This window comes from Arthrobacter sp. 01T414, from assembly GCF_056398965.1.
This window is the reverse complement of record NZ_JBFTQK010000003.1, coordinates 171,224-228,894: the sequence shown is the minus strand read 5'-3', so window position 1 is coordinate 228,894 and position 57,671 is coordinate 171,224. Positions and strand designations below refer to the sequence as shown.

43 protein-coding genes and 1 tRNA gene (2 of these 44 running past the window's edge) are annotated in these 57,671 nt (G+C 69.3%); 27 read left to right on the top strand and 17 right to left on the bottom strand.

The window, feature by feature from the left end:
* Positions 1-295, bottom strand: the beginning of a protein-coding gene (locus AC1DK9_RS09475) for a dolichyl-phosphate-mannose--protein mannosyltransferase (RefSeq protein WP_476915748.1). It extends 1,463 nt beyond the left edge of the window; 295 of the gene's 1,758 nt are visible here — the first part of the coding sequence; it begins with the start codon at positions 293-295; its stop codon lies off the left edge, out of view.
* 188 nt (positions 296-483) lie between these two features.
* Here AC1DK9_RS09475 and rsmI point away from each other — a divergent pair, with 188 nt between their 5' ends.
* Together rsmI and AC1DK9_RS09465 are read left to right on the top strand one after the other, a co-directional pair.
* Positions 484-1,305: a 16S rRNA (cytidine(1402)-2'-O)-methyltransferase gene (rsmI, locus tag AC1DK9_RS09470; RefSeq protein ID WP_476861903.1), complete on the top strand. Its 822-nt coding sequence runs from the start codon at positions 484-486 to the stop codon at positions 1,303-1,305.
* A 196-nt stretch (positions 1,306-1,501) separates the two neighbouring features.
* Positions 1,502-3,001, top strand: coding sequence for an NAD-dependent succinate-semialdehyde dehydrogenase (locus AC1DK9_RS09465; protein ID WP_476915747.1), 1,500 nt, complete (start codon positions 1,502-1,504; stop codon positions 2,999-3,001).
* Here the strand turns inward: AC1DK9_RS09465 and AC1DK9_RS09460 are convergent.
* Genes AC1DK9_RS09460 through AC1DK9_RS09450 form a run of 3 tightly spaced genes read right to left on the bottom strand, consistent with a single transcriptional unit; the run spans position 2,998 to position 8,042 of the window.
* Positions 2,998-5,520, bottom strand: coding sequence for a transglutaminase TgpA family protein (locus tag AC1DK9_RS09460; RefSeq protein ID WP_476915746.1), 2,523 nt, complete (start codon positions 5,518-5,520; stop codon positions 2,998-3,000). The genes AC1DK9_RS09465 and AC1DK9_RS09460 overlap by 4 nt on opposite strands.
* A complete protein-coding gene (locus AC1DK9_RS09455; protein WP_476861782.1) occupies positions 5,517-6,902 on the bottom strand; it encodes a DUF58 domain-containing protein in 1,386 nt (461 codons plus the stop codon). The genes AC1DK9_RS09460 and AC1DK9_RS09455 overlap by 4 nt, the downstream gene beginning before the upstream one ends.
* A 15-nt stretch (positions 6,903-6,917) precedes the next feature.
* Positions 6,918-8,042, bottom strand: coding sequence for an AAA family ATPase (locus AC1DK9_RS09450; RefSeq protein WP_476861781.1), 1,125 nt, complete (start codon positions 8,040-8,042; stop codon positions 6,918-6,920).
* Between the two features lie 162 nt (positions 8,043-8,204).
* Here AC1DK9_RS09450 and AC1DK9_RS09445 point away from each other — a divergent pair, with 162 nt between their 5' ends.
* The 5 genes from AC1DK9_RS09445 (at position 8,205) to AC1DK9_RS09425 (ending at position 14,628) form a co-directional block, all read left to right on the top strand.
* Entirely contained in the window at positions 8,205-9,137 is a 933-nt protein-coding gene (locus tag AC1DK9_RS09445) for a TatD family hydrolase (protein WP_476861780.1), read from the top strand.
* 295 nt (positions 9,138-9,432) lie between these two features.
* On the top strand, positions 9,433-10,617 hold the full coding sequence (locus AC1DK9_RS09440) for a ubiquitin-like domain-containing protein (RefSeq protein WP_476861779.1): 1,185 nt from the start codon (positions 9,433-9,435) through the stop codon (positions 10,615-10,617).
* A 141-nt stretch (positions 10,618-10,758) separates the two neighbouring features.
* On the top strand, positions 10,759-11,682 hold the full coding sequence (gene rsmA / locus AC1DK9_RS09435) for a 16S rRNA (adenine(1518)-N(6)/adenine(1519)-N(6))-dimethyltransferase RsmA (protein ID WP_476861778.1): 924 nt from the start codon (positions 10,759-10,761) through the stop codon (positions 11,680-11,682).
* Positions 11,683-11,740: 58 nt separating this feature from the next.
* Positions 11,741-12,703, top strand: coding sequence for a 4-(cytidine 5'-diphospho)-2-C-methyl-D-erythritol kinase (locus AC1DK9_RS09430; protein WP_476861777.1), 963 nt, complete (start codon positions 11,741-11,743; stop codon positions 12,701-12,703).
* A gap of 95 nt (positions 12,704-12,798) precedes the next feature.
* Positions 12,799-14,628: an ABC-F family ATP-binding cassette domain-containing protein gene (locus tag AC1DK9_RS09425; protein ID WP_476861776.1), complete on the top strand. Its 1,830-nt coding sequence runs from the start codon at positions 12,799-12,801 to the stop codon at positions 14,626-14,628.
* A gap of 186 nt (positions 14,629-14,814) precedes the next feature.
* Here the strand turns inward: AC1DK9_RS09425 and AC1DK9_RS09420 are convergent, their stop codons facing one another.
* Positions 14,815-15,414 carry a TetR/AcrR family transcriptional regulator gene (locus AC1DK9_RS09420; RefSeq protein WP_476861902.1) on the bottom strand — a complete coding sequence of 200 codons (600 nt, stop codon included), beginning with the start codon at positions 15,412-15,414 and terminating at the stop codon, positions 14,815-14,817.
* A gap of 197 nt (positions 15,415-15,611) precedes the next feature.
* Between AC1DK9_RS09420 and AC1DK9_RS09415 the strand changes: the two genes are divergently transcribed.
* The 11 genes from AC1DK9_RS09415 (at position 15,612) to sufU (ending at position 33,756) form a co-directional block, all read left to right on the top strand.
* Positions 15,612-15,683: transfer RNA gene (locus AC1DK9_RS09415), tRNA-Gln, on the top strand.
* Between the two features lie 214 nt (positions 15,684-15,897).
* Positions 15,898-17,388: a bifunctional UDP-N-acetylglucosamine diphosphorylase/glucosamine-1-phosphate N-acetyltransferase GlmU gene (gene glmU / locus AC1DK9_RS09410; protein WP_476915745.1), complete on the top strand. Its 1,491-nt coding sequence runs from the start codon at positions 15,898-15,900 to the stop codon at positions 17,386-17,388.
* Positions 17,389-17,393: 5 nt separating this feature from the next.
* Positions 17,394-18,374 (top strand): ribose-phosphate diphosphokinase, encoded by a 981-nt coding sequence (locus AC1DK9_RS09405; RefSeq protein ID WP_138769945.1) that lies wholly within the window; start codon positions 17,394-17,396, stop codon positions 18,372-18,374.
* Between the two features lie 224 nt (positions 18,375-18,598).
* Entirely contained in the window at positions 18,599-19,225 is a 627-nt protein-coding gene (locus AC1DK9_RS09400) for a 50S ribosomal protein L25/general stress protein Ctc (RefSeq protein WP_476861774.1), read from the top strand.
* Between the two features lie 95 nt (positions 19,226-19,320).
* Complete coding sequence (pth, locus tag AC1DK9_RS09395; RefSeq protein WP_476861773.1) at positions 19,321-19,908, top strand: aminoacyl-tRNA hydrolase; 588 nt, start codon at positions 19,321-19,323, stop codon at positions 19,906-19,908.
* 197 nt (positions 19,909-20,105) lie between these two features.
* A complete protein-coding gene (locus AC1DK9_RS09390) occupies positions 20,106-22,853 on the top strand; it encodes a helix-turn-helix transcriptional regulator (protein ID WP_476915744.1) in 2,748 nt (915 codons plus the stop codon).
* Positions 22,840-25,572, top strand: a complete 2,733-nt coding sequence (locus tag AC1DK9_RS09385) for a helix-turn-helix transcriptional regulator (protein ID WP_476915743.1) — start codon at positions 22,840-22,842, stop codon at positions 25,570-25,572. The genes AC1DK9_RS09390 and AC1DK9_RS09385 overlap by 14 nt, the downstream gene beginning before the upstream one ends.
* A gap of 224 nt (positions 25,573-25,796) precedes the next feature.
* Positions 25,797-28,544, top strand: coding sequence for a helix-turn-helix transcriptional regulator (locus AC1DK9_RS09380; RefSeq protein ID WP_476915742.1), 2,748 nt, complete (start codon positions 25,797-25,799; stop codon positions 28,542-28,544).
* Between the two features lie 59 nt (positions 28,545-28,603).
* Positions 28,604-31,246, top strand: coding sequence for a LuxR C-terminal-related transcriptional regulator (locus tag AC1DK9_RS09375; RefSeq protein WP_476861769.1), 2,643 nt, complete (start codon positions 28,604-28,606; stop codon positions 31,244-31,246).
* Between the two features lie 713 nt (positions 31,247-31,959).
* Positions 31,960-33,273 (top strand): cysteine desulfurase, encoded by a 1,314-nt coding sequence (locus tag AC1DK9_RS09370; RefSeq protein ID WP_476915832.1) that lies wholly within the window; start codon positions 31,960-31,962, stop codon positions 33,271-33,273.
* A 12-nt stretch (positions 33,274-33,285) separates the two neighbouring features.
* Positions 33,286-33,756, top strand: a complete 471-nt coding sequence (gene sufU, locus AC1DK9_RS09365) for a Fe-S cluster assembly sulfur transfer protein SufU (RefSeq protein WP_476861768.1) — start codon at positions 33,286-33,288, stop codon at positions 33,754-33,756.
* 179 nt (positions 33,757-33,935) lie between these two features.
* Here the strand turns inward: sufU and AC1DK9_RS09360 are convergent, their stop codons facing one another.
* The 3 genes from AC1DK9_RS09360 to AC1DK9_RS09350 are packed head-to-tail and all read right to left on the bottom strand — an operon-like array spanning position 33,936 to position 36,278.
* Complete coding sequence (locus AC1DK9_RS09360) at positions 33,936-34,157, bottom strand: SCO4848 family membrane protein (RefSeq protein WP_476861767.1); 222 nt, start codon at positions 34,155-34,157, stop codon at positions 33,936-33,938.
* Between the two features lie 3 nt (positions 34,158-34,160).
* Positions 34,161-34,658 carry a DUF2505 domain-containing protein gene (locus AC1DK9_RS09355; RefSeq protein WP_476861766.1) on the bottom strand — a complete coding sequence of 166 codons (498 nt, stop codon included), beginning with the start codon at positions 34,656-34,658 and terminating at the stop codon, positions 34,161-34,163.
* A 48-nt stretch (positions 34,659-34,706) separates the two neighbouring features.
* Positions 34,707-36,278: an SDR family oxidoreductase gene (locus AC1DK9_RS09350; RefSeq protein ID WP_476861765.1), complete on the bottom strand. Its 1,572-nt coding sequence runs from the start codon at positions 36,276-36,278 to the stop codon at positions 34,707-34,709.
* Positions 36,279-36,499: 221 nt separating this feature from the next.
* On the opposite strand from AC1DK9_RS09350, the gene mfd reads away from it, so the two are divergent.
* Both mfd and AC1DK9_RS09340 read left to right on the top strand, forming a co-directional pair.
* Positions 36,500-40,153: a transcription-repair coupling factor gene (mfd, locus tag AC1DK9_RS09345; protein WP_476915741.1), complete on the top strand. Its 3,654-nt coding sequence runs from the start codon at positions 36,500-36,502 to the stop codon at positions 40,151-40,153.
* A 6-nt stretch (positions 40,154-40,159) separates the two neighbouring features.
* Positions 40,160-40,987: a metal-dependent hydrolase gene (locus AC1DK9_RS09340; protein WP_476915740.1), complete on the top strand. Its 828-nt coding sequence runs from the start codon at positions 40,160-40,162 to the stop codon at positions 40,985-40,987.
* 75 nt (positions 40,988-41,062) lie between these two features.
* Here the strand turns inward: AC1DK9_RS09340 and AC1DK9_RS09335 are convergent, their stop codons facing one another.
* The 6 genes from AC1DK9_RS09335 to nirB form a co-directional block, all read right to left on the bottom strand.
* Positions 41,063-41,287, bottom strand: coding sequence for a hypothetical protein (locus AC1DK9_RS09335; RefSeq protein ID WP_476861762.1), 225 nt, complete (start codon positions 41,285-41,287; stop codon positions 41,063-41,065).
* A gap of 64 nt (positions 41,288-41,351) precedes the next feature.
* On the bottom strand, positions 41,352-42,104 hold the full coding sequence (gene deoC, locus AC1DK9_RS09330; protein ID WP_476861761.1) for a deoxyribose-phosphate aldolase: 753 nt from the start codon (positions 42,102-42,104) through the stop codon (positions 41,352-41,354).
* Between the two features lie 114 nt (positions 42,105-42,218).
* Entirely contained in the window at positions 42,219-43,094 is an 876-nt protein-coding gene (locus AC1DK9_RS09325) for an FAD-dependent oxidoreductase (protein ID WP_476915739.1), read from the bottom strand.
* 148 nt (positions 43,095-43,242) lie between these two features.
* Positions 43,243-44,412: a uroporphyrinogen-III synthase gene (locus AC1DK9_RS09320; protein ID WP_476915738.1), complete on the bottom strand. Its 1,170-nt coding sequence runs from the start codon at positions 44,410-44,412 to the stop codon at positions 43,243-43,245.
* Between the two features lie 5 nt (positions 44,413-44,417).
* Positions 44,418-45,443 (bottom strand): uroporphyrinogen-III C-methyltransferase, encoded by a 1,026-nt coding sequence (gene cobA / locus AC1DK9_RS09315; RefSeq protein ID WP_476915737.1) that lies wholly within the window; start codon positions 45,441-45,443, stop codon positions 44,418-44,420.
* Between the two features lie 2 nt (positions 45,444-45,445).
* Positions 45,446-48,133 carry a nitrite reductase large subunit NirB gene (gene nirB / locus AC1DK9_RS09310; protein ID WP_476915736.1) on the bottom strand — a complete coding sequence of 896 codons (2,688 nt, stop codon included), beginning with the start codon at positions 48,131-48,133 and terminating at the stop codon, positions 45,446-45,448.
* Positions 48,134-48,430: 297 nt separating this feature from the next.
* On the opposite strand from nirB, the gene nirD reads away from it, so the two are divergent.
* On the top strand, positions 48,431-48,814 hold the full coding sequence (gene nirD, locus AC1DK9_RS09305; protein ID WP_476861757.1) for a nitrite reductase small subunit NirD: 384 nt from the start codon (positions 48,431-48,433) through the stop codon (positions 48,812-48,814).
* On the opposite strand, the gene AC1DK9_RS09300 is transcribed toward nirD, so the two are convergent.
* On the bottom strand, positions 48,811-50,556 hold the full coding sequence (locus AC1DK9_RS09300) for a phospho-sugar mutase (protein ID WP_476915735.1): 1,746 nt from the start codon (positions 50,554-50,556) through the stop codon (positions 48,811-48,813). The genes nirD and AC1DK9_RS09300 overlap by 4 nt on opposite strands.
* 243 nt (positions 50,557-50,799) lie before the next feature.
* Here AC1DK9_RS09300 and AC1DK9_RS09295 point away from each other — a divergent pair, with 243 nt between their 5' ends.
* Complete coding sequence (locus AC1DK9_RS09295) at positions 50,800-51,285, top strand: RrF2 family transcriptional regulator (RefSeq protein ID WP_476915734.1); 486 nt, start codon at positions 50,800-50,802, stop codon at positions 51,283-51,285.
* Between the two features lie 26 nt (positions 51,286-51,311).
* On the opposite strand, the gene AC1DK9_RS09290 is transcribed toward AC1DK9_RS09295, so the two are convergent.
* Positions 51,312-52,130 (bottom strand): purine-nucleoside phosphorylase, encoded by an 819-nt coding sequence (locus AC1DK9_RS09290; RefSeq protein ID WP_138769909.1) that lies wholly within the window; start codon positions 52,128-52,130, stop codon positions 51,312-51,314.
* 83 nt (positions 52,131-52,213) lie between these two features.
* Here AC1DK9_RS09290 and AC1DK9_RS09285 point away from each other — a divergent pair, with 83 nt between their 5' ends.
* The 4 genes from AC1DK9_RS09285 to AC1DK9_RS09270 all read left to right on the top strand — a co-directional run bounded on the left by AC1DK9_RS09285 (position 52,214) and on the right by AC1DK9_RS09270 (position 55,652).
* Complete coding sequence (locus tag AC1DK9_RS09285; RefSeq protein ID WP_476861753.1) at positions 52,214-53,629, top strand: NAD(P)H-quinone dehydrogenase; 1,416 nt, start codon at positions 52,214-52,216, stop codon at positions 53,627-53,629.
* Positions 53,630-53,764: 135 nt separating this feature from the next.
* Complete coding sequence (locus AC1DK9_RS09280) at positions 53,765-54,337, top strand: TetR/AcrR family transcriptional regulator (RefSeq protein WP_476915733.1); 573 nt, start codon at positions 53,765-53,767, stop codon at positions 54,335-54,337.
* Positions 54,334-55,170, top strand: a complete 837-nt coding sequence (locus AC1DK9_RS09275) for an oxidoreductase (RefSeq protein ID WP_476915732.1) — start codon at positions 54,334-54,336, stop codon at positions 55,168-55,170. The genes AC1DK9_RS09280 and AC1DK9_RS09275 overlap by 4 nt, the downstream gene beginning before the upstream one ends.
* Positions 55,167-55,652, top strand: coding sequence for an SRPBCC family protein (locus AC1DK9_RS09270; protein ID WP_476915731.1), 486 nt, complete (start codon positions 55,167-55,169; stop codon positions 55,650-55,652). The genes AC1DK9_RS09275 and AC1DK9_RS09270 overlap by 4 nt, the downstream gene beginning before the upstream one ends.
* Here AC1DK9_RS09270 and AC1DK9_RS09265 read toward each other — a convergent pair.
* The gene (locus AC1DK9_RS09265) at positions 55,649-57,106 is read right to left on the bottom strand and encodes a benzaldehyde dehydrogenase (protein WP_476915730.1); all 1,458 of its coding nucleotides are present in this window, start codon (positions 57,104-57,106) and stop codon (positions 55,649-55,651) included. The genes AC1DK9_RS09270 and AC1DK9_RS09265 overlap by 4 nt on opposite strands.
* Before the next feature lie 171 nt (positions 57,107-57,277).
* On the opposite strand from AC1DK9_RS09265, the gene AC1DK9_RS09260 reads away from it, so the two are divergent.
* Positions 57,278-57,671: the 5' portion of a flavodoxin domain-containing protein gene (locus AC1DK9_RS09260; RefSeq protein WP_476915729.1), read on the top strand. It continues 146 nt past the right edge of the window; the window shows 394 of its 540 coding nt (coding positions 1-394); it begins with the start codon at positions 57,278-57,280; the stop codon falls past the right edge of the window.

Sequence of the window (57,671 nt, the reverse complement as noted above, 5' to 3'; positions counted from 1 at the left end):
GGATACCGCCGAGCACGGCGGTGAGGACCGGGATGAGCCAGAACCACAGGCGCAGGGACGGCGGATAGTCGCGCCAGCTGCGGATGCTGCCGATCAGCCGTTCCGTGAGGTCCTCGACGTCGAAGGCCTCGCCGGGACGGCTGATCCAGCGGTGCCCCTCCAGGTTGCGTCCGGTACCGGACAGGTGCGGCCTCCGGGAGAGGCGGCGGGTGCTGTCCGGGCTGCTGTCGGCGGGCACGGATGCGGCTGAACCGGCCTCGGCAGGCCGCATGGGGGTCTGCGTCACGTTGCCCATGCTACCGTTCGCGGCCGTGATCGTCGGTCCCGCGCGCCCGCCGGCAGTACGCTGGTGGGGTGGATCCCGAACAGAGCACGTCCCCAGGCAATTCCCCGGCCGCTACCGTCCCCGACGCAGTTTTTGTCGCGGACGCAGAAGCGGCGACGCCGGCCGGGAGGGCCGAGACGGCCGCAGGACCGGGCCGGATCGTGCTTGCCGCCACCCCGATCGGCAACGTCGGCGACGCCTCCGCCCGGCTGATCGAACTGCTTGAAACTGCGGACATCGTCGCCGCCGAGGACACCCGGCGCCTGCACCGGCTGGTGCAAAGCCTCGGCATCACCGTAGCGGGCCGGGTGATCAGCTACCACGAGCACAACGAGGCGGCCAAGACCGGTGAACTCCTGGACCAGGTGCGTTCCGGGAAGACGCTGGTCATGGTGACCGACGCCGGCATGCCCTCCGTCTCGGATCCCGGCTTCCGCCTGGTCGAGGGCGCCGTCGCGGCCGGCCTCACCGTCACCGCCGTTCCCGGCCCTTCCGCCGTGCTGACCGCCCTGGCCCTGTCCGGGCTGCCGACGGACCGTTTCTGCTTCGAGGGCTTCCTGCCGCGGAAAGCGGGGGAGCGGGCGTCCAGGCTCGCGGACCTCGACGCCGAACGCCGCACCATGGTCTTCTTCGAGGCGCCGCACCGGCTGGAACCGATGCTGCGGGCCCTGCACGAACGCTTTGGCGCCGACCGCCGAGCGGCCGTGTGCCGGGAACTCACCAAGACCTACGAAGAGGTCATCCGAGGCAACCTGCGCGAACTGCTGCAGTGGGCCGAGACCAACGAAGTCCGGGGCGAGATCGCCGTCGTCGTGGGCGGAGCACCCGAACGGGAGCCGGGCAAACCGGAGGACCACGTCGCAGCCGTGAACGCGCTGATCGCACAGGGCATCCGGCTGAAGGAAGCCGTGGCGGCGGTCGCCGAGGACGCCAGGATCAGCAAGCGCGAACTGTATTCCGCTGTCCTCGCCGCACGCTGACGGGGCGCTCCGGAGCCAGCTTTCCGGAGCGTGCAGCTCTTGTGCAGCTGCACAGCAGATCCGGGATGGTCTAGTGCGCACATGCGTAGACACCCCGGAGATCCCGGCAGTACCGTGGCAGTAGTCCGGCCACGCGGCGCAAGCCCTTGCGGGGCCGATCAAATTTTCCGAACCCATTGCTGACGAGGGAGTCATTGTGACTGTAACTGCCCAGCCCACCGTTACCGCGGAGCGCGAGGCCGCACTGCTGGCGTCCGTGCCGACAGGCCTGCTGATTGACGGGCAGTGGCGTCCGGCCACGTCCGGCAAGACCTTCGACGTCGAGGATCCCGCCACCGGCAAGGTGCTGCTGAGCCTCGCCGACGCCGGCCCCGAGGACGGCGCCGCGGCCCTGGACGCTGCCGCCGCCGCGCAGGAGTCCTGGGCAAAGGTCCCGCCGCGGGAGCGTGGCGAAATCCTGCGCCGCGCCTTCGACATGGTCACCGAACGGGCCGAGGACTTCGCGCTGCTGATGACCCTGGAGATGGGCAAGCCGCTGGCCGAAGCCCGCGGTGAAGTTACTTACGGCGCCGAGTTCCTGCGCTGGTTCTCCGAGGAAGCCGTCCGCGCGTTCGGCCGCTACTCGGTCTCACCGGACGGCAAGTCCCGGCTCCTGGTGACGAAGAAGCCGGTGGGCCCCTGCCTGCTGATCACGCCCTGGAACTTCCCGCTGGCGATGGCCACGCGCAAGATCGCCCCGGCCGTTGCCGCGGGCTGCACCATGGTGTTGAAGTCCGCGAACCTGACGCCGCTGACCTCCCAGCTCTTTGCTGCCGTCATGCTCGAAGCCGGCCTGCCCGCCGGCGTGCTGAACGTCATCCCGACCTCCACCGCCGGCGCCACCACCGGCCCGCTGATCAAGGACTCCCGGCTGCGTAAGCTCTCCTTCACCGGTTCCACCGAGGTCGGCCGCCGTCTGCTGGCGGATGCCTCCGAGACGGTGCTGCGGACCTCGATGGAGCTCGGCGGCAACGCCCCGTTCGTGGTGTTCGAGGACGCCGACGTCGACGCCGCAGTGGCCGGGGCGATGCTGGCGAAGCTGCGGAACATGGGCGAGGCCTGCACCGCGGCGAACCGTTTCATCGTGCACGAGTCCGTGGCCGACGAGTTCGCGGAGAAGTTCGCCGCGAAGATGAAGGACATGACCACCGCGCGTGGCACCGAGGCCGAGTCCAAGGTCGGGCCGCTGATCGACGCGAAGAGCCGCGACAAGGTCCACGAGCTCGTCACCGACGCGGTGAACTCCGGCGCCGTGACAGTGCTGGGCGGCGCCGCCGTCGAGGGTCCCGGCTACTTCTACCAGCCCACGATCCTCAAGGGCGTCACCGAGGGCACCCGGATCCTGGCCGAGGAAATCTTCGGCCCCGTCGCCCCGATCATCACCTTCGACACCGAGGACGAAGCCGTCCGGCTCGCGAACAACACCGAGTACGGCCTGGTGGCGTACGTCTTCACCAAGGACCTCAACCGGGGCATCCGGATGGGCGAACGCCTCGAGACCGGCATGCTGGGCCTCAACGCCGGCGTGGTGTCCAACGCGGCGGCCCCGTTCGGCGGCGTGAAGCAGTCCGGCCTGGGCCGCGAGGGTGGCCTCGAAGGCATCGAAGAGTACCTCTACACGCAGTACATCGGCATCGCGGACCCCTACGCCGGCTAGCTCCGACGCAGACGGCGCACGGCGTCGCGGATCCTGGACCAGGATTCCGCGGCGCCGTTTCCAGTTGCACCCGCAGGCTTTGAAACGGACGCCAGCGGGATCCAGGCCAGGCGCCGCCAGCGGGCCGTGAGCGACGGCGGCAGCCAGGTTGCGCGCATGCGGGTCCACCACGATGCGTGGGCCCGCAGTGCCTCCCGCACCAGTTCGATCCGCTCCACGGGGGAGTCCTGCAGCGTGGTTTCGGGCAGCTCACTCCCGGAGAGGGAACCCGGGCCGGGGCGGCCGTACCGCTGCCGCTCGAAGTCGCCGCTTAGGGAGGCCACGGCGGCGTGCGCCGGGGCGTCCACGCCGTCCGGCCCGCCCAGGGCCGAGGAACCGCGGAACCGGGCGGAAAAATGCCGTGGGGTTTCGCTGCCGCGCGGCGGGACGCCGAAGTCGGTGGCGAGATCCTGCAGCTCGGCCCAGGCCGGCGCCGCTGCCCCGGGCAGGCCGGTGCCGGCTTCCTTGAGCCGCCGCCGCCGGATGCCGCCGCGCGCCAACGCCGGGGATGCCAGCAGCAGGAGCACCAGCACCAGCCCGCCGGCGCCGGCCAGCGCCGGGCCCAGGTTGCTGCCGGACCCGGTCCCGCCCGGGGCCGCGGGCAACGGCAGCGGGGCCGGGGCGGGGGCCGCAGTCGGCTTGGGGTCGCCCTCGGGGATCAGTCCATCGTTGTTCTCGTTGGTGCTGGCGCCGCTGCGTGCGGCAGGCTCGGTGGCATAGCTCGGCACCACGCCGCGCGAGGGCGTCGGCTCGAACGCCACCCAGCCGATGCCTTGGAAAAACAGTTCGGGCCAGGCGTGGGCGTCCCGGGCGTCCACCTCATACTCGGGAAGTGCCCCCAGGCCCGGGATCGTCACCGTGGAGCCCGTTGCGCGGCCCGGAGCGTAGCCGACGGCGATCCGGCTGGGGATCCCMTCCAGCCGTGCCATCACGGCCATGGCCGAGGAGAAATGGATGCAGTAGCCGCTTTTCTGGGCCAGGAAATCCGCCAGGACAGACAACCCGTTGCCGTCGTAGCCGCCCTGGACGGGGGACTGGAGCGAATAGCTGAACTCCGCCGAACGCAGGTACTGCTGGATCGCCATGGCCTTGGCGTAGTTGCTGCGGCTCCCCGCGGTGACGGTGTCCGCGGTTTGCCGGACGATCTGCGGGACGTTGGCGGGGATCCGGGTGAAGGTGTCCGGCACGGCCTGGGTCCTGCCCGGGGACTCAGCCAGGACGGCGCGGGTGAGCTTTGGCGCCACCGACTCGACGACGTACTGCTGGTTGCGGGAGTTGGTGTCCACGCCCTTGATGGTCAGCGTGGCCGGATCCCAGCTCCACCGGCCAGTGAGGCCCCGCACCGTCTCGGGGGCGTAGGGAGCGGGCAGGTACGGGCTGGTGAACTGGCCGGCGTTGACGGCCGTGACCACCCGGAGTTGCTCCTCCACGCCGGGGGAGGCGCCCGCGTCCATCTTCGCGGTTCCCGTTTGCCGGCTGGCGTCTCGGTCGTCGGGGGACCACGCATCGCCGTCGAAGTTGTCCACCGTGACGGAGCGCAGGTAGGGCGCCTGGGCGGCGTTCGTGGCGTACGTGATCCGTCCGTCGCCGCTGGGGCTGCGCAGGCTGTTGCCGAGGCTGATCATGGGATTGAGCCCGCTGGCCGGTCCCCAGGGATTGAGCCGGGATCCCTGCGGGAAGAGGCCCTGGTCGAAGCCCGGGATGGCCAACTGGAAGAGCAGCGTCAAAACCAGTGCCACGGCTCCGGTCAGCGAGGCGCGCTTGAGCTGGCCGGGATTGCGGGCCGTGTCTGCCCGGGTTCGGGAGTTTGGATGGAACCAGTGGCTGGCGGCCAGGATCATGAGATAGCCCGCTGCGGCGCCGGTGAAGCCGAGCCAGCCGACACTCTGCGGTTTCACCATGGCAGGGACCACCAGGATGGCCAGGATGCCCAGCCCGCTGGTCGCGGGCAGCGCGAGCGGGACGGCGAGGGCATCGACCAGGATCACCAGCAGGCCGAGCACTCCGCAGACCAGCAGGACGATCCCGGCGTTCGGTGCCACCGGGGAACTTTCCGCCAGCACGGTCTCGCTGGCCCGCCGCAGGTACCGCGACAGCTGGGACAGGGTGTCGGCGGAGGGGATGAAGCCGGCGATGCTGTGCTGGCGGAAGAAGGTGAAGGTGAGGACCAGCGCCAGCGCCGCGAAGCCTCCCGCTCCGACCAGGACGCCGCGCAGCCGCAGGGCCCGGAGTCCAGCCATCGCCAATGCGACGGTGAGGACCGTCGTGATGACGGCCGGGTACCAGGCCCAGCCGCGGAGGACGCCGTTAAGCCCCAGTGCCGCGCCGCCGACCGCCACCGCGACGGCGAGTCCCATGGCCCAGGGTTCGACACCGGCACCCTTCGGTCCGGCGGCGCCGCGGGGTGCCGGCGCGCCGGGTCCGCCGGCGTGGGGCGCGGACGGTCCGGGGGCCATACTGCGCTGCGGTGCCAGGGTCATCGCCGGCCTCCCGCGAGGGGCCGCGCTTCGGCGGCAGCCGGCAGCCCGGCGCTCCCGTCTTGGTCGAAAGCGGACCAGGCGGCGGGCAGCGGCGTGGCTGTGGAGACGGCGACGGCGCGCCAGCCGCCACGGCGCAGGATCTCGAGGACCTCGCCGGCGTCGGCCGCACGGTCGGTGACCAGGAAGGCAAAGGCATTCGCCCCGAATCCCGCCGCGGGTGCCAGGGCGCGTGCCTCGGCCGGTGAGAGCCGGCCCAGGATCGCGAGGATGGGCCCCCGCAGGCGGTGGGCGGAGAGCTTGTTCATCAGCCGGTCATCGAAAGGCTGCGGGCCGGTGTCGGCTGCGCCGTGGCGCGGGCCGCTGAGCGCGATGGCGGCGAGGCTTTCCGCGATGGACTGCAGCCCGCCGGCGCCGGAGTACTCGTCGGTCCCGGGCTCCGGCGCCGAGGGCGAATTCAGGAAGGCCGGGTCCCCGGCCGGGTCGAGGCAGCGCAGCGCATAGTTGCGCTCGCCGAGGTGGGTGCTGATGGACATCGCGGCCGTGACGGCCCATTCGAATGCGTCGCTGGTGACAAGTTCGTGCCCGTCCGCTGCCGCGCCGCCGGATACGTAGCCGGTGCCCTGGGCATAGGCGTGAAAACGCTGGTCCAGGATGATGGTGGCTTCCGGTGTTGTGACAGATTCTTCCTGCCGCACCATGAGGGAGCCGTGCCGGGCGGTCGCAGCCCAGTGCACGCGCCGCATCGGATCGCCGTGCCGGTACTCGCGGGTCATGACGTCGTCGTCACTGGGGTTGGCGCGGATCCGGGTCGCGGTGACGCCGTCGTGGCCGCGTGCGCCCGCAAGCCCGGTCGGGGGGAGTTCGACGGCGGCCGGGGTCACCGTGAGGACGTCACCGGCGTCGATCGCGTGCCGGTGCACCGAGAGCCCGAAGGGGTCGCTGAATTCGGCAGTGACCGGCCCGATCAGGAACTGGCCGCGTTTCGCGCTCCGAAGCTGGTATTCGTAGCGGCTGGTCCCTCCGGCGGAGGTCCGGGCCGGGAAGCGGAACACGGGGGAGTGCCCGAACCGGGGCGGCAGCTGCTCCTCCATCAGGGCCAGCCCGCTGCCCGGACCGGTGCGGGCAACGGCCAGCCGGACAGTGGTCGTGGCGGAGGTCTCCACCGGGGACGGATTGAACTCGCGGTAGACCCGGAACCGCGGCTTCAACACACGGGTGCCGGCCAGGGACAGCAGCGGCAGGACCAGCAACAGGAGCGCCAGGGCCAGCAGGTCGCGGCGGCCCAGGATCTGGGCGGCCAGCAGTGACAGGACGCCCGCGGCCAACAGGCCCCAGCCGCGCGAGCTGAAGATGTGCCTCGGGAACCGGTCCAGCAACGCCACAGCCGCGTCAGCCCCCTAGCGGCCGGCGGGGAGCGTCGACGGCTGCGCGGCGGAGCGGTCCCGTCCGGCCGCGGCCGGCGCCGTGTCCTGGCCGACCGGCACCCGCGCGAGGATGGACCGGATTACGCTCTGCGGCGTCTCGCCGGTGCTGGCAGCCTTGCGGTCCAGGATGATCCGGTGGGCCAGCACCGATTCCGCCACGCTCACGACGTCGTCGGGCAGCACAAAGTCCCGGCCCTCGAGGGCGGCGGTGGCTTTTGCCGCACGCAGCAGCTGCAGCATGGACCGGGGGCTCGCACCAAGCCGGAGCATGGCGCTTTCCCTCGTGGCGCGGCCGAGCGCCACGGTGTATTCCTTGATCGGGCGGGATACATAGACCTGCTGGACGGTGGCGATCATGGACGCCACCTCGTCCGCGGTGACCACGGCTGTCACCCTGGTCAGCGGGGACGACGCCTGGTGGGTCTCCAGCATCTCCATCTCGGAATCCCGGTCCGGGTACCCCATCGAAATTCGGGCCATGAAGCGGTCCCGCTGCGCCTCCGGGAGCGGATAGGTGCCTTCCATCTCGATCGGGTTCTGCGTCGCCACCACCATGAAAGGTTCGTCCAGCTTGTAGGAATTCCCGTCAACCGTGACCTGGTGTTCCTCCATGCATTCCAGCAGCGCGGACTGCGTCTTGGCGGAGGCCCGGTTGATTTCGTCGCCGATCACGATGTTGGCGAACACCGCGCCCGGACGGAACTCAAACATCCGGGAGGCCTGGTTGTAGATGGATACGCCGGTGACGTCGGAAGGCAGCAGGTCCGGGGTGAATTGGATCCGGCTGACGGAGCAGTCGATGGTCCTTGCCAGCGTCTTGGCCAGCAGCGTCTTGCCCACGCCCGGAACGTCCTCGAGTAGCAAGTGGCCCTGGGCGAGGAGCACCGTCAGGGCCAGTTTCGCGGCCTCTGCCTTGCCGTCGATCACCGTGTTGATGGCCCGCAGGATGCGCTCGCTGGCGGCATGGAAATCCGCCGCCTCCATCGGCGCCGGCATCACACCGGTTCCGCTCACACCGGCACGTGCCGGGAGCTCCTGCGGTTCCGGCTGCGGCTCCGGCAGCGCTTCGTCAACGGAGGTGCTTCGGTGGTAGTCCATCGGCAGCCTTTCAGCCCTGGTGCGGGTCCGGGCGGAGCGGCGGGAAAGCCGGATCCCGCCCGTCCCGCACGCCTGTCTTGGTATCAGCGTACTAACACAACTGACAAATCAGGCAGAGAGTTCCGGGTAATTCTCGGCCCGGCCCCCGGCTAGGCTGGAAGGATGTGCAACCCGCTGATCCCCGCCCCCTTCCGCGCGCCCGCCAGCGACGGGACAGACGGTGCTTCGACCGGTTCAGTCCCGTCCGGACGGAAGCCGTACCCGCCGGCGCCGGAACCGCTGCCCGTCCCGGTGATGGACAACCACACCCACCTGGATTTCCCGGACGCTGATTATGCCAACGGGAGCCCGGCAGTCAGCATCAAGGACGCGCTCGACGCCGCAGATGCTGTCGGCGTCCAGGGCGCCGTGCAGGTGGGCTGCGACCTTGAGTCGTCGCGTTTTACCGTCCGTGCAGTGGATGAAGACGCCCGGTTGCTGGGCGCCGTCGCGCTGCACCCCAACGACGCCCCGGCGTACGCCGCCCGCGGCGAACTGGAGGAGGCGCTGGCCGAGATCGAGGCGTTGGCGGCCCACCCACGGATCCGGGCCATCGGCGAGACCGGGCTGGACTTCTTCCGCACCGAAGGGGAGGGACTGGCCAGGCAGCGGTACTCCTTCCGCCGCCACATCGACATCGCCAAACGGCTGGGCCTGACACTGCAGATCCACGACCGTGACGCCCACGATGACGTCGTGCAGGTGCTCCGGGAGGAAGGGGCTCCGGAGCGGGTGGTCTTCCATTGTTTCTCCGGCGGTGAGGAGCTTGCCCGGACCTGCAACGCCGAGGGCTGGTACATGTCCTTCGCCGGCACCGTGACCTTCAAGAACGCGGCCAATCTGCGTGCCGCGCTGGCCGTCGCCGAGCCCGGGCGGATCCTCGTCGAGACCGACGCCCCGTTCCTGACTCCGCACCCGCACCGGGGGAGGCCCAACGCGAGTTATATGGTTCCCTACACGGTCCGCGCGATGGCGGAATTGACAGGCCGCGACCTCTCCGAGCTCTGCGCCGGGCTGGCCGAGAATACCCTGCGTGCATACGGATCCTGGGACTAAAACGGGCATCCGTCGTCACTCTGGCAACACCCCTCGCAACATACCGGGTATGCACAAAATCTTGGCTGGTTTATAACGCTACGGTTACAGTGGACAACTATTAGCCGGGGTCGGGGAAGGCCTTCGGATAATTTCACTACCTCAGGGCGCGCATAGTGGCACAAGATCCACGTGTGCGCTCTCGTTTGGAAGTGTGGCGGTGCCCGCGTTTTCCGCAAATATCCGGAGCTGTTCCGGAGCTGCCCTTTGGGGGTGTTTGCGCCGGGGAAACGTGTGCGCTTTTCCCCGTGCCCGGATGGTCCAAAAGATATGGGCAATCGTGGTCAAGTTCTTCACATCGGACGGCAAGGTCAGCTTCGTCAAGGTCGGCGCACAACTCGTGGTGCTCGTGGCACTCGTGCTCGGCCTGGTCGCCTTCGTTGGCAACAACAAGACGGTCACCCTCAACGTCGACGGAAGAGTCAGCTCCGTGCAGACCTTCGGCGGCACCGTCGGCCAGGTGGTCCGCGGCGCCAAGGTCGAGTTGCAGGCGGCCGACAAGGTGTCCCCCTCTGCCGAATCCCATGTGCAGGACGGTTCCGTCATCAACGTGAACCTCGCTAAGGCCGTAAAGGTCAGCGTGGACGGTGCTGAGCGGACCATCACCACCACCGCCCCCACCGTCGAAGGCCTCGTGACCGAGCTCGGCGTGGCCTCCGCCTCTGAGGTCTCGGTGCCGAAGGACTCGCAGCTGGCCGTGTCCGGCTCCTTCGTGAGCATCTCGACGCCGAAGGCCGTGACCCTCGTGGCCGACGGCAAGGCCACCAAGACCACGACGACCGCGGCGACTGTCGCAGGCGTCCTGGCCGACGCCCGCATCAAGCTCGGCGCCAGCGACCGCACCTCGCAGCCCGGCAACGCGCCCGTGGTCAACAACATGGTCGTCAAGGTCTCCCGCGTCGACACGTCCAAGACCGAGGCCACCACCGAGGCGGTACCCTTCGAGACGCTGACCGCCGAGGACGCGGCGCTGCCGAAGGGCGAACAAAAGGTCACCCAGGCCGGTGCTGCCGGCAGCATCAGCAAGAGCTTCAAGCTGGTCCTCGTGGATGGCCGTGTGGCCTCCCGGACGCTGGTAGCGCAGAAGGTCACCCGCGAGCCGGTCACCGAAAAGGTCAGCATCGGCACCAAGGAAAAGCCCAAGGTGGAAGCTGCCCCGGCAGCCGCCAACACCGGCGCCGCAGCCCCGGCCATGATGAACGAGGCCATGTGGGACAAGATCGCGCAGTGCGAGTCCGGCGGCAACTGGTCCATCAACTCCGGCAACGGTTACTACGGCGGCCTCCAGTTCGACATCCAGACCTGGCTGGGCTCCGGCGGCGGCGCCTATGCACCCAACGCCAGCCAGGCCAGCAAGGCCCAGCAGATCGCCATTGCCAACCGCGTCTACGCGGAGCGCGGCCTGTCTCCCTGGGGCTGCGGCTGGGCAGCGTCCAGCTAACACACTGTTCCGGCCTGCACGACCGGCCAGGCAACCACGGTTACCGCATCGGCTGACCACCAAAGCGGCGCACCTTAGAAGGCCGGTCCCGGATCCCCGGGACCGGCCTTCGCCGTTGCCGCCGCGGGATAGGATACCTAGGTGACTGAACCGACCCCCTCCGCCCCTGTCGAACCTGCCGGGACGCCGTCCGGGACCCTGCCCGCAGGTGCCCCGGCGCAGCTCCTGGGCGCCTCCGACATCCGCAGGCTGGCCGAGGAGATCGGCGTCCGTCCCACCAAGACCCTGGGCCAGAACTTCGTCATCGACGGGAACACCATCCGTCGCATTGTCGCGGTGGCGGACATCGGCGCGGACGAAACCGTCCTGGAAGTCGGACCGGGCCTCGGTTCCCTGACGCTGGGCCTGCTGGACGCCGCCAGTGCGGTCGTCGCCGTCGAGATCGATCCCGTCCTCGCCGCCAAGCTCCCCGACACCGTGGCCCGCTGGCGCCCCGACGCCGTCGCGAACTTCCACCTGGTCCTCGCGGACGCGATGAAGGTGACCGAACTGCGGGTGCAGCCCACCGCGCTCGTCGCCAATCTTCCGTACAACGTGGCCGTCCCCGTGGTCCTGCACCTGCTGCAGCACTTCCCGACCCTGCGGCACGGGCTGGTCATGGTCCAGGACGAGGTCGCGGACCGGCTGGCCGCCGGGCCGGGCTCCAAGACCTACGGCGTCCCCTCGGTCAAGGCAGCCTGGTACAGCGGAATGCGCAAGGCCGGGGTGATCGGGATGAACGTCTTCTGGCCGGCACCCAAGATCCATTCCGGTCTCGTCGCCTTCACCCGCCGGGAACCGCCGGCCACCAGCGCCACCCGGGAAGAGGTCTTCGCCGTCATCGACGCGGCCTTTGCCCAGCGGCGCAAGACCCTCCGGGCCGCGCTGGCCGGCTGGGCCGGAAGCGCCGCCGAGGCCGAACGCTGCCTCCGGGCCGCCGGCGTCGACCCCACTGCCCGGGGTGAAGTGCTCGATGTCGCCGCATTCGCCCGCATCGCCGAAGCCCACGCGCAGCCCGGCTCCTGAGCGCTGCGGCCGACGGTCCTGCTTGGAGCCTTAGCCTGCCATGCCATAGCGTGGAGCCATGAACGCAGTGAGAGGGCGCTTTTCCGCAAGGACCGTCCGGGTCAAGGCACCCGGCAAAGTGAACGTCTCACTCGATGTCGGACCGCTGCGCGCAGACGGCTACCACTCGGTGGCCAGCGTCTACCTCGCGGTCTCGCTCTATGAAGAGGTCGCCGCCACCAGCACGGAAGGCGGCGGCATCACGGTCAGCATCAGCCCCGCCAGTACCCTGGACCTCGACGGCGTCGACATCCCGCTCGATGAACGCAACCTGGCGTACAAGGCAGCCGCCATCATGGCCGACGTCTCGGAGCACTCCACCGGGGTCCACCTCGAAATCACCAAGCGCGTTCCGGTTGCCGGCGGCATGGGCGGCGGCTCGGCCGACGCCGCCGCGACACTGCTGGCCTGCGACGCGCTGTGGAACAGCGGACTTTCGCGCGACGAACTCGCCCACCTCGCCGCCGAACTCGGCGCCGACGTGCCGTTCTCGCTGCTGGGAGGCACCGCCGTCGGCCTCGGAGTGGGCGACGACCTTTCGCCGGCACTGGTCAAGGCGCAAACGGACTGGGTCCTGGTCACCGCGGACTTCGGGCTGTCCACCCCGGAGGTTTTCCGCACCCTGGACCGCCTGCGCGCGGCCGAGGGCGTCGAGATCGAGGAGCCGGTCGCGGTGGATCCGCGCGTCCTGACCGCCCTCCGCAGCGGGGACGCGGACGCCCTCAGCCGGGTCCTGGTCAACGATCTGCAGCGCGCCTCCATTGAGCTGGCGCCCGGACTGCGCGATGTGCTCGGACAGGGGGAAGCCTGCGGAGCGATCGCCGGGATTGTGTCCGGATCGGGGCCCACCGTGGCGTTGCTGGCCCACAGCCCTGCCGCGGCCGAGGGGCTCGCGGGGGAGCTGCGCCACCACGGCCTCGATGCCCAGGCTGTGCACGGCCCGGTGCACGGCGCACGGATCATTTCCGATACGCTCCTTTAGTAACTTCGACTGTATATACGTCGTGGATGCGCCAGTGACACGTGAGCTCGGCCGCGTCTCCAGTTTGACCATTTCATCTAGGAAAGCAGTTCCCAGTGGCACACCTGCTCGGCGGCGAGAACCTCACGGTCTCGTATGCAACCCGCACCGTCCTTGACGGCATCACCCTCGGCCTTGAAGAGGGTGACCGGATCGGCATGGTGGGCCGCAACGGCGACGGCAAATCAACCCTGATGCGGCTGCTGGCCATGCGCTCCACCCCGGACTCCGGCCGGGTGACCAAGCGCGGCGACGTCAACATCGGCTACCTCGACCAGAGCGACGTGCTCGACGGCGACCTCACGGTCGGCGCTGCGATTGTCGGCGACCAGGCCGACTACGAATGGGCCCGCAATCCCCGGATCCGCGAAATTATGGGCGGCCTGGTGTCCGACGTCGACTGGCACGCCAACGTCCACGCCCTTTCCGGCGGCCAGAAGCGCCGCGTCGCGCTGGCCAAGCTCCTGATCGAGGACCACGACGTCATCATGCTCGACGAGCCCACCAACCACCTCGACGTCGAAGGCGTCGCGTGGCTGGCCCGGCACCTGAAAACGCGCTGGCGGGCCAACCAGGGCGCCTTCCTCGTCGTCACCCACGACCGCTGGTTCCTCGACGAGGTCTGCAACAAGACCTGGGAAATCCACGACGGCATCATGGACCCGTTCGAGGGCGGCTACGCCGCCTACGTGCTGGCCCGCGCCGAACGCGACCGGACGGCCGCCGTCGTCGAAAGCAAGCGGCAGCAGCTGGTCAAGAAGGAACTCGCCTGGCTGCGGCGCGGCGCTCCGGCCCGCACCGCCAAGCCCAAATTCCGGATCGAGGCGGCCAACGCCCTGATCGCCGACGTCCCGGAACCGCGTGACTCGACGGCTTTGAGCAAGATGGCCACCGCCCGGCTCGGCAAGGATGTCCTGGACCTCGAGAACGTCTCGCTCGACTTCCTTGGCGGGGACGCCGGCCAGAAGCTCTTCGACAACATCACGCTCCGGCTTGCCCCCGGCGAGCGGCTGGGCCTGGTGGGCGTCAACGGCGCCGGCAAGACCACCCTGCTGAAGCTCCTCAACGGCGAGATCGAGCCGACGTCCGGGAAGGTCAAGCGCGGCAAGACGGTCGTGACCGCAGTCCTGAGCCAGGAGGTCAAGGAGCTCGACGACGTCAAGGACCTGCGGGTCATTGAGGTGATCGAGCGCGAGAAGCGCTCCTTCAATGTCGGCGGCAAGGAATTCACCGCCGGCCAGCTCGTGGAGCAGCTCGGCTTCACCAATGAGAAGCAGTGGACCCCGGTCAAGGACCTCTCCGGCGGGGAGCGCCGCCGCCTCCAGCTGCTGCGCCTCCTGGTGGGGGAGCCCAACGTGCTGATGCTCGACGAGCCCACCAACGACCTCGACACCGACACCCTTGCCGCCGTCGAAGACGTGCTGGACGGCTGGCCGGGCACGCTGGTAGTGGTCAGCCACGACCGCTACCTGCTGGAACGCGTCACGGACCACCAGATGGCGCTCCTGGGCGACGGCAAGATCCGCGCCCTCCCGCGTGGCGTGGACCAGTACCTGGAGTTGCGCGAGGCGGCCCTGGCCGGCTCCACCATCACCGGCGGCGGCAACCCCGTCACGGCCGCCGGCGGCAGCTCGGCCCCTGCAGCAGCCGGGCCGTCCGAGGCCGAAAAGCGGGACGCCCGCAAGGCGAAGAACCGGATCGACCGCCAGCTGGGCAAGCTCAAGCAGCAGGAAGACAAGATCCACGCCCAGATGACCGCCGGAGCAGGTGACGCCTCCAAGTTCGACGAGCTGGCCGCCCTGAACGCCAAGCTCCAGGAACTCGCCGGAGAACGCGAGGCCCTCGAACTCGAATGGCTTGAAGCCCTCGAGGTCCTCGGCGAGTAGGCCTTCGCGGTGGCTGGGTTGGGTGCCGGAGTCGGCCCTTCCACGTCGCTTAGACACAGCGCATCGGAGCCCTCCGGTCGCTGGGCGACCTCCGGACCCCGATGCGCCGCGATGCGCTCCTTTCGGAAGGACCGCCTCCGGCTAGGACGGGCACCTTGGGGCTGTGGCAAGCGCGCACGGGCAGACTTAGTCCTCGCTGCGGAGCTCAGGTTCCTTGCGCAGTCCGGTGAGGCCGTTCCAGGCCAGGTTCACGAGGTGCGCGGCGACTTCGCGCTTGTCCGGGGTGCGGCTGTCCTGCCACCACTGGCCTGTCATCGCGACCATGCCGACCAGCATCTGGGCGTACATGGCGCCGTCGGCGGCGCTGAAGCCGCGGCGGGCGAACTCGTCGGCCAGGATGTACTCCACGCGCGCCGTCACTTGGGAGAGCAGGGTGGAGAACGCGCCCTCGGGCTGCGACGGCGGGGCGTCCCGCATCAGGATGCGGAAGCCGTCCGTCCGGTCCTCGATGTAGCCCAGCAGCGCCAGGGCCGCCCGCTCAACCAGGACGCGCGGCTTGGCGTCCTCGGAGAGCGCCTCGTTGATGGAATTGAGCAGGATCCGGAATTCGTACGCCACGACCTGGGTGTACAGGCCTTCCTTGGAGCCGAAGTGCTCGTAAATCACCGGTTTGGAAACGCCGGCAGCGGCGGCAATCTCTTCGAGGGTGGTGCCGTCCAGGCCGCGGAGGGCGAATAGGCCTCGGCCGATGCCGATCAGCTGGGTGCGGCGCTGCGGCCCGGTCATTCGCGGCCTCGGGGTGTAGCCGGGAGACCGCACCGGCCTGCCGGTGCGGTGGTCCGCCCCTCCGGACACCCCTGCGCTGTTGCTCACAGCACCATCATGCCTTACCCCGCTGCCCGTCCCCGGGGGCCGGGTCGCACGAGCAACATCCTTCGTGGCAGAATTGTCTCTTGTGCCACCGGCTCGCTGCCGTGGCATGGTCCGCTCTGGTGTAATGGCAGCACCCCGGCCTTTGGAGCCGTGGAGTATAGGTTCGAGTCCTATGGGCGGAACTCTCGCGGGCTCCCGCGGCCGGAGCAAGCAGTCCGGGCGGGCGGGGGCCGGCGGTAGTCCAGTAGGATGAAGAGCACGCCGCGACCGGAATGCGGTCCGGCACGGCCGCGCGGAGCCGGCAACAAGGTAGACCACCTGGCTGTCGCCCCGGGTCAACCGAGATCGACCGAGCAGCGGCACTGAGTCAGGCCACTGAGCAAGGAGAGCCCGTACGTGAGCCCCGAGAACACCGGCCCCGCCGCCGTCATTGTCCTAGCTGCAGGTGCCGGTACCCGGATGAAATCCCGTACCCCCAAAATCCTCCATGAGATTGGTGGCCGCTCCCTCGTTGGCCACGCCCTCCATGCCGCCCGCGCCATCCGGCCGCGTGAACTGGCCCTCGTGGTCCGCCACGAACGCGACCTCGTCGCCGGCCACATCGCCGAAATCGATCCGCACGCCCTGATCGTGGACCAGGACGACGTTCCCGGGACCGGCCGCGCCGTCGAGGCCGCCCTCGAGGCCCTCGACGCCCTCCACCCCGAAGCCCGGCTGAGCGGCACGGTCGTCGTGACCTACGGCGACGTCCCCCTGCTCACCGGCGAACTGCTGTCCGAGCTGGTGGCCGTGCACGAGGCGGACGGCAACGCCGTCACAGTCCTGACCGCCGTCCTGGACGACGCCACCGGCTACGGCCGCATCCTCCGCGGCGCTGACGGCACCGTGACCGGCATCCGCGAACACAAGGACGCCAGCGACGCCGAACGCGAAATCCGCGAGATCAACTCCGGTATCTACGCCTTCGACGCCGGCGTGCTGCGGGACGCCCTGGTCCACGTCACCACGGACAACGCCCAAGGCGAGAAGTACCTCACCGACGTCCTTTCCCTGGCCCGTGCCGCCGGAGGCCGCGTGGCCGCTGTCGTGACCGAGGACCGCTGGCAGGTGGAGGGCGCTAACGACCGCGTCCAGCTCTCCGCCCTCGGCGCCGAACACAACCGGCGCATCGTCGAGGCCTGGATGCGTGCCGGCGTCACCGTCGTCGACCCGGCCACCACCTGGATCGACGCCACCGTGACCCTCGACGAGGACGTCCGCCTGCTGCCCAACACCCAGCTGCACGGCGCCACCACCGTGGCGCGCGACGCCGTCGTCGGCCCGGACACCACGCTTACCGATGTACAGGTGGGGGAGGGCGCCAAGGTTATCCGCACCCACGGCTCCGGCTCCACGATCGGCGCCCGGTCCAGCGTCGGCCCCTTCACCTACCTGCGCCCCGGCACGGTCCTGGGCGAGACCGGCAAGATCGGCGCCTTCTACGAGACCAAGAACGTCACCATCGGCCGCGGCTCGAAGCTCTCCCACCTCGGCTACGCCGGCGACGCGGAGATCGGCGAGGACACCAACATCGGTTGCGGCAACATCACGGCCAACTACGACGGCGAGAAGAAGCACCGCACGGTGATCGGCTCCGGCGTCCGCACCGGCTCCAACACGGTCTTCGTGGCTCCGGTCCAGGTCGGCGACGGCGCCTACAGCGGCGCGGGCGCCGTGATCCGCAACGATGTGCCCGCCGGCGCCCTCGCCTTGTCCCTGGCCAAGCAGCGCAACTCCGAGGGCTGGGTCGTTTCGCACCGCCCGGGCTCCATTTCCGCCACGCTGGCCGAGGCCGCCGGCGCCACCTCATCATCTTCCAGTACTTCGGCATCGACAGAAGAGGGCTAGCAAACATGAGCGAAATTACGGCACACGGGGAGAAGAAGCTGGTGCTCGCCGCCGGGCGCGCACACCCGGAGCTGGCGCGCGAGATCGCCAAGGAGCTGGGCACCGAGCTGTTGCCCCTGGACGCTTACGACTTCGCCAACGGCGAGATCTACGTCCGGGCCGGCGAAAGCGTCCGCGGCACCGACGCCTTCGTCATCCAGGCGCACCCGGCGCCGCTGAACAACTGGCTCATGGAGCAGCTGATCATGATCGATTCGCTCAAGCGGGCCTCCGCCAAGCGCATCACCGTGGTCTCGCCGTTCTATCCGTACGCCCGCCAGGACAAGAAGGGCCGCGGCCGCGAGCCGATCTCCGCCCGCCTGGTCGCCGATCTCTACAAGACCGCCGGCGCCGACCGCATCATGAGCGTGGACCTCCACACCTCGCAGATCCAGGGCTTCTTCGACGGCCCCGTGGACCACCTCATGGCGATCCCGCTCCTTGCCGACTACATCCGTACCCGGGTGGGCTCGGACAACATCACCGTCGTGTCCCCGGACACCGGCCGCGTCCGCGTCGCCGAACAGTGGGCCGAACGCCTCGGCGGCGCGCCGCTGGCCTTCGTGCACAAGAGCCGCGACCTCACGGTGCCCAACCAAGCTGTCTCCAAGACCGTGGTGGGACAGATCGAAGGCCGCACCTGCGTCCTGATCGACGACATGATCGACACCGGCGGAACCATTTCCGGCGCCGTCCAGGTGCTCAAGAACGCCGGCGCCAAGGACGTTATCATCGCGGCGACGCACGCCGTGTTCTCCGATCCTGCCTCGCAGCGCCTGGCCGAGTCCGGCGCCCGCGAAGTGGTGGTCACCAACACCCTGCCGATCTCCGCGAACAAGCACTTCCCGCAGCTCACCGTGCTCTCCATCGCACCGCTGATCGCCCGGGCCATCCGCGAAGTGTTCGACGACGGCTCCGTCACCAGCCTGTTCGACGGCAACGCCTAGCAACCGCCCTGCCGGGCCCCGTTTTCGCGACGGGGCCCGGCACTGCTAAACTCGTTCCGATACCTTGGCGAGGGAGAGCGCCGGCTGGAACAGCCGGAATGCTGGTCTCCGTTATCGACTGGGTCTGAATCTCCCTTCGGAAGGGCGGCCCGGCCGCCCGGCGTTGAAGGTCGCTGACAGACCTCCGCCCTTGCTGAACACCGCTAGTCCTAGAGGAGACACCCATGTCTGAGCAGAAGCTCGCAGCAGAAGTACGCACCGAATTCGGCAAGGGCTTTGCCCGCCGCGCCCGCATGGCCAACCAGATCCCGGCCGTCATCTACGGCCACGGCGCCGAGCCGATCCACATCACCCTGCCGGCCAAGGCCACCACCCTGGCCGTCCGCACCGCCAACGCCCTGCTGTCCCTGGACATTAACGGCGAAGAGCACCTGGCCCTGGTCAAGGACATCCAGCGCAACCCGATCAAGCAGATCATCGAGCACCTCGACCTGCTGACCGTCCGCAAGGGCGAGAAGGTCACCGTCGACGTCCCCGTGCACGTCACCGGTGAGGTTGCCCCCGGCAACGTCCACAACCTCGAAATGACCACCGTCTCGCTCGAGGCCGAGGCCACCCACCTGCCGACCGCCATCGAGGTCAGCGTTGAAGGCCGCGCTGCCGGCGAGCACGTCCTCGCGTCCGACCTGGTGCTGCCGAAGGGAACCCTGCTGCTGGCCGACGCCGACGCCCTGGTTGTCAACGTCTCCGAAGCCGTCGAGATCCCTGTCGAGGAAGAAGAGACCACGGAAGAGGCTGCTGCTGCCGAAGGCGCGGAAGCCGAAGAGTCCTCCGAGGCTGCTGCCGAGTAATTACGGCGTATTCTCAGGTGGCCGGGTCCCTACGGGGCCCGGCCGCCGTCGTTTCCGCCTCCGCCCCGCCCCACGCCTCCCCGAAGGATGGATCCATGTCTGACACCTGGCTGATCGTAGGCCTCGGCAATCCGGGTTCCGAGTACGCCCACAACCGGCACAACGTCGGCCAAATGGTGCTCGACGAACTGGCGCACCGGGTCGGCGGCGGCTTCAAGTCGCACAAATCGCGCGCCCAGGTCCTGGAAGGACGGCTGGGCATCGGTGGCCCCCGGGTGGTACTGGCAAAGCCGATGAGCTACATGAACGTCTCCGGCGGTCCGGTGTCCGCGCTGGCGAAGTTCTACGACGTCGACCCGGACCGCGTCATCGCCGTCCACGACGAAATCGACATTCCCTTCAATACCATCAAGCTCAAGATCGGCGGCGGCGAGGGCGGCCACAACGGCCTCCGCGACATCTCCAAGGCGCTGGCCACGAAGGATTACCTGCGGGTCCGGGTGGGGGTGGGCCGGCCACCGGGACGGATGGACACCGCCGACTTCGTGCTGCGGGACTTCGCCGCGCCGGAGAAGAAGGAGCTTCCGTTCCTGATCGACGCGGCGGCCGACGCCGTCGAGGCGCTCATCCGCGACGGACTCCAGTCCGCGCAACAAAAGTTCCACCCGGCAAAAGCCCAGTAAGCGCCGCAGCCGCGCCGCGATGCAACCCCGGCGGCACTGTGCCGACGCCATCCGCGGCGTCTCACATGCCGGTTTTCCTTCCCAAGTGTCCCGGCTTGCCGTTATGCTCTGTCTACTTGTCGGGGGATAGAGTTACGCTACCTTCTAGGCGGACGGATCCAGGTTTGCCGTCCGCAGAGCGGTACGAAGGAAACTACATGTCGAGGGATTCACTGGGCTGGGGGAATGTTTCCACTGCATTGGCACCGGCTGAAGTTCAACGGCCTGCGGGGCCGGTGAACAGACACGCGTGGTCGGGTCTGGCACGCGGCGCCGACGCCGAACGTGTGCGGAACGCCCTCACCGCGCCCGGCAGCATGGGCGTGGTGATCACGGGAGACCGGGGCGTCGGTAAATCGCTTGTCGGACGCAGTGCCCTCACCGGTTTCGGTCCCGATGTCTACACCCTCCAGTTGCGAACGTCCGGATCCGGCTCCGCCACGCCCTACGGCTGCCTGGCGTTCACCCTGGCCCGGCTCCCGCAGAGCGCCCTCGGATCGCCCACCGCGATCCTGCACGGGATCACCTCACTGATCCGCAACGACGCCGCGGGCCGGAAGTGCGTGATCCTGCTGGACAACGCGGGGTCCCTCGACGAACAAAGCACCGGCGTCCTGCTGAACCTGCTGCAGACCGGAACGGCCCGGCTTGTCGCCACCGCGCCGCGCGCCACCGACCTGCCGCCCGACTTCTACTGGCTGATCACCTCCGGACAGCTGGCCGAGGTCCGGCTCGAAAGCATGACCGAGATCGAAACCCGCGAAGTGCTCCAGGCCGCGCTCGGGCACCGGGTGTCGACCGCCCTGGCAAGCCAGATGCACGAACTCGTCGGCGGCAGCCCCGCGCTGCTGCAGGCAGTCGTCTCGGAGCAGATCGAACGGGGCAACCTGGTGCTGGCCGGCTCCGTCTGGACACTGGTGGACGAGGTGGTGCTGGACGGGAAGACGGCCCTGGAGGATATTGTCAGGGCACGCTACGCCAGGGAATCGCCTGCGGCGCGGGAAGTGATCGAGGTGCTTTCCTGCGCACGGTGCATGTCCCTGTCCCGGCTAGCGCGCATGTATGGACCGGGACTCATTGCGGACATGGAGGACGCGGGACAGATCGTCGTCGACCGCACCGACCAGCACTTGGTGACGCTCGGGGACCGCTACCTTGGCGACATCGTGCGGAACTGGCTGAGCGTTGAGCGCCGGCTGGAGCTCCGCGACAAGGTTCCGGGCCACCAGGAAAACGAGCTGGCGGAACTGACCGTTGAGGACCTGCTGGCCTACGCCGCCTGGACGCACGACTGCCATGCCGAGCTGGCGCCCGCCCACGCGCTCGCGGCAGCGCAGGCCGCCGTCCGCCTCTTCGATCCGAAGTTCGCGCTCAAGTGCGCCGGCAGCATCAGCTCCGGCGACAGTGAATGGCCGGCGGGCCAGCTTCAGAAAGCCGCCGCGTACCTGCAGCTGGGGCTTCCGCTGCAGGCCATGTCAGCCCTCGATGACGTTTCCGAGGCGCAGATCAGGGGGCTCGAGCCGGAGGCCTTCGCCGAACTGGTCGCGGCCCAGGCCGACTGCATGGCGTGGTTGGAGGACCGCAGCGGAAAGGTGCCGGAGCTGATCCGGCAGGCGCGGCTGCGGCTGCAGGAATTCCGCCAGGACGACTCGCCTGCCGGTGAGGAAGCACTGGCGCGCGCCGGCCTGTGCCTGGACCTGTGCGAGTTCAACTACCTGTCCTTCATCGGCGACTATGAGCCGATGATGGACCGGCTCCGTGCCGCCGCCACGACCGCCGACGCCGACACGCTGGTGCCCGTGCACCGGCTCCGCGCCTCGATCATCCTGATGGAAGCACTGTGCGTGACGGGCAAAGAGCTCGAGGCCCGCCAGCTGATGCGCGAGATCGGCGGGAAGCTGAGCGATTGGTCCAACGTTCCGCGGATCCGTGAGAACTTTGCCTGGCGGGCGTTCAACGTCCTGCTGCTTTCCGGCCAGTGGCGGCAAAGCATCGACATGCTCAAGGACGCCAGCGGGCGGGCCGGCCACGGCCTGCATTCGGGCAGCGCGGCCACCGACCTCGCCGTCGGGCTCGCCTACGTGTACGCGGGCCGGGGCCACATGGCCCTGGACCCGCTGCTGGCTGCCATCGCGCAGCTCGAAGTCAGGACCAGCCTGCATGCGCTGCGGCAGGCCTACGCCGCCACGGCCTTCGCCTACGCGCAGATGGGCAACTCCGTGCAGGCCACCGTCTATCTGGATCGCGCCCGCTCGGCCGACGGGCCGGCACGATTCGTGGTCAGCAGCTCGGCTGAATTCTGCATGGATATGGCCTCCCGTTGGCTCGGCGATCCGGGGGCGAAGGATCGGCTGGTTGCTGCCGCGGAGCGGCACTTCAGAAGCGGCCGCTACACGCTGGCCGGGATTTGCATGCTGGGCGCCACGGTCAACGGCAGCGTTAAAGACTTCCAGTTCATGGAAGAAATCGCGGCGCACCGGCAGGGTCCCCTGGCGGAGCTGTCCCGGTTGGTGGCCATAGGCAGCCGGAAGAAGGACGCCGTCGTCATGCTCGAAGCCGCCGGACAGGCCGCAGCCTTGGAGCTCGACGCCGTCCAGGCCAGGTGCGCTGCCCTCGCATTCGACTTTGCCAAGGCGGCCGGGCTCGCAGGGAACGCGACCGCGGCGCACAACATGCTGGAGGTCCTGTCCGAATCGGTGCCGGCGCTGCCGATCTTGCCGCGGACCAAGGGACCCCTGCTGACCGATCGCGAGCGGCAAATCGCGGCCCTCGCAGGGAATGGAGTTTCCAACAAGGACATCGCCCAGGACATGGGTATTTCGGTTCGAACGGTGGAGGGGCACTTGTACCAGGTATTCACGAAACTCGGGGTGTCCTCGCGGAGTGATCTGCTTGGCCTCATCTAGGACGCGGGCGGAGGCCAGCGTCGAGGGGGAGGGCCGCGTCCTCACCGGCCGCTCCGAGGACGTGAGTTCCGCGGTGGAAGCCCTGCAGGGAACGCGGGCGGCGGTGCTGCTGCTGGGAGACCACGGGATCGGCAAGTCAACGCTGATGGAGACCGTAGCGGCCCGGCTCGACGGCGAGGTGACTCCGGTGCGCCTGCACGGCAGCCCGGCCCTGAGCCACGTGCCGTACGGTGTGCTTGCGCCGTTCATCGTAGAGCTGCCCGTCGAAGAGGCCACCTCCCAGCTGGCTGTGCTGCGGATCTTCTGGAGCTACCTGGAAGGCCAGCGGCGGGCTACCCAGAAACCCCTCCTGTTGATTGTCGACGACGCCCACGACCTGGATGAGGCGACGGCGGGTGTGCTGGTGGAGCTCGCCGCCGCCGGCTGGGCAAAACTGCTCGTCAGTGCGGCGGCCCGGCCCGGCCTGCCGGAGCCGCTCCTGCAGCTCTGGTTCGAGGGCATTGCCGACCGTCACGACCTGCGCCCGCTCACGCGGGATCAAACGGCCGAAATCCTGGCGCAGCAACTGGGTCCCCAGGTCCTGCCCAACGTTGCCGAGGTGCTCTGGGAGGCGTCCGCCGGCAATCCGCTGCTGCTGAGCTGCCTGGTCGACGACGCAAGAAGCGACGGGACGCTGCTGCAGCGCAACGGCGTGTGGCTACTCAGCCGCCAGCTGAACAGCCACGGCGAACGGCTGACCGACGTCGTCCGCCGCCAGCTCCTCCAGCGCTCAGCCGAAGAGCGCAAGGCCCTGAACCTCGTCGCGCTCGCCGAGCCGGTGTCCCGGAGCCTGATCGAAGCCATCGTGGACGAGTCCACCGTCGCGGCGCTGATCGAAGAGGAACTGCTCCGGGTCTCGGACGCACCCGAGCCTGAACTGCGGTTGTGGCATTCGGTCTATGGCGACACTCTCCGCAACCTGATCTCCCCTGCCCGCAGCCTCCAGCTCCGGCAAAGCCTGCTGCGGCTGATGGACCGGGAACCGGCGTCGGCCGAGGGGCTGCTCCGCCACGTGAGCTGGTCGCTGGAATGCGGCGTCGAGGTCGAGGACCGGCAGCTGCTCCGGGCGGCGGTGCTGGCCAGCAGGCTCTTCGAGGACGAACTGGCCCGCAAGGCCGCCTCCCAGGTCAAGGACCCGGAGCTGCAGATGGCCGCGCGGTCCGTGATAGCAAGGACGCACTACAACACCTCGAACCATCAGGCTGCCCGGGAAATCCTCGAGGCGGATTTTGCCCAGGGACGCACGGTGGCGAGCCTGCTTACCGGGTCCCTGCTGTGGGCCGCGGTCCTGTCAGCACTGGGCCATTCCCCGGCCGACATCATCGCTCGCACTGACGCGTTGCTGCGCGCCGGCGAGCGGCTGGCCGCTGAGAACCCCGGCGATGCCGATGACATTCTTGCCGCGACCCGGGACCGGGTGCGGATCATCCGCAGCATGGTCCTGGCCATGGCCGGCGATGGCGGCGGGGCTGAGACCGCGGGCGCCCAGGACACGGGCACCGTCGGCGAAGTTTCCGGCCGCGGCGGTGACCGGCTCCCGGCCGACAGGCTGGACAGGGCCTTCAGGCTGGCGCTCGAATCGGAGCAGCTGCTGGTCCAGGGCAAAGCGGACGGCGCCTACGCGGCGGCGGCGGCAGCCCTGGAGGCAGCCGGGGCCGACCATGACGAGCTGTATTTCCTCACCGACTTCCTGGTGGTCCGCGCCGTCACAGCCGTTATCCATGCGGGGGACTGGAAGGCGGCGGAAAACCTGATGGGCGGGTTCGTGGCGTCTTTCGGACCGAGCCTGATCTCCTTCGGCGGAGGCGTGCACGCGGCCACCGGCATCATTTTGCTCTACCAGGGCAGGGCGGCGGAGGCCAAACGGACGTTGCGTGCGGGGCTTGAGGCCCTGCGCGTCGCCGACCCCCAGCAGCTGTTTTCCGTGACGGCGGCGATGGCCTTCGCCGCCGCCGCAGAAATCGGCGCCACGGAAAAGGCCGCGGGATTGCTGGCGGACTACGAAGCCGCCCGGCCCGCTGTCTCCCGGTACCTGCGGACGCTCTCCGAGATGGCCGTGGTGTACGGCAAGGCCAGGCTGGGCGGCCACCCGCGCGCTTCGGAGGAACTGGAACGACTGGCCACCCCCGACGGCCCCGGGAACACCCCAGGGCTGGAGTTCGACGCGCTGTTCTTCCGGCTGGCCCTTGGCGATACGGACGCCGCCGCGCGGCTCCGGGAGCTCCAGCCGTTGCTGGAAGGACGCCGGGCCTCAGCCGTCTGCGGCTACGCGGAGGCGCTCCGCACAGAGCAGCCCGCGCAGTTGCTCGATGCCGCCAAGAACTGTGAAGAAGCCGAGCTTTGGGGCTTCGCTGCCTTGGCGTACGGTGCCGCGGCCAGCGCCTACCACGACGCCGGCGACACGCTGCGGGAGCGGATGGCAGTGTCGCAGCGGCAGCGCTGCCGCGATCGTGCCGAGAGCCTCTCCGGGCAGGAAGCATCCGGTCCGGACGACACTCTGGGGCTCCTGACCCGCCGGGAACGGGACATCGTGGCGCTGGCAGTCCGCGGCCTGAGCGACAAGCAAATCGCCGCGGAGCTGCAGGTCTCGGTCCGGACCGTTGAAGGCCACCTGTACCGCAGCTACGCCAAGCTAAACATCAGCGGACGCGACGAACTCAGAAAGTTGGCTGCGGAGTAGGGGATTCCTGCTTCGCTCGCTATTCATCACCTGCAGCACTCGCGGACCGCCGCCGACTACTTGGTTTGCCGCCTACAGGTGTCGTGCGATTTCTGAGTACAGGCAGGTAGAGGCGGGAGCGATACCCGCACCGCAATCGAGTACTACCTACGGATGTCTTTGCCGGAGACAGTCCATACCTTGGATATATCACTGGTTAAACATTGATTGCGAAGGTCTCTCCCATGTTTCAGCAAGAAGCCGGCGTGCCTGCTGGCAGCGGTAAAACGGACGCGCTCTTAGCAACACACCGGACAACCCAGGGGCGGCAGGATAAACCATTCACTAGACAGCAAACCGTTTCGGAGATCGTCGAGACCCTGACTTCGGGGGCAGGGTGCGGCGTCGTGATCGTGGGCGAACACGGGGCGGGCAAGTCCTTCATTGCCCAGCGTGCGCTCGAACAGCTCGGCGACGAGTACCTGGTGGTCCAGGTCCGGGGGAGCTCCATCGCTTCGAAGCTGCCCTACGGCGCGTTGAGCGTACTCCTCAACGACCTGGACGCCTCGCACCTGGAGCACCCCCTGATGGTGCTGCGCGGGCTCACCCACTTGCTGCACGCGAAGGCCGAGGGCCGCGGCGTCGTCCTGTTCGTGGATAACGCGCACGACCTGGATGACCTGTCCTGCATGATGGTGGCCCAACTCAGTGCCGGCGGGCACGTGACACTACTTGCGGCCAGCGTGGACCTGCACCACGTAGGCGGGGACATCATGGGGCTCTGGAAGGATGACCTGCTGCGCCGGGTAGACCTGGAACCCTTCGACTTCGCCGAGACTTCGGCCACGCTGGACCAGGAATACGGGGGGCACTTTTCGCATTCCGCCGCTAGGGCGCTCTGGACTGCAAGCGGCGGCAATGCTCTCTTCCTGCATTCGCTGGCGCGGGAACAGATCAAGCTCGGCACTATAGTCCGGCAGGACAGTTCCTGGGTCCTCGACGGCCGTCCGATCGCCCTGACCGGCGAAGTGCGGGACGTGGTCAAGGCCCGGCTGAACAGGCTCAGCCCCGGCCAGCGCGACGTCTTCGAACTGCTGGCGCTCGCCGGAGCGGTTCCGCTGCAGACGCTGATGAGAATCTTCAATCCGCAGGATATGGACAACCTGCAGGAGCGGGCCCTGATCCAGGTCAGCCACGACCACCCGCCGATGGTCAGTGTCGCCAACGCGGTCACCGCGTCGATCGTCGCCAGCGTCGTCCCTCCGGGCCGTAGCGCCGAGCTCCGCCGTCGGCTGACCGCCGTGCTGTCGGACACCGACCAAGAAAAGGACGGGGGAGCCGCGGACCTTGGCTGGGCGCTGGACTGCGGAGAGCCGATCAGCGTCGAAACCGCCGTGGCGGCCGCGCACCGGGCCAACGACGCTTCGGATCCCGTCTCGGCGCTCAGGTACATCCACGAAATCGATCGATCCGAGGCGCTCGCCGCGGCGGCCGTCGAAACGGTTCGGGCCCACCTCGCGCTCAACAACAACGAGCCAGCGCGGAGGGTCCTCCACGGAATTGATAACGCCCGGGAGGACGTCCCGCTGACCGAGTGGATAGCCTTGCAGCTTCTCCGGGCCGAGCTGGAGCGCCGAAGCCCCGCCACTGCGGCCGATGCCCGGGCCAGGCTGCGAACGGTTCGGGAGCGTCTCTCCGCTGAACCGGCGGAGAACCAGACGGCGGAAGATCCGGCCACGCTGGAGCGCGGCCGGCGGCAGCTGCGCCTGGCCGAGGTCAAGCTGGCGGCCTTCGAGGGCCGCTACGACGACATCCTGGCAGTCCGTGCCGACCTTGACCCTGAACTGGGCAGCGAAACCGGCATTCTCACCGCGAGCCTGCTCTGCGAGACGATGGCAGTCAGCGGCAATGTCCTTGGCGCCATGGCGTTGGGAAAACAGATCATGGCCGCGGCCGCAACGGTCCCGCTGGCGGACAGTACCCTGCGCGACATCAGGGGCCGTTTCCTGCTGCTGCTGCTCCTTTCCGCTAAGTTCCGGGAGGCGTCTGCCTTCATCGCGGCCGCATCCGGCACGGTTGAACCGCACGCCCGCCTCGGCGGGATGTTCGAAATCGGCCAGGGCGTCATCGATCTTCATGCCGGGCGCCTGGAGACAGCCATTCCGTGGCTGGAAGCCGGGATGCGGCAGCTCCGGACTCAGGATCCGGACGGGCTGTCCGGCCTGGCAACGGCCGCCTGTGCGTACGCGGCGGCGCTCGCCGGCAACGAGGAGAAAGCCAGCCTGCTGCTCGCCGAAGTGGCGCAGCCGCAGCGCCCTGGCTCCTGGTTGGTGGGCCGGGTGACCCGCTACTTTGAGCTCGGCGCACTGGCTGAACTCGGCCAACGCGCCGCCGCCATCCGATCCCTCGTCGCCGAGGCATCCAGCGAGGCGGACGCCGGCTCCCCGGCCACCGGGCTGCTCTTCCTGTCCGCGGCGGCCAGGCTCGGAGACCGCCAGCTATGCCAGAAGCTTGAGGGCCTCGCCGCCCAGGTCACCGGGCACTTCGCCCAGCTGTGCCTGCGCCTGGCGGAGGGAGTGAAGGACAGCGCCAGCGAGCAGCTGCTGGCGGTCGCCAAAGATGCGGACGCAGCCGGTAACGCTCTCTTCGCCCGCGACGTGGCGCGAAGGGCGGTGTTCTGCGCCAACGAATCCGGTAACCGGATCGCGCTTCGCCTCTCGCAGCGCACCGAACAGTCCCTCGACGACCGGTTCGGAAGCCCGGGGAACGGTCTGCACTCGCTGACCACCTCAACCCTGACGGCCCGGGAGTGCGAAGTGGCTGTTCGGGCCGCGGCCGGAACTTCCAACCGCAAGATCGCGGAACAGATGCACGTCTCGGTCCGCACCGTGGAAGGCCACCTGTACCAGGTGTACTCGAAACTCCATGTTGCGAGCCGGGCGGAGCTTAAGGACGTTATCTCGGCCCCGGCGGCGAGCGCCCGCATCGGCTGAGCGGCACAGAGACAGAACCGGCCTCCGGGACCGGCCGACGACGGCGCGAAAGGCATCGTGTGGAAAGCCTGACTGATTCCGCCACGTTGATCGGTCGATCCGGTGTCGTCCGGGATATCGTCCACTGCCTGCGTGACGAGGGAAGGGCCGGGGCCCTGATTGTCGGCGGCGCCGGGTCGGGGAAGACCGTCGTCGTCAAGGCCGTTCTGGCGGAGCTCAGGCCGCAGGGATCCGTGATCCGCCTCGCCGCGACACCTGCGCTCGCGGCAGTCCGATTCGGGGCGCTGACGCCCTATCTGGCAGGCCTGGCGGACCACGATCTCGATTCCTATGCGGCGGTGCTCGGGGCGGTTACTGCCAGCCTGAGATCCGAGCCGGCCCTCGCGCTGTTCGTGATCGACGACGCCCAACACCTGGACCCGGGGACCGTCCAGCTGATCGCGCAGGCGGTAGCCACGGGCGCGGCGCGGGTGCTGGCCGCCTGCCGCCCGGGCCTTCTGGTCCCGGAGGAGTTCCTGGCCCTGTGGGGCGACGGACTCATCTCAAAGTTTGATCTCGCGGCTCTGAGCCGTGCCGAGGTGCACCAGCTCTGCGAACAAGTGCTGCGGGCCGACGTGTCTCCGTGGGTAAGCGAACTGTTTTCCGCGGTGACCGGAGGCAATCCGTTCATGCTGATCTCGCTGATAGACCATGCGCGCGATACCGGCGCGATCGGAAACCGCCGCGGAACGTGGTTTCTGTTGGCTCCGCCGGACCTTGGCGATGTTCCGGCGGCGGACCTGGTGGACCACCAGCTCCGTTCCATGTCAGCGGAGGAGAGAACCGCCGCGGCCATCGTTTCCCTGGCCGGGCCGCTATCGCTGGGCCAGATTCTTAGGTTCAGCAGTCCGCGGGCCGTTGACGCGCTCGAGATGGCCGGGATCATCACGGTCTCTCGGGACCTGGACCGCATCGTCAGGCCGGCCAGCCCGCTCATCGGCGAAATCATCCGACGGCGCGTCCCCGCGGGCCGGAGCGCCAGCCTGAGATCCAGTCTCCTGGCCCTTCCCTGGGTGGGCGCCGTGCTCCCGGATGCTGCGCTGAACCAGCTCCGCTGGTCGCTGGATTCAGGAGCGGAACTGCCCGCCCCGGAACTGCTCGCGGCCGCTGCGGCCGCCAACGCCGGCCTGGACGCCGAGACCGCGATCCGGGCGGCGGGCTCCGTTCCGGAGGGCCCATTCCTCTCGGAGGCCAAGATCCAGTTGGCCTACTCGAGCTACATCCTCGGACGCCTCGGGGAGGCCGCCGAGCTGCTCGAGGCTGCGCAACCGCTGAAGTACGGCCGGGAGTCCTACCTGGCTGCCCGCCTCGCTGCCCGGCTCGGAACCGCAGCGGAAGGTCTCGATGTGCCGCGCGGGGAAGGCTCCGGGGAACCGGTTCCCGGCGGCCCGGATCAGCCGGCGCAGGAGGAGGCAAGCGTGGGACTCGCCTCCGCGCTCTGGCTCGAGGACTGGGACGGCAGAACCGCCGAGCTCCAGGGGATGCTTCAGGAGCTGATCGTCGCCGCCGGCGTCAATGCGGAAATCCGGATCCCAGCGGAGGCCCGGCTTGCCGAGGTCTGGACCGCCCAGGGCCGGGTGCTGGAAGGACTGGCCCTGGTCCGGGGAGCGTGGCGCGAGGTGCGCCAGGAGGGCCACGCGCTTCCCCTGGTCTACGAGGACGTGTTGGCGCGGTACTGTCTGAGCCTGATCCGGGCCGGGGAGTGGGAGGAGCTCGCGTCGGTCCTGGACGACTATTCTTCGAACATGGCCTCCCGGCTGGTGTACAGCGGCGGAATGCTGCACGTGATGCGCGGCTACTCCCGGCTGCGGCAGGGGCGGGTCCCGGAAAGCCTGGCGGAGCTGCTGCTCGGCATCGAGGAACTCCAGATCGCCGACCCCTGGGAACTGTCCGCCTTCGCAAGCGCACTGACGGCGTACGCCGCCTCCGCCGTCGGGCACGCCGGTGAGGCCGCGGAGCAGGCGCAGGCATTCCGCAGCGCCGCCTACCGGTCGCCGGACACGCTGCGGCTCCTCGCCGAGGCCTACTGCACCGCCGCCGAACAGGGCTCCGGCCGGGCCGCCGACGAGGCGCGCCTCGAACTGGGCCGGCTCGCAGACGAGGCTCAGCGGCAGGGACTCCGGGCCGTCGAGACCGATATCCGCCGGCTGGCCCTCCGCGGCGGCGACACCACAGCAGCCGCTGCGCTCGCCGCCAGCAGCGGCGCCGTCGACGTACCGGAGGCGCGCCTGCTACGGACCTACGCGCTCGCCGTCACGGCCGCGGATTCGGCCGGGCTCACGGCGCTCAGCGACCAGGCGGCGGGCGCCGGGCATCTGCTGCTGGCCCTCGAATCCGCGCAACAGGCCGCACGCCTGCTGGAGAACGATCCGGAGAAGTGGAAGCTCACCGCCGTGCAGCGCAAGGTCCACCGCCGAATGGTCGCGGCCGGCATGTCGGGCCAGCTGAACATGGTCCACGGTGAACACCGCGCCGAACTCACCGCCCGGGAAGCCGAGATCCTCAAGCTGGTGGTTGGCGGAGACACGAACGCAGAAATTGCGGCCAAGCTCACCGTCTCACAGCGGACCGTCGAAGGGCACCTGTACCGGATCTTCGGAAAGCTCGGTGTCAGCCGCCGCGGCGAACTCGTGGAAATCCAAAAAGATCTTGACCTGCCCTGAAATCCGTATCCGCAGGTACTGAGATGATTCACCGCGCAAATCCACGCATTTTCCGCCGGCGCCGCCTGTCCGCGTGCGTATCAGGCGCGTGGGACCGAAGCCGGACGAGTATGGCCAAGTAGTGCAGCTGTCCGGAAAGGGGTAGAAGTCGGGTAAACCCTACTCGTGTGCAGATTGGGCCCTCACGATTGACTTAAGTCAGTCCCGGGAATGACTCAAAAGGTCCTAAAATTAATGACTAAAGGGCGGTATTGGAATGCGGGCAACCGCAGCTGCCACCGGAAACGGTGTTTGCGTCGATCCCTCCCACATCCGAACTCCTTCATTGGAACCGTACGGTGCCGCAACTGGCAGCCGTACCCCATAGACGGAGCCGGCGGCGTCAGAGCCTTCTGAGACCGAGGCTCTCCCCCCAGCCGCCGCCGGCTCCCTTTTTACGGTCTGCAGCACGGAAAGTCGGGGGAACCGCCGGGGCGCGGCAACGAACACCGCGCCGGCCTCCGTAGACGGGGCAAATGTTCAAAGAGGCAACCGTTCGAATCAATGCCCCGCCAGGGCGCCAAGCACCCCGGCGGGGCATTTGATGTCCTGGGACGGGGCCGAAACCCGGTACTTCGGGAACGTGGGATAATTAGGTCTAATCTGCGTGACGTAATAGGGCCGCCCGCTGCGGCGTCCCCGCTACGCCCCAGCGAAAACCGATCCAGGAGTTACTGCCCATGGTTGCCACCCCAGCCCATCTCCTCAGCTCAGCCACGGCGCTGGGCAACGAGGAGGTCACGCGGATCCGCAACGACTTCCCGATCCTGCACCGGTCCGTCAACGGGCACCCTCTCGTCTACCTGGATTCCGGTGCCACCTCGCAGAATCCGCTCAGCGTGCTGGAAGCGGAGCAGGAGTTCTACGAGCAGCGGAACTCTGCGGTGCACCGCGGCGCGCATTACCTTGCGGTGGAAGCCACCGATTCGTTCGAGGACGCGCGCGAGACCGTGGCGGCCTTCATCGGCGCGGACCCGGACGAGCTGATCTGGACCTCCAACGCCACCGAGGGCCTGAATCTGCTCAGCTACTCCTTCCTGAACGCCTCACTGCCCGGCGCCCCGGCTGAGGCCGCCCGCTTCGCGCTCGCCGCCGGCGACGAGATCGTGGTCACCGAGATGGAGCACCACGCCAACCTGATTCCCTGGCAGCAACTCGCGGCCCGTACCGGAGCCGTGCTGAAGTACATCCCGGTGGACGACGCCGGCGCCCTGGACCTCGAAGCCGCCGCCAAGCTGATCGGCGGCCGTACCCGGGTGCTGGCCTTCACCCACGCCTCCAACGTCCTCGGCACGATCAACCCGGTGGACACGCTGGTCTCGCTGGCCCGCAGCGTCGGCGCCCTCGTGGTGCTGGATGCCTGCCAGTCAGCGCCGCACCTTCCGCTCGACGTCAAGGCCCTGGACGTGGACTTCGCCGTGTTCTCCGGGCACAAGATGCTCGGCCCCACCGGGATCGGTGGCCTCTACGGGCGCTCGGAGCTGCTCAACGCGATGCCGCCGTTCCTGACCGGCGGTTCCATGATCACCACCGTCACCATGGAGCGCGCCGCGTTCCTGCCCAGCCCGCAACGTTTCGAGGCGGGCACCCAGAAAATCTCGCAGGCAGTGGCGCTCGCCACGGCGGCCAACTACCTCAGCGAAACCGGGCTCGCGCGGATCCACGCCTGGGAAGCGGAACTGGGCCAGCGGCTCGTGGCGGGGCTGGAGGCCATCCCCGGGATCCGTGTGCTGGGTCCGGCGGCGGGCGAGGAACGGATCGGGCTGGCCGCGTTCGACGTCGCCGGGGTGCACGCGCACGACGTCGGGCAGTTCCTCGACAGCCGCGGCATCGCCGTCCGCGTGGGACACCACTGCGCCCAGCCGCTGCACCGCCGGCTCGGGCTCACGGCGAGCACGAGGGCCAGCACCTACCTGTACAACACCACGGACGACGTCGACGCGTTCCTCGACGCCGTCGCCGGGGTCCGCGGATACTTCCAAGCCTGAGGACGGCACTGCATGAGTCTTGACCAGTTGTACCAACAGATCATCCTGGAGCACTCGAAGGCACGGCACGGCAGCGGCCTGGCCGGCGCCGGCGTGCCCGAGGGCGCCAGCAGCGGCCAGTCGCACCAGCTCAACCCGGTCTGCGGCGACGAAATCACAATGAGGGTCTCGGTGGCCGGCGGAATGGTCAGTGAGCTGCGCTGGGACGGCGAGGGTTGTTCGATCTCGATGGCCTCCGCCTCCGTGCTGACCGACCTCGCCGAGGGCCTGGACCCGGACGAGCTGCACAGCGTGATCGAGAGCTTCCGGGAGGTGCTGCGCTCCCGCGGCAAGGTCCCGGCCGATCCCGAGATCCTGGGCGACGCGGCGGCCTTCGAAGGCGTGTCCCGGTATGCCGCCCGGGTGAAGTGCGCGATGCTCTCCTGGGTCGCCGCCGAGGACGCCCTCGGCCAGGCGGTCGCGGCGCAGGAAGCCGCCGGGTAGGACTGTAACCGCGGTCGCCGGGACGCCGACCGCGTTCACACCTGATCGCTCAAACGCCGAACGCGGCCGCCGGATAACCGGCGGCCGCGTTCGTTTGTAACCGCGTTCGTTTGTCCGCGTTCGTTTGCGGCCTCGCCGCAGGGTGCCCGCGCCGCAGGGTGCCCGCGCAGGCACCCGGCTCAGCCGAGCAGGCCCGCGATCCCGATGGCCGCCGTCGCCGCGCCGAGCAGCATCGAGACACTGACCAGCACGACGTGGACGGTCAGGAACCGGGTGGCCTTGCCGGCGGCGTCGCGCGCCCTCGGGTCTTTCATGACCCGGCGTAGGAACTGGGGCCAGACGGCAAGGGACCAGACGCCGGCCACAATCAGGACGACGGCGAGGGCGGCGGGCAGCTCCATCGCCTAGTGGCTTTCGAGCCAGGCCTGGGCCTGCGTCGACTGGATGTTGAGGGCCTTGCCGACCATCGGCTCGGCCGCGTCGGCGATCTTCCCGCCCAGCAGCGGCACGGACGAGGTGACGGTGCCCTCCAGCTCGATCCGGGTGCTGCCGCCCTCGGCGACGAGCCGCTGCACGGCGTTGACGTCCAGCGGGGCGCCGGCAACCTTCAGCGAGATGTTGCTCTGCCGCGAGCCGTCGGCCTCCGGGGCGCCCCAGCTCTCCAGCTGCGTGACCTTCAGGCTCTCGCCCACGAACTTGCGGGCCAGGTCCGGCATCCGGTTGGTCGGGATGGTGCGGACGGTGGTGGTGTTGAAGGCACCGGCCGGGTCGCCGTCGAGGGTGAACGATTCGAGGGTTCCGCCGACGAGCTCGCTGGTGTGGCGCAGGAAGTCCTCATTGACGAAAACTGCCGTGACGCTCTCGACGCTGTGCGGCAGGGTGGTGGATGCACTCAGGGCCATTGGGGGTCCTCCATGGGGTCTAGCTGGTCATTTCGGGCTCCCAACATCCTACGCGCTGGGCCTCGCCGGTTCCGATTCGGCCTCTGGCCCCGTCGCCGGCCCCCTCTCTCGCTCCGTCTCTCGCCCCCTCTCTCGCTCCGTCTCTGCGAGGCGTTGCGCCGCCGCCGCTATGTTCCGCGACATGGCGGGAAAAATCAGGCTGTGGAACGGCAATACTGCGAGCCAGTAGAGCTTGCCGCTGAGGCCCTTGGGGAAGAAGATGGCCCGCTGCCGGTAGCGGCTGCCGGCGCCCTCGGGTTCCACTGAGAGTTCCAGCCAGGCCCGGCCGGGGGCGCGCATTTCCGCGCGCAGCCGGAGCAGCCGGCCGCGGTCGATCCGCTCGACCCGCCACCAGTCCACCACCTCGCCTTCAGCCAGCAGGTGCGGGTGCCGCCGCCCGCGCGCCAGGCCCGCCCCGCCGGTGAGCTTGTCCAGCCAGCCGCGCACGCTCCACGCCAGCGGCATGGAATACCAGCCGTTGCGGCCGCCGATGCCCTCGATGATGGTCCAGACGTGTTTAGGGTCAACCGAGCTGGAATAGCTGCGCTCATCGACGTAGACGCGGTGGCCGGCCCACTCCGGGTCGCTGGGCAGCGGGTCGGCGTCGGCGCCGGCGTTGGCCCACGTGGTCTCCACCTGCCCGTCCCGTTCCCTGCCCAGGGCCAGGGCCACGGCGCGCCGGTAGGGGGTCAGGCCACCCTCGGGCAACGGGATGTAGGCGTCGATGTCATGCTCCCGCGAGACCGCATCGTGCTGCAGCGACTCCACGAGCGGCAGCGACATGGACAGCGGGATCGGCGTGGTCAGCGCCACCCACATGCCTGCCAGCTTGGGCGCCGGGATGGGGAGGGCCAGCACCACCCGGTGCGGGAGCCCGGCCTCCGCCGCGTACTGCTGCATCATCCCGGCGTAGCTGAGCACCTGCCGTGAGCCGATGTCGAAGGTGCGGTTGATGCTGCCCTCCAGCGAGGCCGCGCCGACGAGGTAGTGCAGCACGTCCCGCACCGCGATGGCCTCGATCTTGTTCCGCACCCAGCTGGGCGCCGGCATCACCGGCAGGGTCTCGGACAGGTGCCGGATCATCTCGAAGGAGGCCGAGCCGGACCCGATGACCACGCCCGCCTGGAACACGATCGCGTCCACCGGTCCGTCGAGGAAGACCTTGCCCACCGCCTCACGTGAACGCATGTGGGTGGAGAGCTCGGCGCCGGAGGGGTGCAGTCCGCCGAGGTAGACGATCCGCTCCACGCCGGCCCCGGCGGCAGCCTTCGCCGCCGTCTGCGCCATTGCCTTTTCCTTGGCCTCGAAACCGGCGCCGCCGGCCATCGAGTGGACCAGGTAGTAGAGCACGTCGACGCCGGTGAGCGCCTCCTGCAGCGCCGCGCCGTCGTCGAGGCTGCTCTGGACCACCTCGACCTGCTCCAGCCACGGGACGCCGGCGATTTTCGCCGGGGTGCGGACCAGGACCTTCACCCGGTGGCCGGCCTCGAGCAGCCGGGGGACCAGCCGGCCGCCGATGTAGCCGGTGGCGCCGGTCACCAGCACGGTCTTCGGATTGGTGGCGTGTGGGCTGCCGTTCATGGGTGGCTCCTTCGTCATTGCGGATATAAGCCATTCGGAGCGCCGGCCCGGCTGGACTGCAAGCCCGGACGGGAGTCCAGCCAACGGCGTCCGTCCTGCCAGCTTAGTCCCGGGTGCCGGGCCCCCGCCGGGTCGCGGTAGGCTGGAAGTACCCGGGATTCTTGCGAATTTCGGGTATTCGTGTTGCCTGCATGTCCGTGATCACTTCAGGAGTTCCCGCCATGAGCCACAACGGCCCTTCTCTTTCCGGTCTGCGGCGTGTCCTCGCCGAGGACGCGACTTTCGCCCGGGTGCAGGCCGCAGCGTCGCGGCCCTTCACGGCCCGCGGCGAGGATTACCAGATCAGCGCCCCGGCAGGCCTGCGCGCCGCGCTGCTCGCGGAGATGGCCGACGGACTCGCGGCGGGTAACGCGTCCGACGGCGGGGCTCCCGACGGCGGCGCGCCGGTGGTGCTGGCCGTCACCGCGACCGGCCGCGAGGCCGAAGACCTCGCCGCCGCGCTGGGCGCCTTCCTGCCGACGGGCTCGGTGGCGGAATTCCCCAGCTGGGAGACCCTGCCGCACGAGCGGCTCTCGCCGCGCTCCGATACCGTCGGCCGCCGCCTCTCCGTGCTCCGCCGCCTCGCGCACCCTGAAGCCGCCGGCGGCGGCGCGCTGCGGGTCGTCGTCGCACCCGTCCGCGCCGTGGTCCAGCCGATCGTGGCAGGGCTCGGCGAGCTCGTTCCGGTGACGCTCAGCGTGGGCCAGGAGGTTCCGTTCGGCGAGGTCGTCAAGAACCTGGCGGCCGCCGCGTACGCCCGGGTGGACATGGTCACCCGGCGCGGGGAATTCGCCGTCCGCGGCGGCATGCTGGATGTCTTCCCGCCCACCGAAGACCACCCGATCCGGGTGGAGTTCTTTGGCGACGAGGTCGAACAGATGCGCTGGTTCGCCGTCGCCGACCAGCGCTCGCTGACCGCGCCCGGCGTGCACCACCCCACCGAACTGCACGCCCCGCCGTGCCGCGAAATCCTCATCACGCCCTCGGTCATGTCCCGGGCCGCGACGCTCAAGGCCGAGCTGCCCGCCGCGGCGGACATGCTGGAGAAGATCGCCGGCGGGATCGCCGTCGAAGGCATGGAGTCCCTGGCCCCGGTGCTGGTCGAATCCATGGTGCCGTTCCTGGACCAGTTCCCGGCGGGCTCCATCTCCGTGGTGATCGAACCGGAAAAGGTCCGCACCCGCGCCCACGACCTCGCCGCCACCAACGAGGAGTTCCTCGAGGCGGCCTGGTCCACGGCCTCCGAAGGCGGGACCGCTCCGCTGGACCTGAGTTCCGCGGCCTCGGCGGCGCTGCACTCGGCGAGCTTCCGCTCGTTCGGCGAAACCCGCAGCACGGCACTGGCCCACGGGGTGTCCTGGTGGTCCATCACCTCCCTCGCGAGCGACGAGGAGCTGCTGCCCGAGATCGACGTGCTGAACCTGCACGCCCGCGAACCGCGCGGCTACCAGGGCGACGTGGCCGAGATGATGGACTTCATCGGCTCGCACGTGCGGGAGCAGTGGCGGATCGTCGTCGCCACCGAGGGCCCCGGCCCGGCGCAGCGCCTCGCCGAGCTCTTCCACGACAACGACATCCCGTGCGCCCGGGTGGAGTCGCTCGACGCCGAGCCGCAGCCCGGCCTGATCGAGGTGACCACCGCCGCCGTCGGACGCGGCTTCGTCCTGGACACGCTGAAGGTGGCCCTGCTGACCGAGGCCGACCTGCTGGGCCGCACCTCCGCCGGCTCCACCAAGGACATGCGCAGGATGCCGTCCAAGCGGCGGAACGCCGTGGACCCGCTGCAGCTGCTGGCGGGCGACTTCGTCGTGCACGAACAGCACGGCATCGGCCGGTTCGTCGAGCTGATCCAGCGCAAGGTCGCCGGCGGGGGCGACGGCGTGCGCGAGTACCTGGTGCTCGAATACGCGCCCTCCAAGCGCGGCGCCCCCGGTGACCGCTTGTTCGTCCCCACCGACCAGCTGGACCAGGTCACACGCTACGTCGGCGGCGACACCCCGGTCCTGAGCAAGATGGGCGGCTCGGACTGGGCCAGCACCAAGTCCAAGGCGCGCAAGGCCGTCAAGGAGATCGCAGGCGAGCTGATCCGGCTGTACTCGGCCCGGATGGCTTCCCGCGGCCACGCCTTCGGCCCGGACACCCCCTGGCAGCGCGAGCTGGAGGAGGCCTTCCCCTATGTGGAGACGCCGGACCAGCTGACCACCATCAACGAGGTCAAGGCGGACATGGAACGGGAGATCCCCATGGACCGCCTGGTCTCCGGCGACGTCGGCTACGGCAAGACCGAGATCGCCGTCCGGGCCGCGTTCAAGGCCGTGCAGGACGGCAAACAGGTGGCCGTGCTGGTGCCCACCACGCTGCTGGCGCAGCAGCACTATGAGACCTTCACCGAACGCTTCTCCGGCTTTCCGCTGCGGGTCAAGCCGCTGTCCCGCTTCCAGGGCGCCAAGGAGGCCAAGGAGACGGCCGAGGGCGTGAAGAGCGGTGCGGTGGACGTCGTGATCGGCACGCACCGGCTGCTGTCCAAGGACTTCGCGTTCAAGGACCTGGGCCTGGTGATCGTGGACGAGGAGCAGCGCTTCGGCGTCGAGCACAAGGAAGCGCTCAAGAAGATGCGCACCAACGTGGACGTCCTGGCCATGAGCGCCACCCCCATCCCGCGCACCCTGGAGATGTCCCTGACCGGCATCCGGGAGACCTCCACCCTGGCCACCCCGCCTGAGGAGCGGCACCCGGTGCTCACCTACGTGGGCCCGTACACGGACAAGCAGACCTCGGCCGCGATCCGGCGCGAACTGATGCGCGAGGGGCAGGTGTTCTTCGTGCACAACCGGGTTTCCACGATCGAACGCACGGCGGCGAAGATCCGCGAACTGGTCCCGGAGGCCCGTGTCGAGGTGGCACACGGCAAGATGTCCGAGGGCCGGCTGGAGCAGATCATCGTGGACTTCTGGGAGAAGCGCTTCGATGTGCTCGTCTGCACCACCATCATCGAGACCGGCCTGGACATCTCCAACGCCAACACCCTGATTGTGGACGGGGCGGATAAATACGGGCTCTCCCAGCTGCACCAGCTGCGCGGGCGCGTGGGCCGCGGGCGGGAACGGGCCTACGCCTACTTCCTCTACCCCTCGGAAAAACCGCTGGGCGAGGTGGCGCTGGAACGGCTCAAGGCGGTCGCGACGCACAACGAACTCGGCGCCGGCATGCAGCTGGCCATGAAGGACCTGGAGATCCGTGGCGCGGGCAACCTGCTCGGTGGCGAACAATCCGGCCACATCCAGGGCGTCGGCTTCGATCTCTACATCCGGCTGGTCGGCGAGGCAGTGGCCGACTACCGCGGCGAGGCCGAGGAGAAGGCCGCTGAGATGAAGATCGAACTGCCGGTCAATGCGCACCTGCCGCACGACTACGTGCCGGGCGAACGGCTGCGGCTGGAGGCCTACCGGAAGCTGGCTGCGGCGCTGAGCAACGAGGCGATCGACGAGGTCGAGGCCGAGCTCGTGGACCGTTACGGCGAGCTGCCGCTGCCGGCGAAGAACCTGGTGGCCGTGGCCCGCTTCCGCGTGGGTGCGCGCGAGGCCGGTCTGACCGACGTCGCCCTGCAGGGCAACTTCATCAAGTTCTCCCCGGCCCAGTTGCCGGAGTCCAAGCTGATGCGGCTGGCCCGGATGTACCCGGGCTCGCAGGCGAAGCCGGCCCTGGATGCGGTGCTGATCCCCAAGCCCAAGACGGCCCGGATCGGCGGCCGCGACCTGCAGGACGCCGAGATCCTGGCCTGGGCCAACGGTGTGATCGAGGCGATCTTCTCAGACGTCCCGCTCTCGGTCGGGTAAGCCGTGATGGGAGGACACCACGCCGCGTCCGGGGCCGCGGCGTGGGTGGCTATTGCCTCGACCGGCCCGTACGCGCTGGGCTGGTATCCGCTGGATCCCACCGGGATCGTGATCGGCGGGATGGCGACGGCGGGCACGGCGCTGGTCTGCGACTGGGACCACCGCTCAAGCACGGTGGCGCACGCGCTGCCGCCGCTCTCGAACCTGATCGCCGTGGGAATCGAGAACGCCTCGGGCGGCCACCGCCAGGGCACGCATTCGGTCATCGGCGCGGCGTTCTTCGTGCTGCTCGCGGCTATGGCCGGGCAGCTCCAGCTGCAGACGGACTGGGGCTTGCTGTCCGTGGGCGCCGGGCTGCTGTGCATGTTCATGATCAACATCGCCGCGAAGGCGTTGAAGCTGTTTCCCAAGTACGGCTGGATCAGCAACTGGGTCTTCGCGCTGGTGATGGCGGGGCTGGTGACCTGGTTCGCGCCGCATCAGTGGTCCTGGCTGCCGGTGTCGATGCTCACCGGCGTCCTGGTGCACATCGTGGGGGACATGATCACCACCGGGGGAGTGCCGCTGCTGTGGCCGCTCGTGGTCAAACCGCCGAAGGTCCTGCGCAGGCTGCCGCTGGTCAAGGACGTCTGGAAAGCCAACGGGGCGTTCTCCATCCCGCTGCTGGGCCGGGCCGGCTCGCGGCGCGAATGGTTCGTGCTGATCCCGGTCAGCGCCTACGCGATGATCGGCATGTTCTCCGCCGGCCTCGCCGTCGCCAAGGGCCACTTCCCGGCCGCGCTCGCGCTGGGGACCGCGCTGGTCAACCGCGTGCTCGCCGTCGTCGGAGGCTAAAGCCCGACGGCGGCGCACGCCGCTTAAATGACTGAAGCCCCGGCGAACCGGGGCTTCAGTTGTTTAAGCGACTATTTAGCTCTCGCCGGCGGAATCCGAGCGGCCGGTGATGGTCTGCGGGATCCAGAACGCGAGGGCGAACAGGATGAGGCAGGCGGCCATCGGCCAGGGGTTGCCCAGGCTGAGGAAGGACAGCGAGTACAGGGCGCCGAAGAACAGGGCCATCATCACGACAAACAGCACGACGCTGGATGCCAGGTTGCTCTCGCCCCGACGGGTCTTGGTGTTGTTGCTGGACATTCGTTCCTCCTCGGCCCCGCGGGGCTCAAAAACTGTGGCGGCAGCGGCTGCGGCCGGCCAGCGGTCAGTACGCGGACGAACCCTGTTCGCCCTTGACGATCGCGATGCCGGAGCTGGCGCCAATACGTGTTGCACCTGCAGCAATCATAGCCTGCGCGTCGGCGAGGGAACGCACGCCGCCCGAGGCCTTGACACCGAGGTCCGGACCCACGGTGCGGCGCATCAGGGTGACGTCTTCCACCGTGGCCCCGCCGCCGTTGAATCCGGTGGAGGTCTTCACGAAGTCCGCGCCCGCTTCGACGGCGGCCTCGCAGGCGAGCACCTTCTGGGCGTCGTCGAGCAGTGCGGTCTCGATGATGACCTTGAGGATGGCGCCGCCGGCGTGCACGGCCTCGGCCACGGCGCGGATGTCATCGACCAGGGCGCCCTTGTCGTTGGCGCGTGCCGCGGCGATGTTGATCACCATGTCGATCTCGTCGGCGCCGTCGAGCACGGCGCCGCGTGCCTCGAAGGCCTTGACGTCGCTCGGCGTGGCGCCCAGCGGGAAGCCGATCACGGAGCAGGTCAGCACGCCGGAACCCCTCAGCGCGGTCTTGACGGCCTTGACCCAGATGGGGTTCACGCAGACGGACTTGAACTGGTATTCGGCCGCCTCGGCGCAGACCTTGAGGACCTCGGCCTCGCTGGCCTCCGGCTTGAGCAGGGTGTGGTCGATGTACGCGGCAATGTTGCCGGCAGTGTTCGCGGCAGTGTTTCCGGCGGTGCCCGCGCGCTCGGTGCCGGCCGCGCCGGCAGCCGTGGTGGCTTCGTTGCTCATGGTGGTCCCTTTCCTGGCGGACCTGGTTCATGCCCGGCCCGGCCTGCTGACACGGCGTGTGTCGTGGCTTCTCAGTGCACCATCTTGCCATAACTGCGCCGGCGGCGGTCCGGCCTATGCCGCCTGGGCGAGGGGCTCCGCGAGGGACGCCTGCAGCAGTGCCGCGGCGCAGACTCCGGCGGCGGAACCGGCGGCGACCAGCAGGCCGAGCCGGACGCCGTCGTACGCCGCCGCGTCGCCGATGGCCCAGATTCCGGGCACCGAGGTGCGGTAGTCCGTACCCACCACGATCCCGCCCTGGGGCGCCGTGGCCAGGCCGGCGGTGGCCGCGAGGCTGTCGCGGGCAATGCGCTCTTCGGCGAGGACCACGAGGTCCCCATTCATGCGGGAGCCGTCCTCGAAGACGATCCCGGCGGCGGGCAGCGCGGAGCCGGCGAGGGTGGGGACGACGGCGGCCGGGCGCAGCGTGGTGCGGACGGGCCGGACGCCGCGGGCCCTGAGGACCGCCTCGGCCTGGCCCGCCGCGGTGCCGGTGCCCACCAGGATGCCCAGCGGCCGGCGCCCCAGGACCCGGGTGACGTCCTTGACGGCGTCGCCGAGGCGGGTGGCGTCATCGATCGTGGAGTAGCTCAGGCAGCGGCCCGCGCCCTCGAGCGGCGCCAGGGCCGGGGTTGAACCGGTGGCGATCACCAGCTGGTCGTAGCTGAACTCGAGGCCGTCCGCGGTGGTGACCCGCCGCTCCACCGCGTCGATGAAGCTGGCTGGCTGCCCGAAGCGGACCGAGACCTGGGGCAGGGCGGCGAGTTCCAGCAGCTCCTCCGGCGCGTCGTCGCGGTTGCTGAGGACCGTGATGCCGCCGGCGAACGGGGTCCGGGTCAGCTGCCGGACCAGGGCCTGGGCCGCCGGGCCGGCTCCGGCAACGACGATCCGCGGCCGGGTCTGGGAGGTGGCGGACACGGTGGAGATGGCGGACGCTTCCGTAACGGACATGTGCTGGCCCTTTCGCTGGTGGGCCGGATGTGGCCCGTGTTCTTGATGTTCCCCAGCGTAGGGGGCCGTTTTTTCGCGGAGGTTACCGCGGTGTTGCGGTATTTTCGAGGTTCGTTCGCCAGTTGTTACCAGTCGGTAATGCCGTGGGTCACAATCGGATCCGGTAGCCGCGCTTGACCACCGTCTCCACCAGGGACCCGTCCGGCAGCGCGGAGCGGAGCCGGCTGACGGTCATGTCCAGGGCGTGGACCGATCCGCGCAGTTCCAGCAGTTCGGAGAGCGCCTCGCGGGACAGCACGGCCCCGCCGGCGCCCAGCAGTGCGCGCAGCAGCAGGAGAGGTGCCGGTGCCAGCTCCACGGCCTCCCCGTCGATCCGCAGCGAGCGGCCGCGCAGCTCCACCGCGCCCGCGGCGGTATCCAGCCGCCGCACGTGGTTCAGGGCCAGGTGTTCGCAGACCAGCCGGATCAGGGCGCCCATCCGGAACCGCTCCGGAACGAGCGGCTGCACGCCGGCGTCGAGCAGCGGCTGGGCGGTGATGGGCCCGACGACGGCGGTGGCCACCGTGGTTTTCAGGCTCTCGATGAGTTGCTTGTAGAGGCCCATCTCATGCGCGGTGCTCCACAGGGCGTCGACGGCGGGGGCACTCGTGAAGGTCAGCACGTCCAGGTTGCCGGCGCAGGCCGCCTCGATCAGCTTCGGCAGCCGGTCCGCGCCGTCGGGCTTGACCCAGCGGTAAGGCGTGACCGTCATGACGTTCGCGCCGGACATCCGCAGCCGTTCCAGCTGGCGGACATCGGTGTAACCGTGCAGCTGCACCGCCACGGTCTTGCCGCGAACGCCCTCGGTGAGCAGCATGTTCACGAGCGTCGCGGTGGTCTCGTCGCTGCTGATCCCGACGTCGGCCAGACCGGCGGCGCGGACGGCGCCGCGGGCCTTGGGCCCGCGGACGAACATCCGGGTGGCGCCGAGGGTTTCCAGCAGTTGCTCGCCGATGCCGAACGTGTCTGCCGCCTCGCACCAGCGGCGCATGCCGTAGGCAGTGGTGGCGATGCAGAGCTCCGGCCGGGCCGCGATGATGGCGCGGGTGTCCTCGATCAGGCTCTGGTCCTCCTGTACCGGGGCGATCTTCAGCGCCGGGGCGTGCAGTACCTCGGCGCCGCGCCGTTCCAGGGCCTCGATCAGGTCCTGGGAGCGGCGGTGGGAGGTTACCCCAATCCGGAAGCCCTCCAGCGGCAGTTCGGTTTTCTCCGCTGCCTCCCCGCCGGCATCTTCCCTGCCCGGAGCGGCGGTGGCGGCCGCGGCTTCCAGTGCACTCACGGCGCTCACGCCCCCGTCAGGGACGCGGCTAGCAGGTCCAGCTCTGCTGCAGCCTCGGCGCAGCCCCGGTTGGCCTCGGCCACCCTCACCACCTCGCCGATCACCAGCACGGCCGGGTTGCTGCAGCCCGCAGCCGCCGTCGTGATGCTGCCCAGCTCGGCGATGGTGGTCCGCTGGCCCGGGCGGTAGCCGCGTTCGACGACGGCCATCGGCATGTCCGGGCGCATCCCGGCGCGGCGCAGGCCCGCGGCGAGGTGGTGTAGCGTGCCGATGCCCATCAGGACCACAATCGTTCCGCCGAGGCCGGCGAGGTGCCGCAGTTCGTCCTCGGTCAGCGGGGCGTGGCCGGAGACCACGGTGAACAGGTGGCTGACGTCCCGGTGCGTGACCGGGATGCCGGCCGCCGCGGGAACCGAGATGGCACTGGTGACTCCCGAGACCACGCGCACGGCTATGCCCGCCCGCACGCAGGCGGACACTTCCTCGCCGCCGCGGCCAAAGACGTACGGGTCCCCGCCCTTGAGCCGGACCACGTTCTTTCCGGCCAGGGCCGCATCGACCATAAGCTCCTCGATGCCCGCCTGGCTGACCTTGTGGTGGCCGGGCCGCTTGCCCACATCCACCAGCTCCGCCGTGGTCAGCGATGGCAGTTCCTGGTACGGGGCGAGGCGGTCGTAGAACACGACGTCGGCGTCCCGCAGCGCCGTCACGGCCGCCACGGTCAGCAGCTCGGTGGTCCCCGGTCCGCCGCCCACCAGGGTGACCTGGCCGGCTGCGCCGGCGGCGGGCTCGGCGGCGACCGGCACCCCGGCCGCGCGGAACCGGTCCAGTCGTGCTGCCCAGCCGGGCTGCCCGTCGTCGACCGCGGCGATCAGGAAGGGCAGGGGACCCACGACCGCCGGGGCATCCGGGCCGGTGAGGCGGCCGACTACGGCTCCGGCGGCCCGGTAGCGCAGGACGGCCTGCCGTGCGGCGGCGTCGGAGCCGGCGACCAGGACAGTCCGGCCGGTGAGTTCGATGCTGAGTTGCATGCTTAGACCCTGCTTTCGGTGGGTTCGCCGGCGGCGGGACCGGCCGACCTGACGGGGATGGTCGTGGCGATCAGCCGGGAGCGCTTCTCTTCCGCAGTGGCGGGGCGCATCTGGCCGCGTTCGTCGGGGACCAAGGTGATGGAATCGTCCTTCTGGTCCGGGGCGTTGACGAAGGACCGGAAGCGGCGCAGCCGCTCGGGGTCTTTCAGGGTGTCGGCCCACTCGTCGACGTAGGTGTCAACGTGCTTGGCCATGGCGGCCTCAAGGTCTTCGGCGATGCCCAGGGTGTCGTGCACCACCACGTCCTCGACGTGCCGGATGCCGCCGTCGAGCTCTTCCTGCCAGCGTGCCGTGCGCTGCAGGCGGTCGGCGGTGCGGATGTAGTACATGGAGTACCGGTCGATGTACCGGACAAGGGTTTCGTCGTCGAGGTCCTTGGCCAGCAGCTGGGCGTGTGCCGGCGTGGCCCCGCCGTTGCCGCCGACGTAGAGGTTCCAGCCGTCCGCGGTGGCGATCACGCCCACGTCCTTGCCCCGGGCCTCGGCGCATTCACGGGCGCAGCCGGAAACGCCCATCTTCAGCTTGTGCGGGCTGCGCAGGCCGCGGTAGCGCAGCTCGAGCCGGATGGCCATGGCCACCGAGTCCTGGACTCCGAAGCGGCACCAGGTGGAGCCGACGCAGGACTTCACGGTGCGCAGGCTCTTGCCGTACGCCTGCCCGGATTCGAACCCGGCGTCCACGAGCAGCTTCCAGATTTCCGGCAACTGCTCCAGCCGGGCACCGAACATGTCGATCCGCTGGCCGCCGGTGATCTTGGTGTAGAGGCCGTACTGCTCGGCTACGGCTGCGATCACGCCGAGTTTCTTCGGGGTGATCTCGCCGCCGGCGATGCGGGGAACCACCGAGTAGGTCCCGTCCTTTTGCATGTTGGCGAGGGCGCGGTCGTTGGTGTCCTGCAGGGTGCCGCGGCCGGCGTCGAGCACGTAGGCGCTGTTCTGGCTGGCCAGGATGTTCGCGATGGTGGGCTTGCAGATGTCGCAGCCGTCGCCGCTGCCGTACCTGGCCATGATTTCCTCGAAGGAGGCCAGTTCCAGGACACGGATGGCGTCGAAGAGTTCCTGCCGGGACAGCTCGATGTGTTCGCACAGTGCCTTGGAGACCTCGACGCCGGACTTGGTGAGTTCGCTTTCGAGCAGCTTCTTGAGCATTGGGACGCAGGAACCGCAGCTGGTCCCGGCACGGGTGCAGCCCTTGAGTTCACCGAGTTCCCGGACCGGGGCGCTGCCCTCGCAGGCGCCGCAGCCGTTGACGGCGTCGCGGATGGTTCCGGCTGCCACGTTGTTGCAGGAACACAGGATGGCGTCGTCCGGCAGTTCGGCCTCCAAGGCTTCGCCCCCGCTGCCGCCGGCCGCGGTGAGGTAGGCGCCCGGTTCCGCGGCCAGCTCCCGGCCGAGCATGGGGCGCAGCGAGGTGTAGGGGGTGGCGTCGCCGACGAAGATGCCGCCGAGGAGCGTCTTGGCGTCGTCCGTGGTGACGATCTTCTGGTAGACGCCGCGGGCCGGGTCCGCGTACACAATCTCGAGCGCATGCTCGGTCTTTGCGAAGGCGTCGCCGAAGCTGGCGACGTCGACGCCGGAGAGCTTCAGCTTGGTGGCGGTATCGAACCCCGGGAAGGTCGCATCGCCGCCGTGCAGCCGGTCCGCGACGATTTCGGCCATCGTGTTGGCTGGTGCCACGAGGCCCAGGCACATGCCGCCGAAGTTGGCCACCTCGCCGATCGCCCAGACGCCGGGTACCTCCGTGGAGCAGTCGTCGGAGATCACGACGCCGCCGCGCGGGCCGAGCTCGAACAGTTGCTGCGCAGCCTCGGCGGCCCGGAACAGCTCGTCGCGGGGCTTGACGCCGATCGCGACGATCACGATGTCGGCATCGATGGTGCGGCCGTCCGCCATCAGGACCCCGGTGACCTGGCCGGCGTCGTCGGCCAGGACCTCGGCGGGAAAGACCCCGCCGTGGACGGTGAAGCCCTTAGCCTCGATGAGCCGGCCGAGCGCCTGCCCGGCGCCCTCGTCCAGCTGGGTGTTCATCAGCCAGGGCGAGCCGTTGATGACGATCGGTACGGCGCCGAGCTGTTCGGTGCCGGCTGCGGATTCGAGGCCCAGCAGCCCGCCGCCGATCGTGACGGCGTTGACCCGGCGGCCAAGCTTTGCGGTGAGGTCCGCGATCGCCTGGTTGATGGCCCGGACGTCCTCGAGGGTTCGGTAGACGTGGGTGAGTTCGGCGCCGGGGATGGGCAGCCGGGCGGCGTCGGAGCCGGTCGCGACCACCAGCTCGTCGTACGGGTAGGCGGCGCCGGCGGCGGTCACCACGGTTTTCGCTGCGGTGTCGATGCCGGTGACGCGCTCGCCGGTCATGAGTGTGAGGCCGGGGTGCTCCCACATCGACGCGCTGCCCAGGGTGAGGTCCACGTCGCCGTCCGTGAGCGCTTTGCTGAGCGCGACGCGGTCGTAGGGCAGGTGGGCTTCCTCGGTGAGGACGGTGACCTGCCAGCCGTCGAGGCCGCGGGCGTGCATGGCCTCGGCAAAGCGGTGCGCCGCGGGTCCGCCGCCGGCGACGACGACGCGGCGGGGGATCTGCCGGGACTCCGGCCGGGGAGAAGCGTTTTCGGGGCTGGCGGTCTGTCCGGTCACGGGTGGCCTTTCGTTGGGCCGCAGGCGGTGCTCTGCAACGGTTCGATCCAGCTGCATCGATGGACGGCTGCGTTCAGCAGCGTCGATCGGCTGGTCCGTTCAGCCTAGGGACGGGCAGTTTCGCTTCAGTTTCCCTTTTGTTTCGTAGTCTTAACTTCTGCATCACGGCTGCGTTTCGGGCCGAGTGAGCTCCCTTTTACGCGCCGGACACATTGGCAGCACGTCGTTGAAACACCGCGGGCCTAGCGTGGGGGCATGGCCGCAGCCGTGGCCAGGAATCTTTGAGAGGGGCCGGACATGACAGCCGTACTGGAAAGCGCAGCCCGCAGCTTCGTGGAGCGAACCGCCGGTGGAGGCAGAACAGCCTGGCACCGGGTGTGCGCGGTCGCGGATTTGGAGCCCGGCTGGGGCGAGGCCGCGCTGATCGCCGGGCACCAGCTCGCCGTGATCCGCACGGCGGCCGGTGCGGTTTTCGCCGTCGAGCATGCCGACCCGGCCACCGGCGCCCACGTTATGGCCCGCGGCATCACGGGCTCGCGCGGGAACCGGCCCACGCTGGCCTCGCCGCTGCATAAGGAGGTCTACGACCTCGGAACGGGGGAGTGCCTGGGCACCCCGGAACTGCGCCTGGGCACCTACGCCGTCCGGATCACGGACGGCTTCGTCGAAGTGGAGCTCTAGAGCCCCAGCGCCTCGCGCACGTCGGCCAGGACGGCGTCCAGGGCCGCGCGGGCCTCGAGCCGCGCCTCCGGCAGTTCGGCGGCGGACCCGACGCTGCGGATCACCTCGAGGTAGCACTTGAGCTTCGGTTCGGTGCCGCTGGGGCGGATGATGACGCGGCTGCGGTCCTTCGTCAGGTAGAGCAGCCCGTCGGTGGGCGGGAGCTGTTCGCTGCCCTCGGCCAGGTCCGCGGCGGTTTCGACGGCGGATCCGCCGAAGGAGTCCGGCGGGCTGACCCGCAGGCGGTTCATCATGGCGTCCAGCAGGCCCAGGTCCGCGACCCGGATGCTCAGCTGGTCGCTCGCATGCAGGCCATGGACGAGGTAGAGCTCGTCCAGCGTGTCAAAGATGGTCTTGCCCTCGGCCTTCGCGGCGGCGGCGAGCTCGGCGATCAGGACCGCTGCCGAGATGCCGTCCTTGTCCCGCACCAGTGACGGTGCCACGCAGTAGCCCAGCGCCTCCTCGTAGCCGTAGAGCAGCCCCGGAACGCGGGCGATCCACTTGAAACCGGTGAGGGTTTCCTCGTGGGCGTAGCCGGCGGCGGCGGCAATGCGGGCCAGCAGCCGGGAAGAGACGATCGAATTGGCGAAGACGCCGGTTGCGGCGCCGGCGCCGTCGTCCGTGGCCAGCCGGGCCACGACGTGCGCACCCAGCAGGGCCCCCACTTCGTCCCCGCGCAGCATCCGCCAGGCTCCGGTGTCCGGGTCCTTCGCGGCAACCGCGGCGCGGTCGGCGTCCGGATCGTTGGCGATCACAATGTCAGCGTCAACCCGCGCGGCCGTTTCCAGCGCCAGGTCCAGCGCGCCGGGCTCCTCCGGATTGGGGAAGTTCACGGTGGGGAAGTCGGGGTCTGGTTCGGCCTGCTCGGCGACCAGCGTGACGTCGGCGAACCCCGCGGCCTTGAGCACGGCGACGGCCGTTTCGCCGCCCACGCCGTGCATGGGGGTCAGCACAATCTTCAGCTCGCGGGCCGGGAAGCGCTCCGGCAGCGCGAGCCCGGCCACGGCGGCTTCATAGTCGGCGGCGATGGAGGGATCCAGCACCGTCCAGCCGTCGGCAGCCAGGTTAATCGAGTCCAGTTCGCCGACGGCGTCGATCCGGGCGGCGATGAGCGCATCGTAAGGCGCCACGATCTGGGCCCCGCGGCCGCTTTCCTCGACGGCGTAGCGGCCGAGGTAGACCTTGTAGCCGTTGTCCTGCGGCGGGTTGTGGCTGGCGGTGACCATCACGCCGCCGTCGCAGTCCAGGGCGCGGACCGCATAGGCCAGCAGCGGCGTGGGCAGCGCGGCCGGCATCAGGAAGGTCTCGATGCCCGCGGCGGTGAAGATGGCGGCGGTCTCTTCGGCGAAGATGTCCGAGTTGTAGCGGGCGTCGTAGCCGACGACGGCGCGCGGCCGGGTCCCCTGGGCGGCCTGCTCGACGGCGCTCCCGAGGAATGCGGCGAGGCCGGCCGCGGCGCGGCGGACCACGACGCGGTTCATCCGGTTCGGCCCGGCGCCGAGGGCCGCGCGCAGCCCAGCGGTGCCGAACTGGAGCGTGCCGCTGAAGCTGTCCGCCAGCTCCTGGCGGGCTCCTGCAATTCCCTCGTCGGCAAGGCGGACCAGCTCGGTCAGCGCGGCGGCGGTCGCGGGATCCGGGTCCTGCGCTGCCCAGGTGCGGGCGTCGCTCAACAGTTGGGCCAATGCGGCATCGGAAGACGTCATGGGTACCAAACTAGCGTCAAATCCGGGACCGGCGCGCCCCGACAAGCGCTGCCGGGGCTTACAGTTCCATCACACCTGGGCATGCTGAGGGGCGCGAGTTGACACTTCGCGGCAGTGTTTCCGGCCTGCACCGCCGTGAACTGTCACCTCGGCGCAGGTCTTCCGAAGGATCGGCTCAAGACCGGCTCGAACGGAGCCGCGGGTCATTGACACCCAATTTTCCGGACACGTAGCGTCTTGAATATGAAAATGGGGCGGGGAGTGGAATGGGCCGTGCACTCGTGCGTCAACATGTCTTGGACGCCCCCGGGGGAGGCCGTGAACAGTGCCCGGCTGGCAGCCCTGTACCAGCTCCCCGCGGCGTACCTGAACAAGCAGCTGCAGGCCTTGGTCCGCGCCGGGATCCTGACCTCGGTCTCGGGCCCGCGCGGCGGCTTCCACCTGGCGCGCAGGCCGGAGAACATCACGGTGCTGGATGTGGTGCTGGCGCTGGAGGGGCATGAACCGGTTTTCCGCTGCGAAGCCATCCTTGGCGACGTCCCGGAGGCTGACCAGGACGAGAACTTTGTCCGGACCTGCCTGATTTCCCAGACGATGCGGCAGGCGGAGCTGGCCTGGCGGCAGGCGCTGGCGCGGCAGACCATTGCCGGGATCGCCGACTCGATGGAGCGTCGGCTCCCCGGCGACCGCGACAAGACAGTCCGGCTGCTCGCGGCCGGACCCGGCTGAGGCTCCAGCAGGCTCCGCCGAAAGGATCAGAGCTTGGCGATGATCTCCGCGAGCAGCTTGGAGATGCGCGGGCCCGCGGCCTGGCCGGCTTCGAGGACCTCGGCGTGGCTCAGCGGGACCGGGCTGATGCCGGCGGCGAGGTTGGTTACCAGCGAGATGCCGAAGACCTCCATGCCTGCGTGGCGGCCGGCGATGGCCTCCAGTGCGGTGGACATGCCCACCAGGGACGCGCCGATCCGCTTGGCGTACTGCACCTCCGCCGGCGTCTCGTAGTGCGGGCCGGTGAATTGGGCGTAGACGCCTTCGTCCAGGCTGGGATCCACCTCGCGGGCCAGTCCGCGGATCCGCGAGGAGTACAGGTCGGTGAGGTCCACGAAGGTGGCGCCTTCAAGCGGTGAGGTGGCGGTGAGGTTGATGTGGTCGCTGATCAGCACGGGGGTACCGGGCGCCCACTCCTCGTTCAGGCCTCCGCAGCCGTTGGTGAGGACCAGCGTCTTGCAGCCCGCGGCGGCAGCGGTGCGCACGCCGTGAACTACCGCGCGGACGCCCTTGCCCTCGTAATAGTGCGTGCGGGCGCCCAGCACCAGGGCGCGCTTGCCCTCGCGGGTGAGGACCGAGCGGATGGTGCCCACATGGCCCACCACGGAGGGGGAGGAGAAGCCGGGGACCTCGTCGGCGGAAAGCGTGGCAGTGGTTTCGCCGATCAGTTCGGCCGCGTCGCCCCAGCCCGAGCCGAGCACCAGCGCAACGTCGTGGCTGTCGACGCCGGTCTCTTCGGCGATGTAGTCGGCGGCGGCGCGGGCGGCGTCGAAGGGATCCGTGTTCAGGAATTCTGTATTACTCACTGGTACAAGCTACCGTGCCGCTACCGCCCAGCCCAGCATCCTTTATTGGTGGCGTCGGTCCGGATGATGGACAATGGATGATTGTGACTACGCATCCCGATTTCAGCGCACCCCGAATCGCAATTCTCGGCGGAGGGCCCGGTGGCTACGAAGCCGCCATGGTAGCCGCCTCCCTGGGAGCCCAGGTCACCATTATTGAGCGCGCCGGACTCGGCGGATCGGCGGTGCTGACCGACGTCGTGCCGTCCAAGACCCTGATCGCGACGGCGGACCTGATGACCCGCGTGGGGGAGGCCGGCGAGCTGGGCGTCAAGTTCGACCTCGACGGCGGCGACTGCACCCCAACGATGCGCGCGGACCTCAAGCACATCAACGACCGCCTGCTGGGCCTGGCCCGGCAGCAGTCCTCGGACATCCAGAAGGGCCTGGAGGGCCAGGGCGTCCGCATCCTGCTCGGCTCCGGCAAGATGCTGGACAACCACACGATCGAGGTCCTCACCGCCGAGGGCACCGAAACCATCGAAGCCGATGCCATCCTGCTCGCCGTCGGCGCCCACCCGCGCGAACTGCCCACGGCCCGGCCGGACGGCGAACGCATCCTGAACTGGGCCCAGATCTACAACCTGGACGAGCTCCCCGAGGAACTGATCGTGGTCGGCTCCGGCGTCACCGGTGCCGAATTCGCCTCCGCGTATAACGGCCTGGGCTCCAAGGTCACCCTGATTTCCTCCCGCGACCGGGTGCTGCCCGGCTCGGACACAGACGCTGCCGAGGTGCTGGAAGGCGTCTTCGAGCGCCGCGGCGTGAAGGTGCTCTCCCGCGCCCGCGCCGAGACCGTGGAACGCACCGACGACGGCGTCGTCGTCACCCTCGGCGACGGCTCCAAGGTCACCGGAAGCCACTGCCTGGTGGCCGTGGGCTCCATCCCCAATACCGCTGGAATCGGCCTCGAGGAGGCCGGTGTCGCGCTGACCGAGAGCGGCCACATCAAGGTCGACGGCGTCTCCCGCACCACCGCGCCTAACATCTACGCCGCGGGCGACTGCACCGGCGTGCTGGCCCTCGCCTCGGTCGCTGCCATGCAGGGACGCATCGCGATCGCGCACTTCCTCGGCGACAGCGTCACCCCGCTCAAGCTGCACCAGGTGGCCTCGAACATCTTCACCTCCCCGGAAATCGCCAACGTCGGCGTCTCCGAGGCGGAGATCGACTCCGGCAAGTACCAGGGCGACGTCGTGAAGCTCTCGCTGCGCAGCAACGCCCGCGCCAAGATGCGCAACCACAAGGACGGCTTCATCAAGATCTTCGCCCGCAAGGGCTCCGGCACCGTGATCGGCGGCGTCGTGGTGGGACCGAACGCCTCCGAGCTGATTTTCGCGATCTCCCTCGCGGTGACGCAGAAGCTGCACGTCGACGACGTCGCCAGCACCTTCACCGTGTACCCCTCGCTCAGCGGCTCCATCTCCGAGGCGGCCCGGCGGCTGCACGTCCACATGTAGCTAGTGCCCTCTTTCGGGCTGGCAAAGGGAGGAACCAGCGGACGCGTCCGCCGGTTCCTCCCTTTTTCGTCTCCCGCCGGCGGGCCCCCGCCAGCAGATGTTTACACGCTGACACTATTTGCATATAGTGTCAGCGTGACCAACCGTTCAGACGAAATCATCGACGCGGCCTATGTGTGCTTTACCCGGCACGGCGCCCGCCGCACGACGATGCTCGACCTGGCAGAGCAGGCCGGCATGTCCCGTCCGGCGCTGTACCAGTACTTCCGCAGCAAGGAGGAAGTCTTCCGGGCGCTGGTGGAGCGGCTGCTGGCGGATGCCCTCGCCGCCTCCGAACGCGCGGCGGCATCCGAACCCCAGCCCACGGACCGGCTGGCCGGAATCCTGCTGGCCAAGCTGGGCTTGGTGATGCGGATCTGGCGGGACAGCCCGGCGCACGCCGCAGAGCTCCTGGGTGTCGACACCCGCGTATCCCTCGAAGCCCTCCAAGGCTACGACCAAGCCATGCTCGAGCTTCTTGCGCGCACCGTCCACGAGTCCTACCCGGCGGCGGACTCGCGCGAAGCCGCAGAGCTGCTGCTGGCCTTCACCCGCGGTCTGGAAGCGGGGGTTTCGGACCCCGCCGCGTTGCCTGACCGCCTCCGCCGCGGCGTCGACGTCTTCGTCGCCGGTCTCAACAGCCTCACCCCTACGAAGGAACAACCATGACTACAGCAATACTGATCACCGGAGCGTCCTGGGGCATCGGCCGGGCCGTAGCCGAACGGCTGCTCCGCCGGCCCGGGTTCACCGTCTACGCCACCGCCCGCCGGCCGGAAACGATCGAGGACCTGCGGGCGGCCGGGGCCAAAATCCTGGCGCTCGACGTCACCGACGAGACATCGATGGCCGCCGCCGTCCGCGCTGTCGAGGAACAGCACGGCCACGTCGGAGTCCTCATCAACAACGCCGGCTACGGCGAATACGGGACCATCGAGGAAGCGGAACTGGACGCTGTCAGGCGGCAGTTCGAGACCAATGTGTTCGGGTTTTCCCGGATGATCCAGCTGGTCCTGCCTGGGATGCGGGCGGCAAAGGCAGGCCGTATCATCAACATCGGCTCCATGGGCGGCCGGGTCACCTTCCCCGTCGGCGGGTACTACCACGCCACCAAGTACGCCGTGGAGGCCATCACCGACGCCCTGCGCTTCGAGACCGCGCCCTTCGGCATCCGCGCCTCCCTGATCGCCCCGGGCCTAATCCGCACCGGCTTCGGTGCCACCGCCGCCCGGACCCTGGCCGCCTCCGGGAAGCCGGCAGGACCCTACGCCGCCCTGCGGGCCGCCGCGGACGAACAGATGGCCACCTCCTACGCCTCGCCGGTCCTCGCAGCCGAACCCGACGCCGTCGCCAGCGCCGTTGAGCACGCCGTGACCTCGCGGCGCCCCCGGGACCGTTACACCGTCACCCCGGCCGCCAAGGCCATTGTCCAGTCCCGGCGTTTCCTGGGTTCGGGACTCTTTGACGCCTACCTCCGCCTGCAGTTCAGGAGCACCAAATGAACCCCGCCAGCCAGTGGCCCGCGCTCTTCGACCCCTCCAAGGCGCGGGTGTACGCCTACAACGAGCTCCGCACCCACCTTTCCCCGGAGCAGCTGTGGCCGGTGCTCGTCGAAGCGGCTGCGTGGCCCAGCTGGTACCGCAACGCCCGTGACGTGGACGTCCACGGCGGCGGAAGCCAGCTCTCCGACGCATCGACCTTTACCTGGACCACCTTCGGCCTGCGCGTGGCCAGCACGGTCCGCGAGTTCGTCCCGTTTAGCCGGCTGGCCTGGGAGGGCAAGGCGCGCGGGTCCTCCGGCTACCACCGCTGGGATCTGCAGCCTGCCCCAGGCGGCGGAACCCTGATCGTGACCGAGGAAGTCCAGGGCGGGTTCCTCGCACGGCTTCTCGGTCCGGCGGTGAAACGCAGCATCGAAAAGCAGCACCAGCACTGGCTCGAAGCCCTTGTCAGCACGGCGGAAACCCGCGCGGCAACCTCCTAGAACGGGTACGGCGCGATGTCCGGGCGGACGGTGAGCCACTGGATCTCGGTGAAGGACTCCATGTTGGCGTGGTGGCCGCCGATCCTTGAGCCGTTCCCGGAGTTCTTCGTCCCGCCGAACGGGGAGTTCGCCTCGTCGGAGACCGTCTGTTCATTGATGTGGACCTTGCCGGAGTCGAGCCGGTCGGCGATGGTCATGGCCATGCCGACATCGCCCAGGATGCCGATCGAGAGGCCGTATTCGTTGTCGTTGGCCAGCGCCACGGCTTCGTCGAGGGTGGAGAACTTCATCACCGGCGCCACCGGGCCGAAGATTTCGTCCTTCCACGCCGGGCTGTCCTCGGCCAGGTCCACCAGCACGGTGGGCTGGTAGAAGCGCCCGTCGTGGGTGCCGCCGGCGGCCAGCCGGGCGCCGGCTTGCACCGCGTCCTGGACGATGCCGTCCACCCGGTGCAGCTGGCGTTCATCAATCACCGGCCCCAGTGCCACGGTGCCGCTCTTCGGGTCGCCCACCGGCAGGTGGCCGGCTTTCTCGGCGAGGGCGGCGACGTAGTCCTCGTAGATGTCCTCGTGCACAATGTGCCGGCCGGCCGCCATGCAGATCTGGCCCTGGTGCATGAACGATCCGAACGCCGCCGCAGACGCCGCCTTGGCCAGGTCGGCGCCGGGCAGCACGATCAGCGCGTTGTTGCCGCCCAGCTCCAGGTGCGCACGCTTCAGCAACCTGCCGGCGGTTTCGCCGATCTTGCGGCCGGCCGCCGTCGAGCCGGTAAAGGCGATCACCCGGACCTCGGGGGCCTCGACGACGGCGGCCCCGATGTCCGCGCCGCCGGGCAGCAGCGAGAGCAGTCCCTGCGGTAGCCCCGCTTCCTCGAAGATTCGCATCACGCTCACGCCGCCGCAAACGGCCGTGCGGGGATCCGGCTTGAGCAGCACGGCGTTGCCGAGCGCCAGCGCCGGGGCGACGGCGCGGATCGAGAGGATCAGCGGAAAGTTGAAGGGAGCGATCACCGAAACCACGCCCACCGGCCGGCGCCGGGCAAAGGACCAGCGGTTTTCGTTGGAGGTGAGCACGTCGCCGGCCGGGAGCGAGGGCAGCGCGGAGGCGTCGTAGCATTCGTTGGCGGCGATGTGCGTTTCCAGCCCGGCTTTGGGCGGGATGCCGCCGGACTCGCGGACGATCCAGTCCTGGATTTCGGCGGCGTGCTCCTCCCAGAGCTGCCCGGCACGGCGCAGCACCGCGGCGCGGTCCTCGGGATTGCGGGCGGCCCATTCCTTTTGCGCCTTGGCAGCGGCCGCAGCGGCCTCCCGGACGTCCGCAACAGAGGCGACGCCGTAGCTGCCTAGGGTCTCCCCGGTGGCCGGTTCGACGGCGTCGCCGGTCCCTCCGCCGCCGGTGCGCCAGCCGTTGAGGTAGATCTTGCCCTCCCAGAGGGCGGAGTCGAGCAGGGACATGTCCTGTCCTTTCATCGTGGGGCTGCGTGGTGCTCTCAGGTGCGGCCGTCCGCGGCGCCGAAAGCGCGCGGGCCGATCCCGTCCATCACATGCTGTGCCGCCGTCGCCGTCAAGACCCTCCGGTGACATTCGGCCCTAGCCGGGCGCCGGCCGGCGCCCGCACTGTGGACTATGGCCAACATTTACCTTCCCTTCGGAACCGTGGAGGGCCAGACCGCCCGGATCGCCGAGTACATCGCCTACGTCATCCGGGAACACGGCCACGAGGCACGAACCGCCGATCTTCAGACCGCGGGCGATGTCCTTCCGGAGGAATACGACGGCGTCATCGTCGGCGCCTCGGTCCATATGGGGAAGCACGAGGCGGCCGTCACCGACTTCGTCCGCACCAACAAGGCCGCGCTGGAACGGCTGCCCTCGGCGCTGTTCTCGGTCAGCCTCGCCGTGCTCGGGGACGAGGAGCGCGCGGAAGGCTACGTGGAGAAGTTCGAGCAGGAAACGGGCTGGCACCCGGCGCACGTTGGCTTGTTCGGCGGTGCCCTGCTGTACAGCGAGTACGGCTTTC

Bases quoted from the DNA above. Each gene is read 5' to 3' on its own strand.
- AC1DK9_RS09440 (WP_476861779.1), top strand. From the start codon at position 9,433: ATGGTCCAAAAGATATGGGCAATCGTGGTCAAGTTCTTCACATCGGAC.
- AC1DK9_RS09265 (WP_476915730.1), bottom strand. From the start codon at position 57,106: ATGTCCCTGCTCGACTCCGCCCTCTGGGAGGGCAAGATCTACCTCAAC.
- AC1DK9_RS09355 (WP_476861766.1), bottom strand. From the start codon at position 34,658: ATGGCCCTGAGTGCATCCACCACCCTGCCGCACAGCGTCGAGAGCGTC.
- AC1DK9_RS09390 (WP_476915744.1), top strand. From the start codon at position 20,106: ATGTCGAGGGATTCACTGGGCTGGGGGAATGTTTCCACTGCATTGGCA.
- AC1DK9_RS09380 (WP_476915742.1), top strand. From the start codon at position 25,797: ATGTTTCAGCAAGAAGCCGGCGTGCCTGCTGGCAGCGGTAAAACGGAC.
- AC1DK9_RS09360 (WP_476861767.1), bottom strand. From the start codon at position 34,157: ATGGAGCTGCCCGCCGCCCTCGCCGTCGTCCTGATTGTGGCCGGCGTC.
- AC1DK9_RS09350 (WP_476861765.1), bottom strand. From the start codon at position 36,278: ATGAACGGCAGCCCACACGCCACCAATCCGAAGACCGTGCTGGTGACC.
- AC1DK9_RS09445 (WP_476861780.1), top strand. From the start codon at position 8,205: ATGTGCAACCCGCTGATCCCCGCCCCCTTCCGCGCGCCCGCCAGCGAC.
- AC1DK9_RS09270 (WP_476915731.1), top strand. From the start codon at position 55,167: ATGAACCCCGCCAGCCAGTGGCCCGCGCTCTTCGACCCCTCCAAGGCG.
- AC1DK9_RS09300 (WP_476915735.1), bottom strand. From the start codon at position 50,556: ATGACGTCTTCCGATGCCGCATTGGCCCAACTGTTGAGCGACGCCCGC.
- cobA (WP_476915737.1), bottom strand. From the start codon at position 45,443: ATGCAACTCAGCATCGAACTCACCGGCCGGACTGTCCTGGTCGCCGGC.
- AC1DK9_RS09325 (WP_476915739.1), bottom strand. From the start codon at position 43,094: ATGTCCGTTACGGAAGCGTCCGCCATCTCCACCGTGTCCGCCACCTCC.
- AC1DK9_RS09420 (WP_476861902.1), bottom strand. From the start codon at position 15,414: ATGACCGGGCCGCAGCGCCGCACCCAGCTGATCGGCATCGGCCGAGGC.
- sufU (WP_476861768.1), top strand. From the start codon at position 33,286: ATGAGTCTTGACCAGTTGTACCAACAGATCATCCTGGAGCACTCGAAG.
- deoC (WP_476861761.1), bottom strand. From the start codon at position 42,104: ATGAGCAACGAAGCCACCACGGCTGCCGGCGCGGCCGGCACCGAGCGC.
- AC1DK9_RS09430 (WP_476861777.1), top strand. From the start codon at position 11,741: ATGAACGCAGTGAGAGGGCGCTTTTCCGCAAGGACCGTCCGGGTCAAG.
- AC1DK9_RS09335 (WP_476861762.1), bottom strand. From the start codon at position 41,287: ATGTCCAGCAACAACACCAAGACCCGTCGGGGCGAGAGCAACCTGGCA.
- AC1DK9_RS09405 (WP_138769945.1), top strand. From the start codon at position 17,394: ATGAGCGAAATTACGGCACACGGGGAGAAGAAGCTGGTGCTCGCCGCC.
- AC1DK9_RS09400 (WP_476861774.1), top strand. From the start codon at position 18,599: ATGTCTGAGCAGAAGCTCGCAGCAGAAGTACGCACCGAATTCGGCAAG.
- AC1DK9_RS09275 (WP_476915732.1), top strand. From the start codon at position 54,334: ATGACTACAGCAATACTGATCACCGGAGCGTCCTGGGGCATCGGCCGG.
- AC1DK9_RS09295 (WP_476915734.1), top strand. From the start codon at position 50,800: ATGAAAATGGGGCGGGGAGTGGAATGGGCCGTGCACTCGTGCGTCAAC.
- pth (WP_476861773.1), top strand. From the start codon at position 19,321: ATGTCTGACACCTGGCTGATCGTAGGCCTCGGCAATCCGGGTTCCGAG.
- AC1DK9_RS09450 (WP_476861781.1), bottom strand. From the start codon at position 8,042: ATGGACTACCACCGAAGCACCTCCGTTGACGAAGCGCTGCCGGAGCCG.
- AC1DK9_RS09340 (WP_476915740.1), top strand. From the start codon at position 40,160: ATGGGAGGACACCACGCCGCGTCCGGGGCCGCGGCGTGGGTGGCTATT.
- mfd (WP_476915741.1), top strand. From the start codon at position 36,500: ATGAGCCACAACGGCCCTTCTCTTTCCGGTCTGCGGCGTGTCCTCGCC.
- nirD (WP_476861757.1), top strand. From the start codon at position 48,431: ATGACAGCCGTACTGGAAAGCGCAGCCCGCAGCTTCGTGGAGCGAACC.